Source organism: Zavarzinella formosa DSM 19928, assembly GCF_000255705.1.
Classification (GTDB): domain Bacteria; phylum Planctomycetota; class Planctomycetia; order Gemmatales; family Gemmataceae; genus Zavarzinella; species Zavarzinella formosa.
The window spans coordinates 956,378-1,014,048 of sequence record NZ_JH636441.1 but is presented as its reverse complement, the minus strand read 5'-3'; the positions used below and the strand labels follow the sequence as shown (position 1 = coordinate 1,014,048).

Here is a 57,671-nt window from a genome sequence, read left to right as displayed (position 1 = left end):
GAAACTTCCCCAACAGTTCGTTGTAAAGAGGAATTCGTCGCACGAGTTTTTCGGCTTCACGGTCATTCAAGCCGCGACGACAATTCTCGCAAATACGCATGGGCAGGCGATAGGATAAATCGCGCCCAATGATCCTTGCCTCTCCCTTGCGCTTTAACACAATCCAGCCAAGCAGCAACCCCCATAGTTCCAAACCATAGCCGGGCTTGCGAACTTCCGCGCGTTCGCACTGAATATTGACATAAACAATCCCCGTTGTCGGTTTTTCGCATCCGACGCACTCGTTCTCCTCGGGAAGCCGGCCTTGTTGCAGCATGGTTTCGATCATCAAGTCAGCCGATATGCTCGAAACTCCCGCTGACTGTCGAAGCCGGTGGAGTGATGGAACATCCACCAGTCGCTGGCAGTGACAACTAACTTTTGTGCCGGCGTCGCCTGCCGACACTTCCACGGAATGGCCGCATTCACATTTCACTAAATACTTCATGATTTTACTTTTTAGGAATTGATTTTGCGAGTCAATGTTAAAAATCGATCATCATAGTCGGCGGTCAAACGTCGGGCCAGGTTGTTTGGCGACCTGATACCGCTCAATCAAAAACTTTGCGGCCAGTTCGCAGGCTCCCGGTTTGGCGACCTCGTTGCACAATTGCGTCAGTCGGCTCTTGATGGCAGCGATTTGTTCCGGGTTGCTTAGCCATTCGGTAATGCGGGCGGCCACTTTCTTTGACGGGTCGCTGGCGACCAGAAATTCCGGGTAGAGTTCTTCGCTGGCCAGCAGGTTGACGAGGCTGATGAACGGCACGATTTTGAAATGCCGGCCGATGCGCCACTCGTATCGTTTGAGCCGGTAAATCACGACAGCGGGTTTGCGGCGCCACATCATCTCCAGACTCACCGAACCGGACACCGAGATGCAACATTCGGAAAGCTCGATGATTTCCGGCGTCCGACCCACAAACACCTCGGCCGGCATCTTCCAAGGGGCGATGAGTTCCCGCACGGCCTCGGCCTGTTGATCGTTGAACGCCGCCACCATGAACCGGGTGTTCGGGTTGGCCGCGTGGATCTTCCGGGCCGCCCGCAGCATCTCCGGGGCGTTCTTGCGAATTTCGCTGTTGCGCGATCCCGGCAGGATGCCCACCACCCGGCCCGGCTTCGCTCGTTCGACGGCCATGAACGCATCGTCGAGTTTTTGGGAGGCCAGTTCGTCGAAGTAAGGATGGCCGATGTACGTGGACGGCACACCCCGCCGAGTGAACCAATCATGTTCAAACGGCAACGCCGAGAGAACATGGGTCAACAACTTCTTCATCTTCTTGACCCGGCCCTGCCGCCACGCCCAGATTTGCGGCGGGACGAAGTAGACGACCGGAATCCCCTCCTCTTTTGCCTGCTCGGCCAGTTTCCAGTGGAAGCCGGGATAATCGATCATCACCACGACATCCGGGCGGTGGGTCTTCAGATACTCATGGGCTTTGTCGAGCAATTCCCGGAAGAAGCGAATCTGCTTGAGAACATCGAACACCCACATCACGGAATGCTGGGCGAGAGGATAATGCACATCCTGCCCGGCGGCCCGCATCTTCTCCCCGCCGAAACCGACGATCTTCGCGGTCGGGTCGGCGGCAAGGATGGCCCGGATCAGATTGGCCCCGTGCAGGTCCCCGCTTGGCTCCCCCGCGCTCATGAACACGTGCATCTGACACCCCGGTTGAAAGTTCCGGAATTGGTTTACGGAGAAGCCGGTTGAACAACGAGGCAAGCGAGGCCGTCAAAACATGTGGGGATAGTGTGCGTTTGATGAAGAGCGGGCGTGGCCTGTGTTTTTTCCACGCGATCCTTCGTAAAAACAAATATCTTCAACAGTATTCTTTCCACCCAATTTGTTGTGACCAACCTTATGTTCCGTCTGCTGGCCCTGATCGGATTGCTGACGGCCGCTCCGTTGTTTGCCGTCGAGCCGGAGAAGCCGAAACTCGTCGTCCTTGTCGTGTTCGATCAAATGCGAGGGGATTACATTGACAAGTGGCAGCCGCTCTTCGGCCAAGATGGATTCGTCCGGATGGAGAAGGACGGGGCTTGGTATAAAAACTGCCATTACCCATACGCAATCACGGTGACCGGCGCGGGGCATTCCTCCATGTTGACCGGATGCGCCCCGGATGCGCACGGGATCATCGGCAACACATGGTATGAACGGAAGTCGGCCGCCACGGTGAATTGCTCCGAGAGCAGCCGATACGAACGTGTTCCCCCGGCCCCGAAAGTGGTTCCCGAACCGGTTAAACCTGAGGACACGGAGAAGAAGGAAACCGAGGAAACGGAGAAAAAAGAAGTCAAGGCAATGGGCACACCGGAGCGCCTGCTGGCCCCGACCTTTGGCAACGCAATCAAGGAAGCAACCGGCGGGAAGGCCCGTGTGATTGGCCTCTCGTTCAAGGACCGCTCCGCGATTCTCCCGGTTGGTTCCAAAGCCGACGGGGCTTACTGGCTTGACAGCGCCGATGGAATGATCGTCACCTCCTCGTTTTTCCGCGACTCGGTGCATCCGTGGGTGGCCGAGTTCAACAAAAGCCGGATCGCCGACCGCTGGTTTGGGAAGGACTGGTCAAAATATCGCCCGGATTTGGATTACGCCAAATACAGCGGCGTGGACGAAGGCGTCGGCGAAGGCACGGGCATCAAGCAGGGCAGGCTGTTCCCCCACCCGACGGACGGCGGGGGCAAGAAGATCGGCAAAGCCTATTATGAGGCTCTTTACAACTCCCCGTATGGGAACGAACTGTTGCTGGAATTGGTGAAAACCGCCGTTGTTGCCGAGAAACTCGGCCAGCACGAAGTACCCGATTTGCTGAGCGTGAGCTTTTCGAGCAACGACAGCGTCGGGCATTCTTGGGGTCCGGATTCGCAGGAAGTGCTGGACACCACGCTCCGTTCGGACAAGATCATGGCCGATCTGTTGAAATTCCTTGACGAGACGGTGGGCAAGGACAAATACCTGCTCTGCCTCACGGCCGACCACGGCGTATGCCCCCTGCCGGAATTGAGCGCCAAGAACGGCCTCGACGCCAAACGGTTCCCGTCCAAGAAAATCATGGCCGCCGCGGAACTATATCTCCGGCTGACTTACATGCCGGATGCCGTTTCTGACAAGAAAACCCGGTTCATTGAAAACGTAACCTCTCCGTGGGTATATCTCAACGAAAAATTGCTTGCCGCCAACGGACTGAAAACGGCCGACGTGGCGAAAACTCTTGCGAGCTTTCTCGCCAAGCAAGAGGGAATTGCCCGGACATTCACTCGCGAAGAACTGGAAGGATCGTTCCCGGCCGATGACCGCATCGGGCAGCGGATGAAAAAATCATATTACGCCTCCCGCAGCGGAGACTTGGGGATTCTTCTCAAACCATACTGGCTTGAGGGGGACAGGCTGACCGGCACAAATCACGGTTCGCCATATCCCTATGACACGCATGTGCCGTTGCTGGTGTTCGGGGCCAATGTGAAGCCAGGCATCCGCAAGGAAGAAGTGACTCCGCAGACAATTGCTTCGATCTTCGCCAAGGCGTTGGGCATTGCCCCGCCCGCGAAAGCCGAATTCCCGGCCCCGAAGGGGTTGTTTGAGAAGGAATAAGACAGCGAACTTCCGCTCAGGCCGCCAGTTGTTCGTATGTCAGCCAGACACCCGTGCGGGCATAATTCGAGATGACGATGGCCAGATGCCTGCCGATGCCGGGAGTGCGGGCGAGATCTTCGACAAGGATTTCCACGAGGGGCTTGTCGAAGCGTTGCACTTCCATGGCCGCCCGGCGGTAGGCTCGGATGCGGTAAAGATTCCCTTGGGCCGCCCGCAATTCACGGGCGTGTGTTTGCAATTGTTCAGACACTTCTTGATTGGTCATGATTTCCTCCCCTGTTGATTGTCACCAACCGGGGAAGGAAATGAAATGTCGGTTGAAATGGCTCAGGGCGTGATCGGCGGGAACTCCTGATGCTTCTCGGCATCGGATTTCAGTTCGGTCGGCTTGTCCAAATCGGCCCACGGCTCGGCCGGTTTGCCCATGTCTTTCTTTGGCTCGACGGGCTTTTCCACGACAGGTTTTGGTTCGTCGTGCTGCTTATGTTCGCCCGTCAGATGGGAATGAACCATCACCACCGTCTTGCCGACCACCGGAATTTCATTCGGATCGCCCGCCGACCCCCGGCGCTTCAACACAGCCGAAGTGGCAAACCCCGCCACATAAGAGATGACGGCAATCAGGACCAGTTCCCGATAGGTGTCGAGTTTGTTCAAAATCGCGATAAAACTGTCCGCAAAAACAAACGCCAGCCAGAAGATCAGGTTCACGCCGGGGATGGCATACAACCCGTCCGCAAGCAAAAACTTGCGGAACGGCAACCGGATCATCCCCGCCGTCATGAAGACAGGCGCGCGGATGCCGGGCAGCAGGCGGGCGATGAGCAAAATGCCGATGCCATAATCATGAAAATTCTTTTCAATCTTCAGTCGGCGATCCGGCGGCAGCACCCGCTTCTGCACCCATTTCCGCTGGATCAGCCAGCCTCCCCAGCGACGGCCGAAATAGTAGAGCATCGAGTCGCAGGCGACGACGGACACGATGCACACCGGCAGCATGATCCACCAGTGCATCCCGCCGGGATTATCCCAGACCCGGCCAACCATGATGCCGGCGGTGGCGATTGGTATTTCCTCGGGGATGGGAGCGCCCACGCCCGAGGCCATCAACATCCCGGCAATGCTCAGATATTGGAGAATCTCATTCCACGAAATCATGCGGACATTCCGGGCCGGAGGGAGACAGGGGTTAGCACACCCCTGACTAGGTTACGGCAATGCCCGCCCGGATGGAAGACACAACCCGGCCGCCGTCTGATTGGTCAACGGCCGGGATTGCGGATAACTTGAACAGGAGACGGAATTCGCAGGGCGTTCTCGGGTGAAGACGAATGATCGTGCTGATCGATAATTATGATTCGTTCACATACAACCTCGTTCAGCGGTTCGGGGAACTGAACGCCCGGCTGCCGATGGTGGTTTTTCGCAACGATCAAGTCACCTTGGAACAACTCGACGACATTAACCCCACGCATGTCATCATCTCGCCCGGCCCCTGTTCGCCGAAGGAAGCCGGGCTGAGCAACGAGATTTTGAAACACTTTGCCCCGAAAGTACCCACGTTTGGCGTCTGTCTCGGGCATCAGTGCATCGGCCATAGTTTCGGCGGAGAAGTGATCCGCAATTGGCGGATCATGCACGGCAAGGTCTCTCCGATCCATCACGACGGCAAGGGCTTGTTCGCCGGGATGAGCAATCCCTTTGACGCAACCCGGTATCACAGCCTCGTCATCAACCGGGACAGCTTCCACAACCCGGATTTCGAGGTGAGCGCCTGGACGGCCGAGGGGGAGATCATGGGCGTCCGGCACAAGACTTGGCCGTTGCATGGAGTGCAGTTCCACCCGGAGAGTTTCCTCACGGTTGAGGGACCGAAGATTCTGCAAAACTTCCTGGATCTCGCCCCGTGGCAATGAAGCCGTCCGCCGTTCCTGCCACCTTGGCGAAGGCCACCCCCTTGCTGGATTCTTGGGGGCTGGAGGATTTTGCCCGTGGCTTCCGCAATCTTCAGGCCATCGGCGGGCATCTGGGGACAGGTTTCTCCGCATGGCTGCCGTACTTCACCAAATATCTGCCGGAATCGCCGGACCCCGATCTCGCGCTGAACGCTCTTGAGCGGATTCTGGCAAACAAACCCTCCCTCGAATTTCGCGACCGCTTGTTTGCCGACGACGGAGCGAGATTCGGAGCGTTGGTTCAACTCATCGGCACCTCGCAATTCTTCGGCGATGTCCTTGCCCTCGATCCGGATTTTCTGGAGACGGCCACCGCCCCGCTGAGGGGAACGCCCACGTTGGACGAGTTGACGGAAACCCTGCGGCAAAGTGTGAATCTCGCCGGGGACGATAACGGCGTCCTGCGGACGATCCGCCGATTTCGCCGGGAGCAATTGCTCCGCATCGGGGTAAACGACATCGTTAGGGACCGGCCGTTGGAGGAGATCACCGCCGATCTTTCACGGGTGGCCGATGCCGCGTTGATCGTCGGTTGGGAGACGGCCCTCCGCTCCATGTGCCTGCGATACGGCAATCCCGGCCGGGCCTGTGTGCTGGCCTTCGGCAAACTCGGCGGTGGCGAACTCAATTATTCCAGCGACATCGATCTGATCGTGGTCTACGACGAAGAGGGCCGAACAACCGGTCGCAGGCCGGTCGGGCACGACGAGTTTTATTCCCGCGTCGTCTCCGAATTGATCCGGTTGCTCTCTTCCCACACGGACCGGGGCCAAGCTTATCGGGTCGATTTCCGGCTTCGGCCCGAGGGCCAGCGGGGGGCGCTCGCCAAGTCCCTGAGCAACACGCTCTCGTATTACGACACGCTCGGCCGCACTTGGGAACGGCAGGCCCTCATCAAAGTTCGCCCGGTGGCCGGGGATCTTTCGCTGGGGGCTGAGTTTTTGGAGGCGATCCAGCCGTTTGTTTACAAGCGATTCCTGAGCTTTGCCGAGATCAACGAGATCAAGGCGATGAAGCGGAAAATCGAACAAAAAGCCCGGCAGGAGACCAAGGGACGCGAGGTGAAGATCGGTGCCGGCGGCATCCGGGACATCGAATTCACCATCCAGTTTTTGCAACTCCTCAACGGCGGGGACACCCCGGCGGTGCGCAAACGGGACACTCTCGGGGCGATGCAAGCCCTCGAAAAAGCCGGGTGTCTGACGGATGCCGAGTACCGGGGACTCGACGACACCTATCGCTTCCTGCGAAAGATCGAACACCGGTTGCAATTGCTCTTCGACTTGCAGACCCACATTCTGCCAGAATCGGCGGATGAACTCCGCAAACTCGCCCTGCGAAGCGGTTACCAGACCAAGACCACCGGGGACATGCCGAGAGCCGCCGAGCCGAATCGCGGCGGGAGTTCGCTTGGTGCCCAAAAACATTCCCCGCTCGACGAGCCTTCGGTCGTCCCCACTCTGGACGCTCGTGACTTGCTGGTGGACCCGCTCGACCAGTTCCTTCTCGATTATCAAGAAAAAACCCGGCTGAACCGGACGATCCTTAATCACCTGCTGCACCTGACCTTCGCGGACACCACAGAGGATGCCGAACCGGAAAGCGACCTCATCCTCGATCCGGACCCGGACATCGTAACCGTTACCCAAGTGCTGGGCAAATACGGCTTCCGCGATGTGGCGGCCGCATGGCGGAACATGATGGAGTTGACACAGGAACAACGATTCCTCTCCACCCGGCGCTGCCGGCATTTTCTGGCCAACATCGCCCCGCAATTGCTCCGGGCCGTCGGCAGCACGACCGACCCGGATCAGGCGCTCACCAACTTGGAACAGGTGACGGCCTCCCTTGGCGGCAAAGCCGTGTTATGGGAACTGTTCAGTTTCAACCCGCCATCGTTGAAGCTGTATGTGGACATTTGCGACAGCCCTTTCCTCGCGCAAATACTCATCAATAATCCGGGGATGATCGACGACCTGCTGGACAGCCTGATTCTGAACCGACCCCGAGAATTGGCCGACCTGCGAAATGAACTCACGGAACTGCTGAAAGGGGCAGATGCCCCCGATGCCGTGGAATCCATCCTTCACAGTTTCCAAGACAAGGAAATCCTGCGGATCACCGTGCGGGATCTGTTGCGCAAGACCGATGTCCGGGAAGTGACCGCCGAATTAAGCGACGTGGCCGAGACCTTGTTCGTGGAAGTGGCCCGCCGACAGGAAGTCCTGTTGCGGGAGCGCCACGGGGACGCCGGGCCGTATGTGATTCTGGCCCTCGGGAAACTCGGCGGCCGGGAGATGAGTTACCACAGCGATCTCGATTTGGTGCTGGTCTACGCCGGCGAGGGACGCACGGCGGGGCCAAAATCCGTCGATCATTATGAATATTTCACCGATCTCGCCCGGCGGATCATCAAGACTCTCAGCAATCTGGGACCGATGGGGCGTCTTTACGCAGTGGACATGCGTTTGCGACCCACCGGAAAGTCCGGCAGCCTCGTCGTGCCGCTCGGGGAATTTCAACGGTACTTCGAGGCAAAGAGCGCGCAGATTTGGGAACGCCAGTCTCTCACGCGGTCTCGCGTCTTGCATGGCGATCCGGCGTTTGCGACGGAGATGATGGCCCGGGTCCGTCATGCGGCCGTGGACATCCCGTGGACGATTGAAGTGGTGCGGGAGATCCGGCAAATGCGCGACCGGCTGGAACATGCCGGAACGCCCCGCAGTTTGCGCCGGGCCGCCGGGGGAATGACGGACATTGAGTTTCTGGTGCAGGCCATGCAGATCCGTCACGGCCAGCGATTGCCGATGCTTTGCCTGACGAACACTTGGGAAAGCCTGGCGTGCTTCCGCGATCATGGCCTGCTGACCCCGGAACAGCATGATCGGCTGGTCGCCAGCTATTCGTTCCACCGGCTCGCGGAAGCCCGGCTTCGCGTGTTGCTGAACCGCCCGGCAAGCGAGTATCCCGAATCGGCGGAAGAACTCGAAAAGTTCGCCCGCCGGATGGGTTATCCCGCCGGGGACGAGCCAGCCCGCAATCGCTTTTTGAAGGATTTGGAAACCCATCGGCGGGATACCCGGCTCATCTACGATTGCCTCGTGGCGCTCGATTGATTGTGCCGCCCGCTTCGTTTACAATCACATTTTTAAGCCCTCATCAATATTGTCGTTACTCCCTCATTTAGTCATCGCCACAAGCGAACTTAAGGTTCTCGCATGCCATTTGTTGTCACCTGCCCCGAATGTTCGGCCCGCTTGAAAACAGCCGCTCTCGTGCCGGCCGGCAAAGCAGTCACCTGTCCGCAGTGTAAACACGCATTTACCACGACAGAAGATTCGCCGGAACTGCCCGGCACCGCCTCCAGTCCGGTAAACTCGCGTCCCCCGGTTCCCCCGCCGCCCCCCTCGACTCAAAAATCGAAAGCCGTGCGAAGAGAAGAAGAACTGGAGGCGGCAGAGGTTGTTGATGACGAACTGGAGGAAAAACCCAAGTCCAAAAAACGCCGCGATGACGACGAGGACGACCGGCCTCGTTCTAAGAAAAAATCCCGTGACGAGGACGATGATGACGACCGACCGCGTTCCAAGAAGAAGCGGACAGACGATGATGACGAGGACGACCGGCCAAAATCCAAAAAGAAGCGGGATGACGACGACGAGGATGACCGGCCACGATCCAAGAAGAAATCCCGTGACGAGGACGACGAAGAAGATGACCGGCCACGATCCAAAAAGGGGCGGGATGACGACGAGGAAGAGGATGACGACGCCCCCTCTTCCCGCAAGAAATCAAAGAAGAAGGGAAAGAAGCCGCTCGTCCTCATGCTGGCCATCGGGCTGCCGCTCTTGTTTTTGATGTGCGGCGGGGTGTTGACCGGGGCTTATTTCCTGATCTTCTCCGGCGGCGGTGCTTCTTCGGACATGCTTGCTTGGGCGCCGAGCGGCAGCACCCATATCAACGGGGTGAAATACGCGACGATCAGCGGTTTTCCTTCGCTCAAACGAGGCATCCAACCCAAGCTTTCACGTCTTGAGAATATTGGAATGTCTCTAAATGATGTGGATGAGGTAATGGTTGCCCAAGGAGGCGGGGCGGAGACATTCGTGGTTCGTTCAAAAACCACGCTTGATGCCGCCAAAATGATGAAGTCCGCCAACGCCACGGAGAAGACGGCGGCCGGCAAAAAGTATTACAAAGGCCCCTCGGGTACTTTTCATCTTCCGACAGGAACGATGTTGGTATTTTGTTCCGGGGATGATGCGAATGACGGGACAATGACCGGTTTGTTGCAAAAGGAATCGAAAGTCACCGTGTCCGCTGACATGAAAAATTTGATTGGAAAAACAAGCGGAGACATCTGGGAGGTTAAAGTGTCCACCGGCGGTGCTAACGCCGGGGCGGGATTTGGATTTGCTCCCCCAAAATTTGAATATGGCAGTGGCAAAATTGTCGGGAATCAAATGAAGATGAATCAATCATTGGTGTTTGCGGATGAGAATGCGGCCAAGCAAGCCGAGACGCTCATGAAATTGTTTGCCCAATCGTTGAAGACGGGGGGTGGCAAAGGCAAAAAGTTTGATTCGGTTGATCTCTCGGTGAGCGGATCGACATTAACCTTCACGCTGGTTGGAAATATTGATGACGACAACGCCTCCATGATGACCGGTGGATTTTGATTGATTTTCAAGGAAGGTTGCTCCGTTCGCAAAGGGTTAGCCTGCAATCAGTTGTGATGACATCTCATTGCGGACAAAAATGCCGCCGTGCGTCGTCACCATGTCCCCCGGCCACTCTTTTCATCTCGGTCTGTCAAAAGAATAATCTCGGCGAGCCTCTCGGAAAGTTGCCGTGTCCGGACGGGTGACACTCAAGGAATCCAGAAATGCTCGAAGACCTTTGGCTGGTTCACCCCGACGAGGCGATGGGTGATGCCTTTCGGCAACGGTTTGCTGGTTTGCCGAACGTTCGTGTTGTCCGCGGCCGTTTTGAAGATTTGGAACCGCACGATTGTTTCGTCACCGCCGGGAATGCTTTCGGGCTGATGACGGCCGGGATTGATGCCGCTGTGATTCGGCGGTTCGGCGAACCGCTGATGCGGGATGTTCAGCACCGGATCATGGACCAATATTTCGGGGAGCAACCGGTTGGCACGGCTTTTATCCTGCCGACCGGAGATCCGTCGCTTCCGTTTTTGGCTCACGCTCCGACGATGCGTGTGCCCGGCAGCATTGAGGGAACCGACAAGGTGTATGCCGCCACTTGGGCGGCGTTTCTCGCCATCCAAGCCCATAACCAACAGAACCCCGGCCAGCGGATTGAAGTGGTGGCGTTCCCGGCGATGGGCACGGGGTTCGGCGGGATGCCCTTTACGGAGGCCGCCCGGCAGATGGCGGTTGCCTACCGCCACTTCCTCGAACCTCCGCACCGACTCGATTGGGAGTTCGTGGCGGAGCGGCAACGGGCGATCTGTTACGATGGCCGTCGCCAAGTCATCGGGTGAGTTTCGGGCGACAAAGCCGGATCGGCGTTCTTGAGAGGTGGATGAGATTGTGGGCGAAGCGAAAGACGACGCGGAACCAAGCGAACCGGTGGGCGGCAATTTGAAGACGGCCACCGTCGTGATGTTTGTCCTCACGGCCATCACTTTGCTTGTCGCCAAAACTTTCGCATGGGTTTCATCTTCTTGGCTCGAAACGATGGGCACCCTAACCGGGGCGGCTTGTGTTCTGCTGGTCGTCCGGCGAAGTGTCTGGAACTTCCCGATTGGCATTGTCAGTTGCACGGCTTATCTGGTGTTCTTTGCCGACGGGCGGTTATTCGCGGATGCCGGGCTTCAGGTGGTGTTTATCCTGCTGGGCATTCACGGGTGGATTTCGTGGGTGCGAGGACGGGCCGAGGTCACCCCGGTTCGCCGGATTCCGTTGGATGAACTCACTGTTCTGGCGGCGGCATTTCCGGCGGTCTGGCTGGGGTTGACCAAATTGTTGGAAGCCGTTGGCGGGGCGGCCCCCGTTTATGATGCGTTTGTCACGACGCTGAGCCTGGCCTCCCAGTGGATGCTTAATCGTCGGCATATCGAGTCGTGGCTTGGGTGGATCATCGTCGATCAAGTCTCGGTCGTCCTCTTCTGGTCACGGGACATGCACCTGACGGCCGGGCTGTATTTCGTCTTTTTGGCGATGTGCGTGGCCGGGTTGATTGAATGGCGGCGACATCTCGACGGGAAACAAGCATGACGACGCGGGGATTGGTGGTTGGCAAGTTCTATCCACCGCATCGCGGGCACAAGCATCTGATCGACGCCGCCTTGGCCGGGGCCGACGAAGTTCATGTGATCGTCTGCGACAAGCCCGGCGAAAATCCTCCGGCAGTCCTCCGAGCGGCTTGGTTGCGGGAGATCCATCCGGCCGCAAACGTATGGTTGATTGACGACCGATACGATCCCGACGACTCGGCCATTTGGGCGGCGAACTGTATCGGGTTGTTGGGTTTTGCCCCCGATATGGTGTTCACGTCCGAAGACTATGGCGAACGGTTCGCGGCCTGCCTCGGTTGTCGGCATGTTCTGGTGGACAAGCCCCGGACGGCCGTGCCGATTTCCGGCACGGCCGTCCGGGCGAATCCGCTGGCCTCGTGGGACTTTCTGGAACCGCCCGTTCGTGGATACTACACGCTACGAGTTGTCCTGATCGGGGCCGAATCAACCGGGAAGACCACCTTGGCCACCGATCTGGCAGCCGAGTTCAATACGATCTGGTTGCCGGAGTATGGCCGGGAATATTGGGAACAAAAGATGGCGAGGGGCGAGCCAAACATCTGGGTGACGCAAGAATTCGCCGTAATCGCCCGCGAGCAATGCCGCCGTGAAAACGCCGCGGCTTGCCGGGCGAACCGGGTGTTGATTTGCGACACAGATGCCTTTGTCACGCGAGTGTGGCATCACCGATACATGTGTGGTTGGTCGCCGGAAGTGGATGCGATTGTGGCCGCCCATCGTCGGCCCGATCTTTACTTGCTCACGGATGTGAACACACCCTTTGAACAGGACGGCACGCGGGATGGAGAACTCATCCGCGATTGGATGAATCAGATGTTCGTTGAACAATTAGTAGCCCACAACCTGCCCTTCGTCGCGTTGACCGGAACAAAGTCCGAGCGATTGGCCACCGCGACCGCCGCCATCCAGAAGTTGATGATGGCGGGTCGGTGAGCCAAGGCTGAATGCTTCAATCAAGTGAGGCGATCCAGGCATCAGTGGTGGTGGCGGCATGAGGGTATCGGCTGGTGACGACGCCCTTGGCTGTCATCTTCACAATCTCCTCGGGCGTGACGACCCAGATCCCGCCGCCGCGCGGATTGGATTGAACGGTCAGGGCCGCCACCTCATATTCTCCATCGGGTTTGCCGCCAGCCGTGAAATGCTCCACGGATTTCTGCCGGTGAGCCACCCAAACGCTTCCATCGGCTCGATCTACCGAAATTTTGGTTGGCGGTTTGGCTCCCAACTCCACGGACACTAATTGTCGGCCTTCTGCGTCGAATTTGACCAGCCGGTTGGTGCTGACCGGCGATGGGTTGAGGGTGCGCAGCCCCACCCATGCGGAGCCACTGTTCGGATCGACATCCACGCTCGGGGCCAGCCAGCCGGGAATCTTGATGGTGAACAGCACCTCTCCCGTGGCGGCTGTGATTTTTGTCAGGTCCGGGGAGGCAATCCAAAAGGCGCGGGCCTTCGCATCGTAAACGATATCCCATCCCGAAATTGGGTGGGTGGCCAATGTTCTGCCATCCGGGCTGAACACGATTGTTTTGCCGATTTGCTTCGACCCGTTGTACAAAAGAGCCCAAACATTGCCCGTTTGCGGATCGACGGCCACCGCCGAGCCGCTTCCTTCGTAGTTGATCGTCCCGGTCACTTGTCCGGTCAGATCGAACCGCTGAATCCGTTGCCCAGTGTTTTCGATCACCCAAATGCAATCCCGTTGCGGATCGGTGGCGATTCTTCGACTGTTGGCCACCGTTTGGCTGACATTGAAACCGGACACCCGGAACGTTTTGTTCCCCTCTGTGTCGAAGAGGGTCAGTCGGTCTTCGTATTTGTCTTTGTCCTTGAATTGGCGGTCGCAATCGTCGAGGACAAGAATTCCTTTCGGCTTGGCTGGCGCCGGCGGCTTGGCTGGCCCAGGCGATCCTGAATCGGCAATACCGACTCCCGGATCAGGCAACTCCGCGTTTGCCACATTCGGAGATTTGACGAAACCAAAATACAATCCGACCGTGACTGGCAGGCTAATTGCCAAGGCGAGGACAGCGGCCAGCGTTCGCTTGGTTTTCCGGTTACCCCGATGGGTCGGCATCACCGGCGTGTCGATTTGCGTGTCCCCGAAGGCGTTGATCTCACCGAGGGTTGGCGGAGCCACCACAGCGGTGCCCAAGATGGGAATGGAATTTTCCATCTCTTGAATCCGTCGGATCACTTCGGTGGCAGATTGCGGCCTTCGGTCGGGGTTCTTCTCCAGCAACTCCATGATGAGTCTGACGACTGGTTCGGGAAGCCTTGCATTGAACTGGCCAATCGGTTGCGGTTGGTTCAAGGCCACGGAAGTCAGCATTCCGACGGACGTCGCCGATGGAAACGGCAACTGACCGGAACACAGGAAATACAAAACCCCGCCCAGACTAAAGAGATCGCTACGGGTGTCGATGGCTTCCCCGCGGGCCTGCTCCGGGGACATGAAGGCGGGCGTGCCGATGATGACGCCGGAACTGGTCAGTCGGCCATCGTCTTTGAGCGCCCGGACCAAACCGAAATCGAGCAACTTGATACGGCCGCTTGGTTCTTCCACCCAGAGGTTGTTCGGCTTTAGGTCCCGGTGGATGAGGCCATTGGAATGAATCGCCGCCAGACCGCTGGCGATTTCGCGGGCGAGCCGCAATATCTCGGTGACTTCCGGCGGGCCGTTCTTGTCGATCCAGTCGTCCAACGTCTGGCCTTGGAGCCATTCCATGGCAATGAAGACGGCCGGGTTGTCGCGGGCAACCTGATAAACCGTCACCACATGTTCATGCTTGATGGAGGCCAGCATCCGGGCTTCGCGGAGAAATCGCTTGCTACCCGACATTTCGACATCGGCCGATGGCTTCATCACCTTGAGGGCGACGCGACGGCGAAGGTGCGTGTCCTCGGCCAGAAACACATAGGCCATGCCCCCCTGACCGAGCAATTTCAGCACCCGATACTCATCCAACCGGCCAAGTTCATCCGGTTTTTGGGGGGAATCGAGGAACGGATACGGATTGGCGACCCCTTGGACGACGAATTGCTCCGGTGAGTTTAATACCTTCGTCTTGGTCGCCAGTCCGGCGATCTCTTCACCCATGCCCTGGCTCCGCGAGCGGGAACAATTTGAACAACCTTACAACACGACTGCCGCCGTCGCCATATGATTGTCCGATGATTCTCCCCTCGTCCGATGTCATTCAAAGATTCATTCTTTCAAGGTCAAAAATTTCGCCTTCAAGCGATCCGGGCGTTCCAGTTCGGTCAGCAATCGCACGGCCAGTTCGGGGCGGGAAACGCGGTCGTAGGAACCAGCCCCGATGAACGCCCAATCGTGCATACCTTCTAGTGTGTTGGCCACCATCAAATCAGCATAAGATTGTTGACGAGATTTCTCGGCGATGTCGCGGAGTTCGTCATCCGTCACACCCACTTCCAGCTTAAACTTCACTAGTAAACCGGCAAAATTCCAATCCCGGCGAATGCGGTCCACCAGTTTCGGGGCAGGTTTCAGCCTCAGCCATAATTCCGGGTGATGGCTTTTCACCTTCCCGGCGGCAGTGTCGATCATTCGAGGCGACCCTTCATTGCTTTGCCACACGGCCGTTTCGGGGTCGAAGGCCGATCCGGGGGCGGGAGCATAGACCCCGGCGAGGTGGTAATCGCTGACGGCGGCCGCGTGAATGACGGCATCGTACCCACCGTTCGGGATTTCCTCGGCCATCAATCGCTCCAGTTCTTCAAAGGTTCGATACGGCCGCAGCTTTTTCAACGCCCCTGGATCGGGCACCGATTCCGGATGAGAGGTCAGCGCCGTGACGAGATGCCCCCGAGCAGCGGCCACGGCGGCGATATGCCCGCCGGTTTTCCCGGAGAAGATGTTGGTGATGCAGCGGACCCGGTCAATCGGGGTTTGGGTGTTTCCGGCCGTCACGAGGATATTCATGGTTGTTTTCGCCAATAGTTGAGAAATCAAGTCGCACAAAGATTCACATCGTTTCGATCAGTGATTCCCCGTCAATTTCAGGGAATGAATAACGGAGGAATCAACCTTGTCGGGCGCATCCGGCCAGTATTCAAAGGTGGCCAAAGACTCCGTCAACTCGATCACGGAATGGCTGACAGTGCGGGTGGTTTCGCGGGCCATGTTCACGCTCAGGTGCGGACGATCCGGCCACTGATGCCGGTGAAACGCTCGTTGGGCCTTTTCCCATTCCTCGGGCGGGGTTGCCAGAAATGAATCAAACAACTCCCGGCGGACATCATCCACGAGGTGATCCCCCAAGCCCGAAGACGTGACCATCAACGGATTCCCGCCGAATGGCTGGCTGGAGACCATCGACTGTTGGCCGTCCCACTTGATCCGGGCGATACTGCCCTGTCCTGCAAGAATCAGTTGAAACGGTGCAAAATCCTCAAAACGGAAGTTTTTCTCAGCGGTATTCAAGGCCGACGCGGGCGTGTCGCATGAGAGCAGTTCGGCAATGATTTTCCCCCGGCTTCGTCGCGGAACGCCATCGGGTTTCACAACCGGATTCTGGTTCAGGATCGCCATCACCAACCCGGCATCGTTCACGGCCAGCCATGTCCCCCCGGACGCAGGATCGATGGGGTGAAGGGCCGAGTGTCGGCCATACTCTCGCTGTATCGGTGGCAACCCGGCCGGGCGGGTTCGTCGTTCGTCGCGGTTGAAGGCGAATCGCACGCGGCTAACAGGCAGCGGGACAATGCTCAACGTACACATGGTGCCTCCGTTGACGGGTGGGAGGGAAAGGTTATGCCGACGCCGGGGCAACGTAATTCGCCTCTTGCCTCAATTCCAATCCCCAAAACGATGGCCCGCATGAGTTAGATACCGCAAGTCGTTTCGGGGTGACAGGAATTACGTGGTAGAAATGGAAAGACCCCTTGAACATTCGCGCAGACCCCTGTTAGAATATTCCACATCTGCGGATGTTGACGCACCTGCGGATCTCCTGGAACGCCGTGAATGTCATGCACATTCGCGGCGTTTCTTTTTTTCATCCCCCCGCTTCCACCACATTCAGACCGACGCATACCATGAGTGAATGCGGGCGATTCTCTTCCTGATCGCGTGTGCTGGGTCGCTTGTCGCCGACGAGGTGACCATTCCCGTCGTCGGCCAGCCAGAGCGATTTTTCGGGGCGGCCGGTCATGGAGTGACCATCAAGGTCGATGTCGAACCGACCACGTTTACCCGAGACGAATATTGCACGCTCACTCTCCGCGTGGCCAAACTGCTGAACGCCCCCAATGTTCGCCGGCCAAACCTTGAAGATCTTGATGACATGGGTGTCTTCAAACGAGACTTCCAAGCGGAGGCGTTGCCGGATGGCCCGACCGTCAAAGCGGATGAACGAGTCTTCCGTTATCGGCTTCGCCCGCGTCGGTCAGATATCGCCGAAGTGCCGGGGATTGTTTTTCGGTATTACGACTCCAACCTTCCGCAAACACCGGACAGGCCGGGTTTGCCTTTCCGCACGGCCCACACCGACGCAATTCCGATCACGGTGACGAAACCCGCCGACCCGCCGGTGTTGCCGCCGACGCCGTTGGAAATCCCGGCCTTTGCCGAATCACTCGACGACACCCCGGAGCCGTGGGCCACGCCAAAAATGGCCCGGCGGGTTCTCGCCCTTCTCTTGGTCCCCTTTGGATTATTAGCCTTTTGGCTCTGGCGGCAGGATGAAGGCCGTGAAGGTTTTCAACGACGTCAACGCCACCGCGTCGCCCGCCGGACGACTCGCCGCTTGGATCGAGACAGCCTCACCCTCGACGAACTACGGGCCGTCATGAATGAGTATCACGCGGCCATTCGGGCAGATGATGGACCGCGTGCAGACGAGTGGGCGGTCTTTGTCGCCCGCATCGACGAATTTCGTTTTGGCCCCGGCGAGCACAAAACGGTCAACGATTTACGAATGGCCGCCCTCGATCTGGTGCGACGATGGGAGGAGAGATGAACATTCTCTTCCTCGTCACCGTGTTGGGATCGTCCACATTGACCGCCGTTGAACAGGCCGAGGATGCGTACCGGCGGGGGTTGGAAACCCGCGACCGGGCAACCGTGGCTCGCGGGCATTTTCGTGAGGCCGCTATCCAGTATGACCTTGCTTGGGAAGATACGAACCGCTCGCCGGGTCTTGCCCGCCATCGGGCACAAGCATGGTTCCTCGCGGGGGACACCGGCCGAAGCATCCTGGCCTACCGCGACGGGTTGAAACTGTTCCCCGAAGATCAGGCGTTGTTAAGCGGCTTGCGATTCACACGCGAGCAAGTGATTCTGCCTCCGATGGCCGATCTGGCCGATGCCTGTCGGCCAATGCCGCCGCCAGTCTCTCAACAAGCCATCCCGCCGATGGCGTTCTTTCTAGTCTTTGTGGCCATGAGCATTGCGGGGGGAGGCCTGTTGCTCCAGTGGCTGTCTCGCCGCCGCATCGAGTCTTTATTCGCCGGGTTGATATTCTCGACGCTCGCATGGGGCGGTGTGTGGACGTGGCATTCCACGCAAGAACAGCACGCCGACCATTGGGCGAAACCGGTGGCCGTGCTGACCGAACCAGCTTTTTTGCGCACGGGAAATAACGCGGAATTCCCAAAACGATTCGACCAGCCGATTCCCGCCGGGGTGGAGACAACGCCCCTCGAAGAACGCGGCGGCTGGCTCTATGTTCGCTTGCCCGGCGGTCAACCGGGCTGGTTACCTCTGACGGCCATCGCCAGAACTCACCCTCCGGAAACTCCCCGACCATGAACTTGGCTGACATTCGCAAAGACTACGGATTAAAGGGTTTGCACGAAGCCGACGTCTCGGCCAACCCGTTCACGCAGTTTCAAACGTGGTTCGACCAGGCCATTTCGGCCGGGGTTGTGGAACCGAACGCGATGACGCTGGCCACCTGCACCCCCGACGGTTTTCCCTCGGCCCGGATCGTGTTGCTCAAGGGGTTCGACAGCCGGGGCTTGCAGTTCTTCAGCAACTATGAAAGCCGCAAGGGGGTGGAACTGCTGAATAATCCGCAGGCGGCCCTCGTCTTTTTCTGGCCGGACCTCGAACGGCAAATCCGCATTGAAGGCCGGGTCGAACGAACCACCGAAGCCGAGTCGGACGGTTATTACCACAGCCGCCCCCGGAACAGCCGCCTCGGGGCTTGGGCCTCCCTCCAAAGTTCGGTGATTTCCGGACGCGAGGAACTGGAGACAAAACAGCGGGAACTCGACGCCCGCTATGCCGGGGAAGCGGTTCCCCGGCCGCCTCATTGGGGGGGCTTTCGCGTGGTTCCCTTGGTGTTCGAGTTCTGGCAGGGCCGGCCCAGCCGGTTGCATGATCGCCTTCGTTATCGCCTGGCCGAAGGGCGTTGGATTATCGAACGATTGTCGCCGTGAGGCGGGTGCTTTGGTATCGTAACCAAGTCCCGCCGAAGTACCACTCAACAGGAGTCCCGCATGTTTCGGTTTCTCGTTTCCGCCGTCGCCGTCGCCGGTCTGGCGTTCCCGGCTCTCGCCGCTGAAAAATCAGGTGACAAAATGAGCCCGCTCGAATTCACGCTGAAGGACATCAAAGGCAGCCCGGTCGAACTGTCGAAGTACAAGGGCAAGGTCGTTCTGTTCGTGAACGTCGCCAGCAAGTGCGGCCTCACCCCGCAATACAAAGGCCTCGAAGCCCTGTACGAAAAGTACAAGGATCAAGGCCTCGTCATCATCGGCGTCCCGGCCAACGAGTTCGGCAAGCAAGAGCCGGGCACGAACGAAGAAATCGAAAAGTTCTGCACCGCGAAGTACAGCGTCACCTTCCCGATGATGAGCAAGGTCGTCGTCAAGGGCAAGGGCATTGACCCGCTGTACGAATACCTGACGAGCGTGGACACCAAGCCGGCCGGCAAGGGTGACATTAGCTGGAACTTCGAGAAGTTCCTCGTCGGCAAGGACGGCAAAGTGGCCGCCCGCTTCGCCCCGAAGACAGCCCCCGATGACGCCGCCTTGGTCGCCGCCATTGAATCAGCTTTGAAATAATCAAAGCTGAAAAAGCAAGCAGCAACCACAAAGACGCAAAGGTCACACAAAGTTTCACGAAGAAGATCGAAGAAATGTTTCTTCAGAAGTCTTCTCTGTGAATCTTTGTGTGACTTTTGCGTCTTTGTGGTTAATCTTCTCTGGCCTTTTACTTCCCTTCCAACCGCCGTCGCATGTCCTCGGGAATCTCCATCGATTCCATGCCGTGATCGGCCGTTGTCCGGCAACACACAGCCGTGATTCGGCCAACAGCCAGTTCCTTGCCATCCCGGCTGAAGTTGAATCGATAACGGATTGATTTTCGGCCAATTTCTTCGATCGTCACATCAATATCCAAGACATCCTCGAACCGGGCCGGGCGCATGAAATCGCAGGCGACGGCCACACGGGGAAACCCGATTTTCAGCCCGTTAAACACCCCGGAGACGGACAGGCCGCGGGCGTGGAGAAAATCCGTTTCCGCAATCTCCATATAGCGGAAGAAGTTTGAAAAATGGGCGATTCCAGCCATGTCGGTGTCACCGAATTCAACCCGCTTCTTCGTCCGAAACGTATTGCTCATCGTTCAGCCTCAAACAGCAATTAGCCACCGATCACTGACCACTTTTCTTGACAATCTGTTCCAGAACAGAAAGGGTGTTGAGGGCCATCGCCTCGGCCGTGAAGATTTCATTCACCGCCCGGCCGCCGCGCTCGGCCAATTCCCGGCGCCGGGCCGGGTCGTTGAGTAACTTCACAATGGCATTGGCCAAGGCCGCCGGGTCGTCCGGGGGCACCAGTTCGCCGCCGTTGGTGGCTTCGATGAGTTCCGGGAAAGAACCGTGAGCCGGTTGCACCACGGGCGTGCCATTCGCCAAGGCTTCCAAGATGTAGAGGCCCTTCGGTTCATGGTACGTCGTCGGCACTGAAAGCACATCGACCGACTGGAGGAACGCCACCTTCTGTTCGTGGGTCGGACAATCAACATGCTCGACGAACTCGGCCAGCCCGGCGAATCGTAATTTGAGCATTTGTTCGTCGAAAAACGGGCGGTTGTTCTCACCAAGCCAGCCGGACACTTTCAACCGGCATTCCGGGGCGTTCGGCATCTCCCGAATCAGCCGAAACGCCTCGACGATGTGATGAAAACCCTTCTCCCGGCAGATGCGGGCAAAGTAGCCGATGATGTACGGCGGGGCAGACCGATGCTCGCGCGGGCCGCCGTGCCCTTTCAGGTTGATGCCGGGATAAACCACTTGGATCTTCTCCCGAGGCAACTTGAGATATGGGGCCATCGCATCGGCATAAAAACGGCTGGTGGAGATATAACCGGCGAAAGCCGGGTCGTTTTCGTGGATGAGTTCGACACAGCGTCTCCGGTCGGTTTCCGGCAGAGCCTCCAAGAAAATATCGTCCCCTTGCAACACCCCGACAACCGGGGCGGGCCATGCCTTCTTCAACTCTGGCACAAAGCCGGAGAGCAGCACATTGGTCAGCAACACCACATCCGGCTTGAAATCCGTGGCGAGCCATTCAACGAGTTTGCGAACTTCCTTGCGTTGTTTGCCTCGCGGCCCCTTCAACATGGAAATGGTCAGGCTCCCCAGCTTCGCGGCCTTCGTGCGGGCCGCGAGCGGGGAAACCCATCGCAGTAATCGCGGGAAGTTTAGCAGCCGATCCAGAAGCCAGGGCGTGTGCCGAAAGAGCCAGAATTGTTGTTGCAGGAAGACGTTGATCCCGCCCATGAAAACACGGGTTTCAGAGATGTTTTCCTCGTCCGTGCGGATGGGCGTATAGGTGGGGATCAGGAGGGTATCGTGCCCGAGTTTGATGAGGGCGGCCGCCAGCGTATTGTCCCTCATGCAGGAACCGCAATACATCCCGGCGGCCCCGGCGGTGATCAGTGCAATCTTCATTCCACTAGTTTAGACTTGGAGAACGCTGTTGGGAAATAACCGATGTGAAGCCGCGACGCGGGGTCTTCGGAGCGGAGCGAGGACTCCATGTGTTCAAATGCTGGCCGTTGACACGAACGCTTGAACGCCGGAAGTCCTCGCTCCGCTCCGAAGACTTCGCGTCGCGGCTTCACATCGGTTATTCACCCTTCGACGTGACCACTTCCAAAATGCGTTGTTCGCGGGATTGAAGCAAGTCTCCCTGCCAAGTCAGCAGTCGCCGGTAGCCCCACACCGTTGCCAGCGTCACGATCACATTCAACCCCAGCGCCAGCGGAACACCGGTGAGCCAGCCGAGTTCGCTGAGGGTGATTTCAATGATGAAGGGAATGATCGCCGGGAGGAATAGCACCGGCAGGCACATCATGGCCATCATGTGGATCAGCACGGGCAACAGTCTGACGTTGGTCGCTTTCGTCGAACCGGCCGCGATGGCAAGCGGGGCGAAGATCGACAACAGATTTGCCAGCAGACACATCAACAGAAAAACCGTGATCACTTGGGGAAGACAGCCGAGCAAATGATCGACCCGCATCGGCAAAAAGCATTGGATGCCAATCAGGACGATCAGACAGAAGGTGGCCGCGAAAGGAAAAAACGAGAGGTTTTTTCCCATCAATATCTCCCGCCGGGGAACCGGACCCATCACAAACGCCCGGAAACCGGCACGGTCGTAGCCGAATTGATTGCCGATCAATTGTTGCATGCTGAACATCATCATCGCCATGCCGGCAAAGGCGAGAAACGGCCGATATGCCGGGGGAATCGACGGGGCGTTGGCAATAAATATCCCGCCGAAGATCACCCCAAAGATGATCGGCATGACCAGCAACATCTTCGCCTCGGGGGCGCGTGTCAGCGACCGAAACCCGGCGAACGCCACCCCGGCCGCCTGCTCCGGAATCCACGAAATCTCGTATTCCACCAACCGCACCCGGTTGGGGTCCGGCTTCGCACTGGTCGCGGATTTGACGACGGCAGGCGTGTTTGGCGCGGTCACACTCCCGGCGGTGAACTGTCCGGTGTACAGTCGCAAAGTCGTGCGATAGGCCCGCCACAAACTCCCGGCCCCGATGAGGGAGAAACCGAGCGTTCCCAACAGCGTCGGAAGGGGATTGCCCCCCGCAAGACCATCCGCTCCAAGTGGAAGCCAGCCAGGCGGCAGGACCATGTTCAACAGCCGGACGTACACTTCAAGTTGTTGGTCCATCTGCTTGTCATGGGCATCGCGGTTGGCTTTTTCGTCATCCATGATCTGCTGGTATTTCGGGGCGTATTCCTCGGGCTTGATTAGTTTGGCCTGTAAATCCTCGCTCAGCTTGGTTACTTTTTCCAATCGCTCATTGGCAATTTTCGTCTCAGATCGGCCCCACGGTCGAAGGATGTTCAGCAAATTGGGGGCTTGAGCCAGCAACACGAACGAAATGGTCACCCCGCCGATGATCGTCCTCCGGCGGCGGGGGTTGCCCATCATCGAGGCCAGCCAGCCTTGGAACTGATAGGTGACCGCCGTAACCGCCCAGAAAAAGGCCGTCACCAGCGGGAGCATCAACAGCATGATCGCCCCGCGACCGAAGACCAACCCAAGCGAGAGGCCGAACATCATCGGGACGAACAGAATCATCGTCATCCCGGCCAGCGAACTGAGATAGTTGATCAGAAACGCGCTACGAAGCGAAACAGGCAGATGTAAAAACTTGTCCAGAGACAGGCTGTCCGTCCGTTGCAAATCGGTCATCAGGCCAATCATCCACGAAAACAAGAAGCCCGCGACGATTCCATCCCACACGTACATCAAGATCGTCGGCGAAACATCGGCGAGAACAAAACATCCGACGGAGAATCCGCCGATAAGTGCGCCCGTCGCGCCCGCCGCTAAGGAAACCGCCAGCATTGCCAAAACGATGGTGTTGCCAATGCCGCCCCGTTTGAGTTGGTTGATCCGAATCCGCCAGCGGAGCCAGGTAAACGCGCGAAAATGTTCGATATTCACGACGCCGCTCCCTCCAGCCAGCTAATCTTCGGGGCGACCGCCTCGTCTCCCCCGGCCACTTGCAAGAAGCGATCTTCCAGCGAAAGCCCCTGCCGAATGCTCTCCATCGAGGCTTGTTCGACAAGACAACCCCGGACGATGATGCCGACATGGGTGCAAAGTTTTTCGACGATTTCCAAGATGTGCGTCGTAAGAAACACCGTGGACCCGCGGGCAACATACCCCGCGAGCAAATCCCGGATCACCCGCGATGTGACGGCATCCACCCCCTCGAAAGGCTCGTCAAGGAACAACAAATCGGGATTCGGCAACAAAGCAGCCGCGAGGGCCAGTTTCTTCTTCATGCCGTGGGAGTATTCGAGCGTGAGTTTCTTGTCCTCGTTGTCGAGGCCAAGCAATTCCAACAACTCATTCGACCGGGTGCGGACGGTATCGCGCGGCAACAGATACATCCGGCCGACAAACGTGAGGAACTCACGGGCTGTCAGATTGTCGAACAGCGACAGGTTCTCCGGGATGACGCCGACGTGCCGCTTGACCTCCAGAGCCTCCTTCGGATCGGAGACGTTCTTGCCGAGAACAAGCATCTCCCCGCCCGAGGGGGCAAGCAATCCGGTGAGCATCTTGATGGTGGTGGACTTACCCGCCCCGTTTGGGCCGAGGAAGCCGTAAAAAGTGCCTCGTTCGACGCTCAGGTTGATTTCGTTGACCGCTCGAAAATCATTGAAGTAGCGGCTCAATTGACGGGTTTCGATCGCCAGGCTCATCGGGAAAACTCGTTCCGGGATTTGGACAAGTCCCTGCAAGTGTACCAGATACACCAGCATCTCACGGGAATATCCGGCGAATCACTCGTCGGCCGGTGTTACCTTGGTGTTCGTCGCGGAAGTGTTTTTCTTGCCGCATTCGGCTCGCCAAAGCAATCACGCTCGCTGGCGTGGCTGGCTCATTTTCAGTGGGCCAAAAAAGCGTGGATTGTGCGAAAACAGGGTGGATTATGCCAAAATCATTTGGGCATATGTCGTTTTGCCGGGGATTTTGCGAGAGAGGTGTCCAGTTTATGTCCGGAAAATGACCGGTTTTGGGCGTAAAACGGCTCAAAAATGGTCAATGGAGGCCCTTTTCACCTTACTTCTGGTCGTTTTTGGGTTCGTTTTTTCAACAAATTTTGCGGTTTTCTGGAAATGCAAGAGCCTCGTCGCTCTCGCGATGAGGCTCTTTTCACGGTCATTGTTTCGCCGTGCTTTTAATGGCAAACAGGCAATTTCATGGCTGAGAATCCTGCAACAGATCCCGGATTTGCCGGTCCATTGAGGCAAAGTCCACCCGGCCGTCGTACCGCTCGATCATGCGGCCCTGTTGGTCAAACAAGAACATCAACGGCACACTGCTGGTTTTCCACTTAGAGGCCCAAAGGGCGACCGGGTCTTTCAAATGCACGTTCCGTGTCTCGGCCCGATATTGCGCGAGAAACTGCCGGGCGCCGGCCATCGCCTCGGTGTCGCCAGCTTGGTCAACACTCACAGTGATGACCAGTAGCCCTTGTTTGCCGTATTTCTTTTGAAGTTCGACCACATGGGGGATTTTTTCCCGGCACGGGCCGCAAAACATGCCCCACACGTCCACGAGAACTACCCGCCCCTTGGCGGCGTTCACTTCGGCCGTCAGTTCCTTGTAAGTCACTTCGTCGATCCGGATCGTTCCCGGCGGGGCCGCCATCATGACGCCCGCGGAAACAGCCACCAGACCCAATGCGAAAAGATGCCGCATCCTTGCGACCTTTCTTGCCAGGGAGATTCTGTCCGACAGATGGTAGCCGAGAATTGGGGAGAAAGAAAAGGGCAAATGGAACGGTGGCAAACGGGGAAACGTTGATCAGGTGGTGAGAGAACTGAGATGGCTGGTGTCCACCCCGCCGATCCACCAGCGGCCTTGGTTCCATTCCATCCGCACCAGTGAGGCATTCGGAATCGGCAACCCCATTCGCATGGCGTAAAAACGCCGCATGAGTTCGGCGGGCGATTTGATCCACCCGCTCATCGTCAGCAGCAACAGAACGCGAATGAATTGCTCATGGCTGAACGCCACCGTATCCCCGGACCATGACGCCGCCCGGTCCAAGAAATCGCGGCCACGTGTCAAAAACTCCACAAAGGTCTCGGCCTCGGGGCCGTCGCAATACTCGGGGTCCAGCTTCGACCAATAGGAATCGACCCACGGCTTCCGCTGGGCCAGAGACGTGTTGTCGAACCGGCCAACCTCCAGATAAGTGAATTCATGGATGTCAGCTTCTTCTGTCGGAATATCCGGGAAGCGTGCCAACATGGGTTCGGCCGTCTGCCGGGCGCGGGTATAGCGAGACAACACGATTCTGGCAGGCTGCGGGCAGACGCCGACGATGGCTTGGGCCTGCGAATGCCCCCGTTCGGTGAGCGGAATGGTCGAATAACCGGATGTCGCTTCGCCCGCATTGGACAAGCTTTCGCCATGTCGAAAAAGCCACAGCATGGGGTCCTCCGTCAAAGAATGTCTTCATTGAAGCAATTTTGGGTGGCATCGCCATCAACAAGAACACCAGAGAGTATTGTCGGCAAGACGCGAGAAACGGCCGGTGACGATCCTGTCAACCCGCTGGCGACGCATATATCACCCCTGACAAACCCAAGGGAAGATGCCGATGACCTGGCAGGATTATCGTGAGATCGGGGAGCAACTTTTCGAGCGGTACGACACGCTCAACCCGCTCACTGTGCGATTCACGGACATGCACAAGTGGATCATGGATCTGGAGGGTTTCGAGGGAAAGCCCGAGGGGTCCAACGAGAAAATCCTCGAAGCCATCCAGATGATTTGGTATGAGGAATGGAAAGAAGAATACGGGGAATGATCTCCCTTCTTCTCGTCAGATGAAATACATGAAACCATCAGGCGAACGATTCGGCGATTTCACCTTCAGTGAGGGCTTATCCAAAACCACCACGGTTTCCGGCGGGACGCTGTATGTCAGCCAGACGGAGGAGCCAATCACGGAACGCGTCCCGACGACCGTTCTGCCGCCGAGAATGGTGGCGTTCGCGTAAACGATCACATCATCTTCCAGTGTCGGATGGCGTTTGGTGCCGCGAACAAGTTCGCCGTCATCGTCTTTTTGGAAACTTAAAGCTCCAAGCGTCACGCCCTGATAAATCTTCACATTGTTGCCAATGTTGCATGTCTCCCCGATGACCACGCCCGTGCCGTGATCGATGAAGAAACCGTGGCCGATGGTCGCGCCGGGATGAATGTCGATGCCGGTCTTGGAGTGGGCCGACTCGGTCATCATTCGGGGAATGTACGGCACCCCGAGTTCCAGCAACACATGGGCCAGCCGGAAGATGGTGATGGCCTCCAGCCCCGGATAACAAAAAATGATCTCATGATGGCTGCGGGCCGCCGGGTCGCCTCGATAAGCGGCAGCCACGTCTTGATCGAGCGTGTCTCGAACCTGCGGCAGCCGTTTCAGGAATTCGACGGTTTTGGCTTGGGCCAATGCCTCATAGTCCACATGAGGGGACTCACGGCACATGTCATGGCGAAGGGCGCGGGCAATTTGCGTGGTGAGCTTGTCATGCAGCGAGTCGATCAAACTGCCAATGTAATATTCCACATTGCCAATGTGGAGTTTCTGCCGCCGGCCAAAACCCGGATAGATCACCTCGTAAAGATCGCTGACAATATCAACGACCCCGTCGCGGCTCGGCAGAGCCTCGTGCCCCAAATGGTTGATCCGGCTGCATTCGGTGTAACTTGCCACCAGGGCTTCGGTGATCTCGGGAAGTCCTTCCTTGATGCGCAGATCGGCCGCCATGTTCGCCTCTGTCAATGAGCCGGAACGTTCTTTCAACGATCCTACGAATGGGAAAAATCCCGGTCAACGGCCGGGACTATCCACCTATGTACTCTTCCTGATTCGGAGGCGAGTCTATCGGGAATTGATTCAAAACTTCGCAAACGGCATTTGCTTTTGTTTTGCGCACGTCATGCCATGAAAACAACCATCATTCGATGGCCGTTTGGCTAGGCCAGTCGGCACCATCAGAAATTTGAATCGTCCCAAGTATCGAAAAAGAAAGGCTTTTAGGCTTTTCCACTGCGGTCGGCCCAGCGGTCGGGGTCGTTTGGCACGGCAGTCGCTTTATTCTATTTCGGCGAGAGCCATTAATTCACCCGAATCGCACTGGCCATGGGAGAGGTGGTACAAGCGGTTCGGGTGATGTTTTTTAGCCTGTCATCCAACACTTCTGCAAATTTCCAAGCCAAACAACCACCATCAGTAATTTCATCATTCAGTCCAACACAGGGCAACTTACACTTTGCAATTTCGGATCAGCACTTCAGTAATCACCGAATATTCCCGACGACCACCGGATTAAGTGATTGCTACAAACCAACTCATCGCTGAAGGTGACGTACCACAATGCACATCGGCTCTGTGCTTGTCCACCACCATTCAAGAATTCAGTATTTGACCGATGGCTTGATGGCTCGGCATTGCCGTTAAATAAATCAGTCGCCTGCTAAAAATGCTCAAGAACAAGGCATCTAAAAAGACAGCTTGAAAGGGTTAGTTTGGAAAGTCAAAAAAAAACCAACCATAAGTCGCTTTAGTGCCACGACTTACGGTTGGGGGAGAGGTGGTGTCGCAGAAATTTCTTGAGTTGGCCCCGCAGTTGCTTTATTTGTTCTTCGGCGAGAGCCTGAGTCACCCGAATCAACTGACCATGGGAGAGGTGGTACAGCGGTTCGGGTGACTTCGTTTCTATAGGCAATTTGAACACCTCCACCCTTCTACGTCAAGTCTTAACCAACTGTATTTTCACTTTTTCGTGCCATTTATTGTCACAGCCGATATTTTCTTCAGTCATGTCATCACTTTGTTAATCTCAAAGCATTCCAGCGGCACGCGAAATTCGCCCGTTGCCGTATCATGGAGATAAACGCTTTTGCCCCCTCCCGAGAACCATCCGTGAGTGACATTGCCGTCGCCGAACGTCTGTTGGACTCCGTGGACCGCCCCGCGTGCCCGCCGAATCTGCCCTATTCCGGGCGGTTGGGCCTCATACCCTCCAACCAAGTCCGGTCGTATGTCGCCAAACCATCGGTCAAGCGACTGGCGAAGGCGGCATTACTGGTCCCGCTGATCCGGCAGTACGAGCAAAAATTTGGCAGCTTGACGGATGAGCAACTCAAGTCCGAGGCCAACAAACTTCGCGGCCGGTCCCGCGAAGGGGACATGAGCAAGCACTTCATGGCCGCCGGCTTCGGTCTGTGTTCGGTCGCTTGCTGGCGGGTGCTGGGGATGCGTCCTTACGACGTGCAACTGGCCGCCGGGGAGGTGATGTTCCAAGGGGCGTTGTGCGAACTCGCCACGGGGGAAGGGAAAACCCTGACGGCGACCCTGCCGGTGTTTCTCCGGTCACTGGCCGGCAAAGGGGTGCATGTCGCCACGGTGAACGATTATCTAGCCAAGCGTGACGCCGAATTGATGACCCCGGTTTACGAATACCTCGGGCTGACGGTCAGTTTCCTCCAGCAAAAGATGGAGGATGCGGAACGCAAGGACGCCTATCGGAAGGATGTCACCTACGGCACGGCCTCTGAATTCGGCTTTGACTTCCTGCGGGACCGCCTGAAAATGCGCGGCGGGCAGGTTGCCAGCACGCCGTTCTGGGGACCGTGGACATCAAAACCCGGTCAGGCACCCGCCGATCCTCGCGTCCAGCGAGACCACTTCTTTGCCCTCGTGGACGAGGCCGACAGTATTTTCATCGACGAAGCCCGCACACCGCTCATCATCAGTTCGCCGACTCGCGACGCCAAGCCGGAAGAATGCGTGATGTATTACTGGGCCGACGCGCTGGCCAAATCGATGAAACCCGGTGAACACTTCACACTTGACGTCCGGAAGGACAAGATCGAAGTGACAGAATCCGGCCGGGCGTTGACTCGCTATTCCAACCCGCCGAGCGGCCCGCATGCCCCGGCGATGGACAAGCTCATTGAGGCCATCGAAAAGGCCCTTCAGGCGAATTACCGTTTTGTGCTCGATCATCACTACATGATCCATGAAGACAAGATCGTCATCATCGACGAAAGCACCGGTCGGCCGATGCCCGACCGCCAATGGCGGGAGGGATTGCACCAAGCGGTGGAGGCCAAGGAACGCACGACCATTCATCTCGCCGCCGACCATGCCGCCTCAGTGACTTACCAAAGCTACTTCCGGCAATATGTGCGGTTGGCGGGCATGACCGGAACCATCGTGCAAAACAGCCCGGAAGTTCGCCGGGTGTTCAAACTGCGGGTTGTTCCGGTGCCCACCAACCGGCCAATCGTGCGGAAACTGCTGCCGGACCTGATCTTCCCGACCGAAGAGGCCAAGTTCGACGCCATCGTTGAAGATGTGAAGAAGATGCGGATCATCGGCCGTCCGGTGCTGATCGGCACCCGGTCCGTGGAAAAATCCGAGGCCATCTCCCGGCGGCTCACTTCATTGGGAATCACCCATCGGGTGCTGAACGCCAAACAGGACAAGGAAGAAGCTCTCATCATCTCCCAGGCCGGACAACCCGGCACGGTGACGGTGGCGACGAACATGGCCGGTCGCGGGACGGACATCAAACTCGGGCCGGGCGTGGCCGCCCTCGGCGGGTTGCATGTGATCGGGACGGAACGCCATGAGGCCATTCGGGTGGACCGCCAGATGCTTGGTCGCGCCGGCCGTCAGGGTGACCCCGGCAGCGGGCAGTTCTACTTGAGCCTGGAGGACAAACTTCTGGAAGCCCTCGGCACTCACTTCCATGAAAAACTGATCCTGCTTGGAAGATCGGGTGCCAAAAGGGACTGGAATCAGTTCCGGCCCTTGTTCGTGAAAGCCCAGCGTCGAACGGAGAAGAAGCATTACCGCCAACGTCTCGATCTGATGCACTACGAACGGCAACGCCGGGAACTCTTGGGAGATCTCGGGGCCGACCCGTTTGTGGATTGACCTTGTTCGTTGGCCGAAGCCCGCGACGGCACTAGAACAAACCGGACCCGAATTCACGGGCGTCGGGAAGGTTCCCGCCGTCCGACCGGACTCTCGCGGAAAGGCTTGCGGACATGATTCCGATTGATCTGAGTGGCAAGGTGGCTCTCGTCACCGGAGTGGGCGACAACGAAAGTTTCGCGTGGTTCATCGCCAAGGCCCTCAACGCGGCCGGGGCGAAGATTGTCCTGGCCAGTCACCCTCGCATGGTCGGCATCGTCGAGACCTTCCTGTCCCGTGACATGGACAAGGAGAGCCGCACTCTCTCCACGGGCGGCGAATTGAAGGTCGAAAAAGTGTTTGCGATGGACGCAAACTTCGACACGATGGCCGATGTGGACGAGAAGACTCGGGGCGACAAGCGCTGGAACAAGTACCCGATCTTCGCCATCAAGGAAGTAGTCGAGGCGGTCGGCCAAGAGTTCAGTGGCATTGATATCGTCATCCATTCGATGGCTTTCAGCCGCGACATCCTTAAGCCGCAAATTGAAACGAGCCGGTCGGCCTACTTGGAGGCCCTCGGTATCAGTGCCTTCTCATACACGTCGCTACTGCGATATGCCCGTCCGTTCATGGTGAGCCGCGGCGGCGGATCGGCAGTGGGGCTGACCTATATCGGCGGCTCTCGCGTTATTCCGCACTACGGCGGCGGCATGTCCACCGCCAAAGCTGCGCTCCAATTGGAAGCCGGGCATCTGGCGTGGTCGCTCGGGGAAGATAACATCCGCGTGAACCTGATCTCGGCCGGCCCATATTTGAGCCGGGCCATGAAGGCCATCAAGCCGGGCGAGGCCCACAAGATGGTTGAATACGCCGCGTCGCGATCCCCGTTGCGTCGTGCGATCACCCCCGAGGAAGTAGCCGACACGACCGCCTTCCTGTGCAGTCCGCTGGCGAGCGGCATCACCGGGCACACCCTGTACGTGGACGCCGGATACAACGTGATGGGCGGATAAGAGGCGTCCATGATCGACGCACACCTGCACGTCGTTCCCCCCAATCTGCCCGGTGTCGGGCCGCTGAGCGCCGGGTTGCGTGCCCACCCGGACAATGTGGCCCGCGTCGTCCGCGAGCAAATGCTGGCGGCGGGCGTCACCAAGGGGGCGGCGATGGGTTCATGGGATTCCCCGCCGGATGACCCGTTGGGTGTGAAACGCACGTTGCAGGTGGCCGAGCGATTGCCGGGACTGTTCGCCATCGGCGTCGCCGATCATCGCAAGACCGATCGCGAACATCTTCGGGGCGTTGATGCCCAACTGGCAGATCGCCGGATTGTGGCGTTAAAGGCTTATCTCGGTTACGTTTACGCCTATCCGAATGATCCCGGCTATCTGCCGTATTACGAACTTGCCCAGAAACACAAGATTCCCTTCTTCTTCCACACCGGAGATCCCTACTCCCCTTATGCCAAGTTGAAGTTTGCCATGCCCGTCCATGTGGACGAGGTGGCCGTTGACTTCCCGGATGTGAAGTTCGTGCTGGCCCACGTCGGCAATCCGTGGATGGTGGAAGCCGCCGAGGTCGTATACAAGAACATGAATGTCTGGGCCGATCTGAGCGGATTGTTGATTGGCGAAGAAGAGCAACTGCTCTCCGAAGAAGGCCGGGCCACGCGACAAGATGTGATTAACCGAGTCCGGGCGGCCATGCGATATGCCGAACGCCCGAACCGGTTCCTATACGGCAGCGACTGGCCGCTGGCTCCGATGAATGCCTACGCGGGCTTCGTGCGAGAGGCCGTTTTGCCGGAGTTTCACGAACAGGTTTTTGAAGGAAACGCCCGAATTCTCTTCGGCCCGCGACTCGGACAATAACCGGCCGATTGTGCCGCGTGCCTTTGCCAATTTCATTCAACCCACATCTCAGAGCGATTGACACCCGTTCGAGCGTCGGGGTATTCTAACGTATTCTTCAGGCACGGTTCCAACGGCCAAACAGTCTTCAACCGGAAAATCTCAACATGCCCATCTTGCTCAAATGCAGTTGCGGCCGGTCCCTTCGCGTGAAAGACGAGGCTGTCGGCCGACGGATCAAATGTCCCGATTGTGAAAGCGTGTTGACTGTTCCCAAGCCCGAGGAACCTGACGTGGTGGAGGATTTGGAAGTGGTGGAAGACTCTGAGGTGGAGCAAGCCGCGCCGCCGAAGAAGCCTGCCCCGCCACCGTTGCCCAAGAAAACCATCGCCATTGCGGAAGAAGCTCCGTCGGCCAAGCCTCGCAGCCGTTATGGCGACAGAGAGGATGAAGAGAAACCCTCGGCCAAACGCAAAAGCCGATACGACGACGATGAGGACGATGAACCCGAAAAGCCCCGAAAACCAAAGAAAAAGAAGAAACGCCCCGTCCAGCATGAGGAGCAAGGCCCCAATCCGCTGCGGACTATCCTCGGCGGGGTGGCGAGCATGGTCATTGCCGGCATCTGGTTCAGCCTTGCATTGGCCGCCGATCGGATTTACATCTGGCCACCAATCATGTTTGTCTTGGGATTGATCGCCATCTTTCGGGGGATTTGGGAATATCAACAAAACAGTTGACGAGCTTCCACAATCCGATCAGAACCGGAACAGAATTGTGGCGAAGTAATCAAGATCGTTGTACTTCGTTCCGATGCCCGGCCGGCTGTCGTACCGGTCCATCATGCCGAGGCGAAGCCAGAGATTGAGTTGCTGGTCCAAGAGGAAATCAAACGAGCCTCTGGCACGAATACGGTAATGTCCCCAATCGGTGATGTCCGGGTAATAGTCGGCCCCGAGAGTGAATTTGGTTTTGGCGGTGATGGTCCATTCGTAGTCGCCGCCAAAAATGCCTTCTGGCAGCCACCCGTCCGTGGGGCCGCCGTATTCCCGCGAAGCGCCGAACCCGAGCCGCACTTTCACAAGAGATGACGAATCTTTGAGGGCGACAATCGACAACCCGTTGTGAATGCCCAACCGAAAATCCACCAGCCGGAATTCGTCGTATTCAAGTTGTCCTTGCGTGAAATAGGCAAAGGTGTCGTCGTACATCAGTTCGTTTCGGAGCGTGAGCAACGCTTTATTTTCGCTGAGAGCGCCCCGCTGACGAGACAGTCCATACCAGCCATAACCGATCACCACATCGTCGGTGGTGTCATATTTGATGTCCCCCCCGAGCCGGAGTTTGAGAGTCTGGCTGTTCCCTTCACTGCCGTTCAATCCAAGTTCCAAGCCGCCGGACCACGGATTCGTCGGGGCGAAATCCATGCCGTTCATGATCCGGCCGTCCGGGTGGACGATCGGCCCGCCAACCGGGGTTGGCATGGCGAACGGCGACGCGGCCTGGGCGAACAGGTGGGCGGTCGAAACAAGCAAACCGACAAGTGCCCACAGGCCCGGATGACGCATACCGACCGACTCACGTTAGGAGGGGATCGTCGGCGGGCATAGCGGATAAATCCGAAAAGAAATAGTGGAGTTTGGCGGCCGGGAGGCCGAACTTCCCCGTCTTTACAGAACCCCGTATTTCTCAAAAGCATCCACCGCCTTCATCCCTTCCCGAATCGCATCGCGGACGACGTTCTCCGCGTGAACTTTCTCCCACGCCCGCCGGACGACGGCCGCCTCGACCGCTTGCGGCACGACCACCAAGCCATCTTCGTCGGCCACCACCAGATCGCCGGGGCAGAACCGGACGCCGCCGATTTCCACCGGCACATCCACATCAATCACTCGCTGACGGTCCTTGCTGTCGTAAATGATGGCCCCAAGCGCGTGGCACGGGAAACTCATCTGCCGCATTCGGCGAAGGTCGCGCACATATCCGTCCACGATCACGCCGATGCACCCGCTGTTGCGGGCTGCCGTGGAGAGGAGTTCCCCCCAAATGCCGGATCGCAAGGAACCGGAGGCGGCGGCGATAATCACATCGTCGGGCTGACAACCATCGACCGCCTTGAGTTCCAACTCATAAGGTTTCGGGTCAACATGAGCCATGTCGGCCCACAGCGTCGTCTTGCACCGGCCAACGAGCGTGCCGGGAACGGTGAGTTGTTGAAACGGCAGTCGGGGGGATTGGTTCGGATACCCCTCGGCATCAAGAGCGTCGCAAACGACGGCGCTGCCGAAAGATTCCCGCATCATGGCCAAGGTGATTTCAGATGGATTCATGGCTGGACCGGAGGTAGGTGGGAAGGATAAAGGGAGAGGTCAGATGCCCCCGACGAAACGGCCGGGGTTGAAGAGGTTTTGGGGGTCAAGGTTCTTCTTGACGGCCCGCATGAGTTCGAGATCGCCGGCAGGCCGGCCCCAAACACGGGCCAGTGTCTTCGCCGCTGTTGGGCAACGAAGCAGAACCAGGTTGCCACCGCATTCACCGGCGGCGGCTTGCAACCGCGGGACGGCTTCCACATCCGGCAAATGCCCAAACACGATGCCGTTGCCAAACAGGGCTTCAACAGGGCCAAGACCGCCGGCTCGTTTCACAAATTCCCAAGTCATGGCCGGGACGACATTTGCCTTGAACGTGACGGGGCTGGTTTCTAGAAGCGGAAAATCTCGTTGCGTCACCCGGTATTTTTCGGCCTCATGCGGCGGTAGAACGCCCAATCGGGAACGCAGAGAGTCCGGCAATTCCTCACGCAGTTGCTTCACCTGCCATGCCACCGACGGCGGGTTGTCTTCATAGCCCACGGTGAATTCGCGGTTTGGGCCGTCTGCTTTCAGAACCACCGCCACCGGCCGGGTGCGAGTCAGGCCGAGAATGGCGATCACAGTGGCGACATCCCCCTCCGGGCAGGGGAGCACCAGCCATTCGCCAGCCCCCGCCTTCGGTTTCACCTTCAGCGTGACTTGGGTGATGATCCCCAGCGTCCCCAGCGAGCCGGTGGCGAGTTTCATCAAATCATACCCGGCCACGTTTTTGACAACCCGGCCGCCAGCCTTGAATGTTTCCCCCTGATCATTCATCAAACTAATACCGATGACGTAATCCCGAAGCGTGCCATATCCGAACCGTCGTGGGCCACTGGCGTTGACGGCAATAGAACCGCCCAAGGTTGCCCGGTCCGGTAAGGGGACATCAACGGGAAGTTCTTGGTTTTCCTTCGCCAGAATGGCTTGTAGTTCCGCAATGCGGATGCCCGCTTGCACGGTGATCGTCATGTCACGGGCCGGATAATCGATGACCTGATTGAGGCCGGTGAGATCCACGGCCACGCCGGGTTTGGTCGGCGGGAGGCCGAATCCGGTCATCGTTTGACCGCCGACGGGGTAAACAGCCTGCCCGGCGGCATTGGCAGTTTGAATGATCGCGGAGAGTTCTTCCGCCGAGCCGGGGGAGAATTGTTTGAGGGGAATCAAACCGTCGATGCTGGATACGGCCACGAGGCAAACCTTCCGCAAGACATCATGCGAGAAGATTGTCTAGGGCATTTGCGGGAATGATCCAGCGGGAGAAAAGCCAAACTTCTCTCCCGCCGACCAATCAATTCTCACCAATCGCTTCCCAGCACGTTGCCGTCACGCGGATCGCACGCATTGGCCCACGTCGTCGGACTGATGCTGCTCCGAACCGTGCGAATGCTGCCATCGCCAAGCCCCACGTTCATCACCCCCGAATGCGGCGAGTTGCCCCCGCCGTTCACGCCCACGGCAGCCGGGATGGTCGGTTGGGCTTGGAACACCGGACAAGCCACATAGCCAACGGTTGCCTGGGGATTACAAATCTGGGGCTTCCACGGGTTGGCCGAGTTCGACCACAGGCTGGAATAGGGGCCGCCGCCTGTATTGCCGGAACCGTACTGTCCATACCGTTCACCGAACATCACCACATTGGAGGTGCCGTCTTGAAACGTCGATGGAATCATGGCGGCCCCTTCTTGGTTGCCGGACCCCGGATTCCCAAAAACCAGATAGTTGGCGGCATAGTTGGTGATGGCATGGGTGGCGTCCGGACCGGCCGGATTCCCGTAGCCACTTGTTGCTGAGGAATCCGAGGGGCAACGAAATGCCTTGATGACAATGCCATATCCCGCCTTGCCATTCACGGTGGCGCTTGAAGTGACGCCGCCCTGACTGATCACGGCTTGGTAGAAGCTGTCTTGCTCAATGAAGGGCAAAATGTGAAAGAAAAACGCCCCGGTTTTGTTTTGGTAGGGACCGGGATTGGAGGCGGCGCCATTCCATGCTTGGTTGGACGCCCCGGCCGGCGGCAGGACGCCCATCGTGTCGAAGCAATTGTGCGTCGCAATCCCCAATTGTTTGAGATTGTTGCTGCATGACATGCGGTTGGCGGCTTCGCGGATTTTTTGAACGGCTGGCAACAGCAGCCCGATCAAAATCGCAATGATGGCAATCACCACCAATAACTCAATCAACGTGAAGCCGCGACGTTTTGACTTGGGAAGGATGGAGACCATGAGAGATTCTTCTGAACAGGCGTGGAGAGACCAAGGGCGATCATTAACTATTGGTCTTCCAGATTCTCATAGTCAAGCAAGACATTCCGGGCGTCGACAACTCTCATTCACTACTCATTAAATCCGGGGCGAAATTCCTAGCGGCTGCCCAGTGTGCCCGCCAGCATCCCGTGGACTTCGGCCGAGGCCTTCACCACCAAGGCCATGCTCGGGGCATGGAAGGTGATTTCTCCTTTGCCGTCGCCGCCGGAACCCTTCCAGCTATTCGGGTCCACGCTGTTTTTGAGCATGTTTACAATTTCCTGAACATTCTGTTGTGCCTGCATCTGATCAATCACCGGCCCGAGCCGGGGCGACCCGCCGGGGATGGCCCCGGTTCCGGTGACGAGATCACCCAAATAGTACACCCGAGTTTCCATTGTCTGGGCGGCTTTTTCCCGTGTCACCACCTGAATGCGGCCATCTTTCACAATGTAAGTAAGGCCATAATTACCCAAGAGCGATTTCAAGGCGGTACGGCCTTGGATGGCTGCCGGGGTTTGATAGTTGGCTGCCGTGGAGGCATCGATTCCGGCCTCCGTCATGGTTTGCTTGTCCAGCGTGATCGGCTGTTTGAGGGCGGCGGATGCTTGTTTCAACGCTTCCATCAGCGTCATGTTTTTGAAGTCAAATTCCACCGGGGTCTTGAGCGAGGTCAACATGCTCTTCATCACCGGATCGAGCTTCGGCTTCCGCAGTTCGGTGATTTCCTTGAACCGCTTTTCATCGAATTCCAAGTCCTTCTTCGGGACAATGGACATGCGGTCCAGTTCAAGGGCCGCAAGCCGGTAAGATTCGGCCTGCTGGGCGTGGATGAGCCGGATTTCCTCAATGGTCTTGGTTTTCGTGAGCAGTCCCGGCATGGCGATGACGGTGGGGTTCGTCGGGTATTTCCCGGCGATGGCGTCCATTTCCTTTTGGGCTTGGGAAATTGCCCCGGCCTTGTACAAAGCCCCGATGGTGTCAATGCTGCGGCGAATCGCCTCGTCTTCGATCAGCCACGCCTTGCGTCGTTCAACCTCGGATGCCTTGAGCGGGTTGGCTGATTTTACCGTTATCTCGGGCCGTTTGCCGGCTTCCGCGAGACGGAGAGCGTCCGTGAGTTGGGCTCGCCATTCATCCGTTTTCTTTTTGGGAAGGACAGGATCATCCAGCAAACGCATGGCCTGCCGCAGCCGTTCGGCGGCCCGGACATTGCTTCCGGCCGCTTGAAGTTTCTGCGCTTCGGCCAAGGCGCTTTGGATAGAGATTTCCACCTTCTGCATGGCCACGGTCTGAAGCTTTTCCTGCTGCCGGATCAATTGATCCTGAGCGGGGCTGGCCGAGACAACCGCCCCGGCGACGATCCCGGCGGTGATGAAATGACGGAGACGCATGGCCGGTGATTCCTTCATACGGGGGAACTGTTTCTCACCCATACAACGTAACCGACCGGCGGGACGTTTGCTAGTGAATCCGAATGTCCGCAAGTTCTGAATCGGCCAAACGAATGGCCCGCTGGGCGTCACGTCCGTCAGGACTGGCAATCCCGGACCATCGTGGGCCGCAACTCACCCGCCAAAAACACCGAACCGGTGACCGCGAGGCCATCGGCCGGGGTGAGTTGCCTGCGGGCAAATTGCCAGGCCGCTTCCGGATCGGCATGGATGCGAACATCCGTGGCCCCGAGTTCCGCAAGCCATTCAGCCATCTGATTCGGATCGGCCGACCGGGGGTTGCTGACATATCGCGTCAAATGCCACGAGGCGACCACCGGAACAAGCTCGGCCAGCATCTCCCGAATCTGCTTGTCGTTCGAGGCGGCAAAGATCAAATGCCACCGGCCGTCGATGCGGTAGCTGGTCTGAAGCGTCTCGACGAGAACTTTCGTCGAGGCAACATTGTGGGCGCAATCCAACACAACGGTCGGTTGTTCGGCCAACCGTTCCTGCCGGGCGGGCCAGGAAACCGTGCGAAGCCCTTCCCGGATGGCGGTATCGGTGATGCCCAATCCCCTCACCCGTAACCTGTCCGCAGCCATCACGGCCCCGGAGGCATTGACCGCCTGATGGCTGCCGATCAATCCGATGGAAAACTCTCCTTGGATTCCGGGGGTTTCAATGGCCGTTCGCGGCAATTCGCCCGCCGTTCCGATTCGATATTGCGAGGAAAAATCACGCCCGTGCCGCCAGAGCGGGGCATGGGATTCTTTCGCAATCGCGGCAATCACGGCGGCCGCCTCTGGTTCGTCAGCCGTGGAGACGACGGGCACCTCCCGCTTGATGATGCCCCCTTTTTGGAAGGCGATTTCACCCAGCGTATGCCCGAGAATGGCGAGATGGTCGTAACTGATGTTGGTGATGATCGTCAGCAACGGTTCGCACACGTTGGTCGAGTCGAACCGCCCGCCGAGACCGACTTCGATGACGGCCATGTCCACACGCCGACAGTCGAAGTGCAGGAAACCAAGGGCGGTGATGACTTCAAAAAACGTGGGGCTTTGCGAATGATCGCCGAGGGCGTCCATCGCCCGCACGGCGACGGCCACTTCACCCATGCGGGCGGCCATCTCGGCCGGGGAGATCGGCACCCCATCCACCTGAACCCGTTCGGAAATATCCGCAAGGTGCGGCGATGTGAACAACCCCGTGCGATGGCCCGCTTTCCGCAGAATTCCGGCCAGCATGGCCGAGGTGGAACCCTTCCCCTTGGTCCCCGCCACATGGACACACCGGACTCTCCGGTGCGGGTCGCCAAGGCGGCGAAGGAGGGACCGCATGCGATCCAACTTCAGATCGCCGGGCCTGGGTTGCCGCCGTTCGTAGTCGATGCGCCCATACCAGAACGCGATGGCCTCGTCGTAGGTCATGGAGTCAGGTTATATGGATTGAACTGTGACCCAAAGATTCGCATTACGTGATGACTTGAGGTGTTTTTGGCGGCCGGAGAGTTTCCGGCCCCGCCAACCTGTGAGCGGCGAGTTTTACCAACCCACCACTTCTTCAACCCTTGCGTCGAAGCCGCGATGTTCCAACTCGCGGGCAACCCGGCGGGCCTCTTCTCGGTTCCAGAAGGAATGTCGCACTTCCCAATGGCGGCCCTGGCGTACCATCACTTGGAAGCGGATGTGTTCGTGGGTGCCATGCCCGGTCAGCGGGAAGGCCGATGCGGTGGAAGAGGTCAAGGTCATTCCACCCAAAAGGCCCGTGGTGACCAGAGCGGCGACAAGCAACTTGCGGAACATGATCGAACTCCTCTGTGTTTTTGTTTGAAGGGCTTATGGTTGTTGCCCTTCTGACAGAGGAATGTAGTTTTTCGGGTGAGTTGCGCGAACTTGAGCAGACTTGAAAGACCTCTCACCCGACACTCATTTTTAACGAACCCATCAGTTTTTGAGGCGTGTTTGGGCCTTGTTCCAATCCCCGACAACGGCCTCGATCATCGCCGGGCGGCGATCCCGCCACACGCGGAGTTTCACCTTTTGGCCAATGGGAAGCGCCGCAATCATGTTAATCAGGTGGTTCTCGTTGCGGATGGCCACGCCGTCCACTTCCAAGATCACATCGCTGTTCTTCAATCCGGCGATGGCGGCCGGCGTTTCCGGGTAAACCGATTCGACCAACGCTCCCTGAGCCTTGTCCAACCCCAACCGGATGGCTTCCGTGGCTTCGAGGGCTTGTGAGAGTTGAACGCCGAGGTAACCGCGGGAAACCGTTCCTTTGTCAATCAGTTGCCGGGCCACCCGTTTCACCATGTTCATCGGGATGGAGAAGGCCACGCCGCTATTGCTGCCGGAGTGGGAGGCGATGGCGGTGTTGATGCCGATCACTTCACCATCCATGTTCACCAGCGGGCCGCCGCTCGAACCGGGGTTGATCGCGGCATCCGTTTGCAGGAAATCCTTGATGCGGATGGTGCTTCCCAAACTCACCTGGCCCCGGTCGCGGGCCGAAATGATGCCGTGGGTGACGGTGCGATTCAATCCAAACGGCGATCCGAACGCCAGAACCCATTGTCCCTCGCGGACTTTGTCACTGTCGGCGAGGACGGCCGGAATGACTCCGTCGAGATCGATTTTCATGGCCGCAATGTCTGATTCCGGGTCAGTCCAGACTTGGGTGGGCCGGAAAACCCGATCGTCGGCCAGATGCACGGTGATTTGATTCGAGGCGGCCCCGGAAATCACATGGTTGTTTGTGATGACCAAAAAGCCGGGGATACCTTCGATTTTGACGATGACGCCGGAACCGGATTCCTCGGTCGGCTTGGTTTTGCCGGGGGCGGCGGGTTTGACCGCCTCGATCGAAACGACGCTTGGGGCCAGTTGCCGGATGACCGCTTCAAAGCGTTCACTGACTTGCTGGGGCGAGGCGAAGTTGGCTGTCACGGACGGGGGGGCCGGGCGTGTGGTCTGGGCTTGAATGGAAACGGGGGAATTGAGCATCATGCTTCCCGCCGTGCCGCCCGCGAACGCACAGCCGCCGAGCAGAAAAGTCTTCCAGTATGAGTTCATCACCGGTGTTCCGTCAGGGTGCGAATGGTGGTGTGTGAAACGTCGGAAGAACGGAACGGGGACTTCGCAATCGTCGGGAGTAAATCAGGGTGTCAAAGGCGAAGACCCGTTCCGTCCGTCCGGCATGGGCGGGAAACCGTTGTCGGTCTTCGCCCACCAGAACTTTAAGGAATGTTGTCAAGTGGTGCGCGCCGTCGCCATCGTTTCGTCTGGAATAACGGGCAAGTTGGCGCGTCATAAAACGCATAAAGCCCGCGTTCGGCGCTCCGAATCGCGGGCTTGTTCTGGGAAGACGGGTTATCCGGCTTAAAAGGGCTTTACTTGCTGTAATCCATTTCCAGATCGGAGAGGCGAACTTCGCGGTCTTCGCCGGGTGTTCCATCCGTCAGCGACTCCCAATTCGCTCCCCGGCGCTCGGCCAGCCAGTTGGAATCCTGCTCGACTTCCCGCTGGCACTTGATGCACAACGTGCTGTACGGCAGAACATTCAGACGAGCGACAGGGATCTTCATCTGACATCCCTCGCACTGACCGTAAACACCCTTTTTGAGTTGGTTGATGGCCCGCTCAATCTGGGCAAGTTCACGGGATTCGAGTTCCGCGAGTTGGGAGGAGAGTTCTTCCCCGGCGCTGTCGAAGGCAGCGTCAGCCGGATCGCCACTCCCCGAGGAGTGTTTCACGTGGGCAAGGTCTTCCAAATCCGTTCCAAGCCGCTTGAGCAACTCGTCACGGCGGGTGGTCAGAGTCTTGTGTAATCGAAGGAGAGCGTCGTGTCTGGCCATGATGCACCACCTGTTTATCTGGTTATCCGGAAGGGCATCCCGGATTCGCCGGTTGGTTAAAAATGAGAATCAGTCCAAAAACATTCAACTTGCGGACTTGTCATCAGGAAGTTCGCATGCCTTCATGCAATCTTGATGCCGGGGATTGGAGATTTCCATGTCAGAAAAGGATTCTTCAATCTTGTCGTCATCACTGGGATGCCGTCCCAACCCATTCTTGCGTCAAGGCTTGGGGATTTTCCCCGAATTGCCCATCCGACGGACAACTAAAAAATTAACGGGTTCACCGGCGGGCTTGTGAAATTTATTCGGCCGAATGACCACTGTTCTTACATAGACCACCGCACAATCATCCAAAATTTAGTGGCTTTTCGTACAGTAAGTTGCGTTAATTCGGCACACTCTCTGAAAGAGTACTGTCCGAGTTTGGTATTGTTTCATATAAAGTGCATTAGCTGGATGCACTATTTCATCCGTCTTTGCGGAGGTACGGGCGATGTCCACCCTGTTGAGCAAAAAGACGGACTACGCTTTGTTGATCCTAGCGCACCTCCACGAACATCCGACAGGGGGGAGTGCCCGCGAAATTGCGGATCGCTTCAGCCTTAGCAAAGCGTTTCTGGCGAACATTCTGAAGGAACTTTGCCAGAAGGGCTTCCTCGTCAGCCATCGCGGAGTCAACGGCGGCTATGAATTACGCCGACCGGCCGGCGAGGTGAACCTTGCCGAGATTTTGGAAGCGATGGAAGACGGCCTCGCCCTCACCAGCTGCTCGACGCATCACCCCACGGAATCGGAAGAGTGTTCCGTGATGAACATGTGCCCGATTCGCGGTCCGATGATTGAAATTAACCGCCGGGTGACCGAAGCTCTCCGCAGCGTGAAACTGAGTGAACTGCTGGAGCCGATCATCTCCCGGACCACGACCTTCCAGCCCGTGCTGCCGGTGCTGAACCAATTGAACCACAAGAAGACACTCGAAGAAACGACGGTTTGATCGAGAACCGTTACGGAGCCGGTTTGCCATGCTGAAATTGCCGATTTATATGGACAACAACTCCACGACCCGCACCGATCCGCGAGTGGTGGATGCAATGATCCCGTTTTTCACCGAAAAATTCGGAAACGCCGCCAGCCGAAACCATCCCTTCGGCTGGGAGGCAGACGAGGCCGTTGGCGAAGCCCGCAAGCAGATCGGCAACCTGATCGGCTCCGGCCCCTCCGAAATCATCTTCACCTCCGGGGCCACGGAGGCGATCAACCTCGCCCTCAAGGGCGTAGCCCAGATGTACAAGAAGAAGGGTAATCACATCATTACCCAAGTTACCGAGCACAAGGCCACGCTCGACACCTGCAAGCGTCTGGAAAAAGACGGCTTCCAAGTCACCTATCTGCCGGTGGACAAGTTCGGCCAGGTCTCGGCCGAGCAGATCCGCGAGGCGTTGACGGACAAGACGATTCTCGTCTCCATCATGGCCGCCAACAACGAGATCGGATCGCTCCAGCCGATTAAAGCCATCGGCAAACTGTGCAAGGAAAAGGGCATCCTCTTCCACACGGATGCCGTGCAGGCGGTTGGCAAGATTCCGATCAACGTTGATGAAATGGGCATTGACCTTCTCAGCATGAGCGGCCACAAGATGTATGGCCCCAAAGGCATCGGCGCCCTCTATGTGCGGAAGAAAGACCCCCGCGTCCGGCTCGATCCCCAGATCGACGGCGGCGGCCACGAACGCGGCATGCGTTCCGGCACGCTTCCGGTCCCTCTGATCGTCGGATTGGGCGAAGCGGCCGACATCTGTTACCGGGAAATGGCCGAGGAATCCAAGAAGACCTACCGCTTGCGGGAAAAGCTCCGCAAGGGGATCATGAGTCAACTGCCGGAATCCTACATCAACGGCCACCCCGACGAACGCCTGCCGGGCAACGCGAACATTAGTTTCGCGTATGTCGAGGGCGAGGGGTTGATGATGGGCATCAAGGATGTGGCCGTCTCCTCCGGGTCGGCCTGCACCAGCGCGAGTCTGGAGCCGAGTTATGTCCTCCGGGCCTTGGGCGTCGGTGATGAATTGGCTCACAGTTCAATCCGCTTCGGCATCGGCCGGTTTAACACCGAAGAAGAAGTCGATTACGTGATCGACCTCGTCGTGCGGGAAGTGAATCGCCTCCGGGAAATGTCCCCGTTGTATGAAATGGCCCAAGAGGGCATCGACTTGAAGTCGATCGAGTGGTCAGGGCACTGAGAGGGCTTTGAGCCGTGACTCAAACGAAGAAGGTGAACTTGCTTGGTTTGGATCACGGCTCAAAGCCAACAAGCAAGACATCATTGAGTTGTTTCGTTAAACTTTGAGAAGGAAGAAAGCTGTTTAGCTCACGGCTCATCGCTCATAGCTCACAGCTTTTAGAAGGAGATACCCATGCCATACAGCGACAAGATCCTCGAACATTACAATAACCCTCGCAACGTCGGCAGCTTCACCCAGTCGGACCTGAACGTGGGAACCGGCCTCGTCGGCGCCCCCGAGTGCGGGGACGTGCTGAAACTTCAGATTCTTGTGAATCCCGCCACCGGGATGATCGAAGACGCGAAGTTCAAGACGTTCGGATGTGGTAGCGCGATTGCCTCCAGCAGCTTGGCCACCGAGTGGCTCAAGGGCAAGAGCATTGAGGACGCTCTGGCGATTCGCAACACGCAGATCGTTGAAGAACTGGCCTTGCCGCCGGTGAAGGTTCACTGCTCCGTGCTGGCCGAAGATGCCATCAAGGCGGCCATCAAGAACTTCCAAGACAAGCAGCAAAACACGAACGCCGAAAAGCGTGAACCTGTTGCCGTGGGCTGAGCCTCAAACCGTGAGATGTTGTTTCAAGTTCCCGGTTGGCGATTCTCAAACTTGATGTTGTCCCGTAAAGTACACGGGGTGGATTGAAACCAGGAACGCACTGATCATTACCCTGACCAATTAACCGGAGACGAAAACATGTCCGCTGGAGTGATGGAACAAACCGAACTGACCGTGAAGAGCATCCCGTCGGCCCCGGTCTTCCCGATCAGCCTGACGGAAAAGGCGGCCGAAGAAGTCGCCCGTCACGTCGCTGAACAAAAGGCGGCCGGCGTGGCCGAAGAGTTCTACCTGCGGGTCAGCGTCCAAGGGGGCGGTTGCAGCGGCTTCAAGGACAAGCTCGACCTCGACGTGAACTACAACGAAAAGACCGACCTCATCAGCGAACAGCACGGCGTCAAGGTCGTCGTTGACAAGAAGAGTGCCCTGTACATCGCCGGGACGACGGTGGACTTCCACTCTGATCTGAACGCCCGCGGCTTCCGCCTCATCAACCCGAACGCCAAAAAGCAGTGCGGTTGCGGCAGCTCGTACTCGATGTAAGTGAGAGGAATTCCAAGTTCCATGTTTCATGTTCCAAGTTGAAAACCCATTTCGGGCAATTGGAATAACTTGGAACTTGGAACTTGGAACTTGGAACTTGTTCTGATGGATCATTTCGCCCGCCTCGGCCTTCCGAGGCGTTTTTCCGTTGACGCCGCCACTCTTGAGCGGGCGTATCTGGCCCGTTCGCGGGAACTCCACCCTGACCGCCATCAACTGGCCAGCACGGCCGAGCAATCGGCCAGTGTGGAACTGTCGGCCGCCCTCAACGAGGCCTATCAAACGCTGCGTGATCCCTTCAAGCGATCCGAATACTTGCTCTCCCTCGCCGGCGGGCCAACAGCCAGTGAAGCGAGGGACATACCCGCCGATTTCTTGGACGAGATGCTCGACCTCCGGATGGAGATCGGAGCCTTGAAACCGGAAACCCCCGCCGCCGAGGCGATGGAAAAACAACTCACCACCCGCCGGGACACAATGCTGGAGCAAGTCGGCCAGATTTTGGACACTTCCGACAGCCCGGCCTGCCTGAAACAAGCACGCCGGCAACTCAATGCCGTGAAATACGTCGCGAACCTCCTCCGTGACCTGCGTGCTCTGTAGACTGTGGATGCCGGGTTTGGATAATTTGCCGGTCGCTTAGCTCAGTGGTAGAGCGGCTTCTTTACACGGAGCGGGTCACGGGTTCAAATCCTGTAGCGACCATTTCCTAAAACACCCATAATTCTCATAGCCGAACACATTTTTGTTACCTTCCCCGCGCGGGGTAGTACGGCTTGCAAAACCGTAGTTTTCGGTAGTGCCACCGAACCGGAGCAACCGCACCATATCTCGGAAGAAAATCCCGACCCTCAAAAGGCACAAAGGTTCCGGGCAAGGAATTGTCACGCTGGGAAGAACGTTTATTGTGGCGCATGGTCTGAATCCAACCTTAAAGTCCCGCCGCCTGGAGTCAAAAATCGGTATCGTCTGGCTGTGAGCGAATGACTCGCCAGTAGCTTCTCGCCGCTCGGCAACAAGAAGACCGCCATCCTTTCCAACAGACCAAAGTGGCGCCCCGGCCTGCCCAGCAAATGGGCAGTGGCCCGGCCAATGTCGGAAGAGGCACCGGTGATTACGATGATTTGCTCTTCAAGCGGCCGAGACATGGGTGACTCCAGAGTAATGATCGCGTCCCGATGATTGGAGAGGCAAACTCCGCACCGGCCTTCATCTTAAAGCTGCACCAGCGTTTTTTGGATGATCGAGAACATCAACGCATCATTCAACTGATTCGAATTAAAAAGAATTTATTTTAATTATTTTTCTTTTATATTTTAGTTTTTGTGAAGAATCTGTGCTTGTCGCAAGTGCCTGCTCCCTGACGGGAAAAGACTAATTTTCTTTCTCGGAACTTGGTGGTTTGCGAGGTATACTCATCCTCAAATCCACTGGCGCTCGAAAAATATGGTTGAATATCCAATTGAACCAAACATTTTCAGATTCTTCCGACACCGCCCATCCGCAATAACGAATACCATGTCATTCGGGCCAAAGTAAGTTTCGCGGGTATCCCCGATCGTGGGAGAAAGTATTTCCCCAAACCGAATTGATTTCTCTTGCGACGGAGAAAGCAGCCCCATGAAATCGATGCCTCCGGAATCAAAGCCACTCGTTCTTGTTGTCGATGACAATGACGATGCCCGAACCTCTCTTTCCTTTCTCTTGCGACTTCAAAATTATTTGGTGGAGGAGGCCGGAACCGCCCGTGAAGCAATCCAACTGGCCGGGCATCGCACTGATCTGATTGTTCTGGATGTGATCCTCCCCGATCAAAATGGCAACGAAGTGTGCCGTCAGTTGAAGGCCGACCCGGCCACGTCCACCACGCCAGTGTTGATGTTATCCGGACAGGCGGTGGAGGATGAGGATCGGATCGCCGGGTTGGAGGGAGGGGCCGACGTTTACCTCACCAAGCCCGTGGAACCGGCAATCCTGCTCGCCCAAGTCAAAGCTCTTTTGCGGATACGCCGGGTGGAGAAGGATCTGGCGGAACGAGAGGAACGCTTTCGCTTGCTGGCCAAGGCAACCGGGGATGCGGTGTGGGATTGGGACATGCGAACCGACCATATTTGGTGGGGGGAAGGCCTTCAACCGCTGTCCGGCTTTGACCCGGAAGACAAGACTTTTGAAATCGGATGGTGGGCCGATCATTTGCATCCGGATGACCGTCCCCGAGTCTTGGCTGAACTCAACCGGGCCTTGGCGGGCGGGCAAAATTACGCGACCGAATATCGGTTCCGTCGCCGGGATGGTTCGTTTGCCCATGTCGGCTCCCGTGGCTATGTGCTCCGGGATGATGACGACCGGCCGACCCGGATGATCGGGGCGATGCAGGACTTCACCGAACGGCGGAAAGCGGCCATTGAGCGGGACAAGTTGCTGGCGAGATTGCAACTTCACATTGAGCGGATGCCCCTGGCGTATGTCCTGCTGGCCCCGGACTTTCGCATTATCGACTGGAATCCCGCCGCGCAACGCATTTTCGGGTACGACAAGGCCGAGGCCCTGCAAATGGGATCGGCCTTTGATCGATTGGTTCCGCCGTCAACGCGAGCCGAGGTGGAGGCGGCCCTCAACCGGGTGGCGGCCGGCGACATGCCCGGTCATGTCCTGAATGAGAATTTGACCCGCGACGGCCGGACGATCACCTGCGAATGGCACAATACCGCTCTGATGACCGGGGATGGACAATTCGGGGGTATTTTCTGCCTGGCCCAAGACGTGACTGACCGCATTCATCTTGAAGAACAATTGCGACAGGCCCAAAAAATGGAGGCTGTCGGCCGGCTGGCCGGCGGCATCGCCCATGATTTCAACAACTTGCTGACCATCATCAACGGCTACAGCGATTTGCTCTTGCAATCACTGGCCGCCGAAGATCCGACTCGGGAAATCGTGGGGGAAATCCGACTGGCCGGGGAACGTTCCGCCGGCCTTACCCGGCAGTTGCTCGCGTTTGGCCGAAAGCAGGTGATTGCGCCAAAAGTCTTGGATCTGAACATGATCATCCGGGACACGCAACGGATTCTGCGTCGGGGCATCAGCGAAGACATCCGATTGATCACCCGTCTGAGCGACGAACCCGCCACGGTTCGGGCTGACTCGGTGCAACTCGAACAAGTGCTTATGAACCTTGTGGTCAATGCCCGCGATGCCAGTCCGCGGGGTGGGACGGTGACCATCGAGACGGGTTTTGTCGAAAACGAAATCAGGGATTCGTCCCATCCCGCCGGACGTTACGTCATCCTTTCCGTGTCGGACAACGGCACGGGAATGTCCGAAGAGGTCCAGGCCCGGTTGTTTGAACCGTTTTTCACCACCAAGGAAGTCGGAAAGGGAACGGGATTGGGGTTGGCGGTTGTTCACGGCATTGTCACCCAAAGCGATGGACGCATCTTCGTGGACAGTGAATCCGGCCGGGGCACCACCATCCGGATTCATTTGCCGTGGGCCGGTCAGGCGGCCTCGACCGTGAAGAAACAACCGGAGATCCGTTCCGTGTCTTTGGGAAATGAAACCGTTCTCTTGGTGGAGGATGAAAAAGCGGTTCGGGAAATGGCCCGGAAACAACTCCAAGACGCGGGATACTTGGTCTTGTCGGCGAGAAACGGCGAGGAAGCTCTCAAAGTCGCCGCGGAACACCCCGGATCGATCAACCTGCTGGCGACCGATGTGGTCATGCCCGGCATGGGCGGAAGAGATCTGGCCGAACGGTTGATCGTTGAGAGGCCCGACATCCGAGTGTTGTACATGAGCGGGCACACCGAGGATGAGGTGGTCAGGCACGGCGTGAAGTCGAACATGTTGAACTTCCTCCAAAAGCCGTTTTCTCCGGAAGATCTGGCCCGAAAGATTCGGGAAACGCTCGATCAATGACGCAATGATCGGACGATCAATGTCATTCGCTCCATTTCGGTAATCACCAATCATTTTGGTTGAAAATCAATTCCCGCCGGATTCCGGCATCCAGATTGCACCTTGATTAGTGGTCAACGTCTCGTTTGATCCAAGTGCCTTCTGGAGAATTCATCATGGGAACCATCCTATTAATTGTGTTGATTGTGCTTCTTCTTGGCAGTCTTCCGGCCTATCCGCATTCACGCGGTTGGGGATATCGCCCTTCGGGATTGCTGTCGCTGCTGGTGGTGATTTTGGTTGTGTTGTTAATCATGGGTATTTTCCCTTGGGGATGGGGGCCAACCACCGTGTCCGGTCCCGTTGTCGTTCCCTGACTGGAAAAGCTCGTGAGTTGAAACAACGAAGACCGGCTTCGATTGTGCATGGGCGGGCTGACACCGGGAACGGAACAGCCCGTCCTCTTTCTTCGGATCACCACAGGGAAATCACCAGAGTGGCGAATGGCAAAAGCACGATGTTCGTAACATCGTGCTTTTATGATTGACATCCTATTTCTCGTCGATTACATTTATTTCACCTCTTCACGAAGCCCCCGGTGGAACGTCTTTCCACAACCGGATTAGCCCTCTTTATTTGTTGATTTTTATATTTCCTTATTTGTGCTGATGGGGTGACACATGTATCAGTCTGTCTTGCGCCGTCGCGCCTTTACATTGATTGAACTGTTGGTGGTGATCGCCATCATCGCCATTCTCATCGGGTTGTTGCTGCCGGCGGTTCAAAAGATCCGCGAAGCGGCCAACCGCATGAAATGCTCGAACAATCTGAAACAGATTGGCCTCGCCCTTCAAAACCATCACGACACTTATGGATCATTGCCGCAGGGCGCCCAGTGGCCGGGCGGGTCGTTGTATGCCAACCCGCGACAAAGCTACCGGGTTTATCTGTATCCGTTTTTGGAACAGGATAATCTTTACAAGAAATTCGATTTCACCCTCGGCGGGATCATGTGGTATGCCAACAATAACTCGCTCCCGGCGGGCGCCCCCACCTCGGTCGTGGTGTCAACCCTCGTATGCCCCAGCGACAATGGCATGACCACCATGACGATTTCCGGCGGCGGAACCTATTCGCTTTCAAACTATCTGGCCTTCTTTCCGGGAAGTAATCTTTCCACGATCCTGTCCCCCGCCAGCGCCAACAAAACGGCCTTGGGCGTCAACTATGGCGCCCGTTACTCGGACATCACGGATGGCCTGAGCAACACGATGATCTTCGGGGAGTATGTCCGCTCGATGGGGGCATCGAATGATTTTCGCGGCCACACATGGGGCGATCAACCCGGCTATGGTTTCATTTTCGCGGCTAGTTCTCCGAACACCACGGCGAACGATTTCCTATATCCGGGGTATTGCGTCAGCCTGCCAAACAATAATCGGCCGTGCAGCGATGGCAATGGCTCGACAACAGACACGGCCGCCTCCCGGAGCATGCACACCGGCGGGGTGAACGTCGGCTTGGGTGACGGTTCTGTGCGGTTTGTGAAAAACACAATTCTGATCGCCACTTGGCAAGCGCTGGCGACCATTTCCGGCGGCGAAGTCTTGGGCGACATTTAAGCAGGCAGCATTGATGTGCTTCGTCATTGCCCGGCCGGGAGCGCGACCGGTCTGGTTGAATCATTCATTTTTGGAGTTGTTCATGCGATCATGTCGATCCGGTCGGATGCGCGTCTTGCTGATGGCCGTCTTCGCGGGGTTTGCGTTTTCGGGTTGCGGCAAGGAGGGGCCGCCGACGGCCGAGGTGAGCGGTGTGGTCATGCTCGATGGCGTGCCGGTTCCCGAGGGAAGCATCACCTTTACGCCCGTCGAAGGGACTCTCGGGGCGACCGCCGGGGGCGTCATCAAGAATGGCAAATATCAGATTTCAGCCGACAAGGGGCCGGGCATCGGGAAGAACAAAGTCAGCATCAATTACCCGAAGGAAACCGGAAAGCGGGTTCCCGATGCGTCCAGTCCCGGCAAAGACCGGACCGAGGTGACAGAAGCCATCCCGGCCAAATACAACTCAGCCAGCACTTTGGTTCATCCGATCACGACCGGGAAAAACACTCTTGATTTCGATTTGAAAAGCAAGTGATTCCCCGGCCAGGTCAAATTACCACCAATATCGGCCGGTGTGGCCTCCTCCAAAGCCGGACGGACCTGCCGAGATATGCAGATTGCCATAGGCATCCCACCAGATGTACCACACCGGCTGGGAACTTACCGGAGATGGCGTAGGCGTGGTGGACACCGGCGGAGTCGGATCGGTTGTCACTGGTGGCGTCGGTGTCGTTGTCACCGGATCGGTGGGAGTGGTGGTCACCGGTGGCGTCACGGAAACCGGCGTAGTGGTGGTCGTTCCAGTGGTTCCGTTGGCCAGATCGTTCACCAGAAGGTTTGCGATCGGCGAACCCAAACCGGTGACGTGATCGTAACCGGGCCCGGCCGAGTAGCCGTTATACCCGGTGGTAATGTCGTGGAAGTCTGTTGAGGGGAGTTTGTAAATCGCGTCGGTGACATTGCTAATCGCCGCGAGGCCATTATCGGCCCGTTGTTGATTGACCAATGCAAGCAACCCGGCCCATTGCGGCGAACCGGCGCTGGTTCCGCCGACCACCATCCAACCGGCGCGCCCGGTGGAATCGGCGACGCTGTCGTAAACGGCGAATCCGCTGTTCGGGTCGGCATCATAGGCGACATCCGGCACGCCTCGCCCGACGGGTGAGGATGTCGAACGGGGATCAGCCAGATACTCGCTGTAGCCGCCACCGCTGCCAGACCACCCTGTTTCTGTTGAATAATTGCCGGATGAATCCAAAGTCAGCTTGGTTCCGCCCACCGCCAGAACATTCGGCGAAGAGGCCGGCCATTCGGCACCGTCGGCCGCTCCGTCGTCGCCGGCCGCCGCCACGAAAGACACCGGCGTGTGTCCGGCCGGTGTGGTGAACAAATCCTCTTGGGCGGCCTCGTTGGCGAACTCGCTCCCGCCCCAACTCATGGAGACGACGGAAACACCGGCCTGTTGTCTCGCATAGTCCACGGCGGCGATGAGATCATTCGTCGAGGCCGATTGGGCTTCGACCAGCAGAATGTTTGCTTTGGGAGCGACGGCATGCGCCCACTCCACATCCAAGGCTGTTTCCCCGGACCACCCGGCATCGACGGTAGTTCCCGGCACATCGGCCTTGTTGAACGATGGGGGAGCCGCCAAGCCAAAGGCTTGGTCGAATGTCGCCAGATCGGAGGCAATGTTCGGATCGTCGTAGGCCACCACGATGGCAATCGTCTGGCCGGCTCCATCATCCTTGAGTTGATCGAATCCGTAGGCTTTGCGCATCTCGGCCGGAGTCAGTCCGCCGTCCGGGCCGCTTGTGGAGGCTTGGGCTTGGAGATTTAAATGCACCGCCGAGCCAACGCTTGGTTGGTCGCGGGCTTCTAGAGTTTCAAAACAGAGACGACGGGTGCGAAGGGATTTCCGGGAGAGCATCAACGTGCCTCGGGAGAAGCCGACGTTACCCAAAGAAGATGAGGGGAGGCTCTTCGGGTCTGTCAATACCAACTATATCCAGCCGGTCAAACGCATGAAACCACCATTAGGGCACTCGTGACGGATTTGTAATCCCAATGCGATTGGTGTTGTCCGATCATAGCCAGAAATAGTTCTTTGCGGTTTGGAATCGTCAGAACAGGCATTTGTCATGAGACAAATTTTGATTGCTCAATCCGAGGCTTGACCAGTGCATTTTGTGAGCCAATTCAAAATCTGATATGTGAAAATTAATGAAAGTTGTTTGAGTCTCTATTAACATCATCTGTTAGAAATAATTAATGAGAATTTAGAAGGCTTTTGTGAGGCCTTCGGACTTGTGCTGGTAGCCAGTCGGGAGCCTGTGTCCGGCACGCGACACAAGAAACCTGCGACTCATCCTTCTTCCATTCCAAACAGTGACGGCCCGGCATCCGGCTTCAGTTTTTTCTTCCGGGGTTTCTCCGGGGGGCCGACGATAATCCGGCGAGTTTCCGGAAGTTGATGGCGGGTTTCCAGCACGGTCAGCACTTCGTTGGCCCGTTTCAACACCCCCTCGGGGATGCCGGCCAGTTTGGCAACGTGGACGCCATAACTTCGTCGGGCGCTGCCGGGGGCGATCTTGTGCAGGAAGACCACGTCGTTGTCCAGTTCCCGCACTTGCACGTGATGATTTCGCAGGCAATCCAGCGATTCGGCCAGTTGGGCGAGTTCGTGGTAATGCGTGGCGAACATCGACCGGCAGCCGACCGTGTCGTGCAGATTTTCCGTGATGGCCCACGCCAGCGAGACGCCGTCATAGGTGCTGGTTCCCCGGCCGAGTTCGTCGAGGATCACCACGCTGCGGGGGGTCGCATTATTCAGAATGTTCGCGGCCTCTGTCATCTCCACCATGAAGGTGCTGAGACCGCGTGAGAGTTCGTCGCTGGCGCCAACGCGAGTGAAGATACGATCCGCCAGCCCCACCTTGGCCGATTGCGCGGGGACAAAACTGCCGAGGTGGGCGAGCAGAGCGATCAACGCGGTTTGCTTGATGAGGACGGATTTTCCCGCCATGTTTGGCCCGGTGATGAGCCAGAATCGGCCGGTGTCCGGTCCCAATAAAACATCGTTGGGAACAAACGTCCCGGCGGGAAGCGTTTGATCGAGAACCGGATGCCGACCTTCGCGGATTTCGAGGATTGGTTCCGTGACAAGCTGCGGCCGAACATAGCGACGGGAAGAAGCGAGTTCCGCCAGCGAACACAAAAAGTCGAGCATCGCCAGCACTTCGGCCGTGTTCAAAATGCGATGTGTTTGGGCGGCCACCTGTTCGCGGATGCGGGCGAAGAGTTCGACCTCCAACCCGAGGGCGCGGTCTTGGGCAGTTAGAACCTTTTCCTCGTATTCCTTCAATTGCGGCGTGATGTATCGTTCGGCATTTTTAAGGGTCTGCCGCCGTTGGTAGTCGGCCGGAATCTTGCCGACATGGGCGTGCGTGACTTCGATGTAATAGCCGTGAACTTGGTTGTAGCCGACCTTCAAACTCGGAATGTTCGTCCGCAACACTTCGTCGGCCTGATACTTCGCCAGCCAGTCTTTTCCTTCGCGGGAGAGTCGGCGAAGTTCATCAAGATCGGCATGAAAACCCTCGCGGATCACCCCGCCATCTTTGGGGTTATAAGGCGGATCATCAGCCAGTGAGGAATCCAGCAGTTCACGCAAGTCAGGGCAGAGTTCCAATCGTTGTTCGAGTTCGTTGAGGAGTTTCGCCTTGCGACTGGTGACCTTCGCCTTGATGGCCGGGAGCATCCGCAATGCCCGGCCGACGCCAACGAGATCCTTTGGGGAGGCCCGGCCGGTGCTGACTCGTGTGGTGAGTCGTTGCATGTCCGGGATGGCCCCGAGCAAATCCCGCAAGGATTGTCGGGTATGGTTGTCTGTCAGCAATTCCTCAACGGCATCAAGCCGGGCATTGATCGCGGGAATCTCCCCGAGCGGCGAGAGAATCGCATCGTGCAGGGTGCGCGCTCCCATTGCGGTGACCGTGCGATCCATTACGCCGAGCAGACTGCCATCCCGTTGGTTGTCCCGCAAAGTGCGTGTCAATTCCAGGCTTCGCCGGGTGACTTCATCAAGGGCCAGCAATCGGTCGGCGTGGTATGGCTTGAGTTGCCGCACGTGGGCGAGAGACGCCTTCAATGTTTCTTGAAGGTAGATGACCAACGCTCCGGCGGCGACAAGGGCGGGTTGTTCATCCCGGAAGCCGAAGCCCCCGGCGGTGATGACTTGCAAGTGCTTGAAGAGAATGCCCTTCGCCGTGTCGGGGTCAAAGTTCCAATCGGGCCGGCCGGTGAGGGTGCGACCCAGCAAAGCCGAGATGCTTTCGGGAACACTGCCGAGGGAGCCATCCGGCCACAGGCACTCGGCCGGGTTCAGACGGGTGAGTTCATCGGGAAGCCGGTTGACGGGAATGTCCGTGGCGAAGAATTCACCGGTGGTGGCCTCCACCCAAGCGACGCCGAAACAGTTTTTTCCGGGGACCAATGCGACCAGCAGGTTGGGCCGGCCCGGCTCCAGCATTTCGTCTTCGGTCACCGTGCCGGGTGTGATGACGCGGGTGATATCCCGTTTGACCAGTCCCTTGGCGAGGGCGGCATCTTCCACCTGATCGCACACCGCCACGCGATGCCCGGCTTGTAAGAGTTTCCGGAGGTAAATATCGACGGATTTCGCGGGAACTCCCGCCATCGGAATGTTGTTGTCCCGGCTGGTGAGGGTGAGGCCAAGGACTTTGGAGATGAGTTCCGCATCCTCCTCGAACGTCTCGAAAAAATCCCCCATACGGAAAAGCAGAAGCATGCCGGGATACCGCGATTTGGCCTCGTGGTATTGCTGCATCATCGGCGTGGACATGGCGGCGGCTTCTCCGGCTGGTCTACCTCAAACTGCCAGTGTACCCGACACCCGGATGATTGCCATGTTGGAAAAGCCCGGCGAAATCTCCCTGAAACCTTGCAGGCGGTGGAATGTGAATTTTCCACACGACCGTCCCGACACGAAAAACTCGATCAGAATTGAAGGCAAGTCAAGGGGTTTGTGATTACTTTTAAGATTGTTTTTCAGTTGTTCCACATTTCATCATTTGCATCGTGATCCCGGCGGATGACCGATCTATTAATAGGCCGGGTTATCTCTTCTCCCGGAGTTACATCATGTTGCGTCGTCTGGCGATTTTTGCGGTGATCGCGGGTGTGTTGTTCAGCGGGGGATACGCCCTCACTCAAACAACCCTGCGGCCCCTGCAAGATTCTTCTGCTCCCAAAGCTCAGCAAGACCTTCCCGTGCGGGAAGCATTGAAAACTTACGGCGAAGCCTTCAATAAAGGCGATCTTCAAACTGTTCTGGGTCTTTGGACTGAAGACGCCGAACTGTTTGATGAAGACGGCAAGGTTCAAAATCGAGCCGCTATTTCTGAAAGCCTGAAAGCGGTATGCAAGCCGAATGGCGGCAACAAATTGTCTGTCGCGGTCAAGAACGTCAAAATCGTTGGCGGGTCAGTGGCTCTGTTGCTTGGCACGGCCGAACTGACCTCGGCCGAAGGCACGGAAACCAACACGTTCGAGGCGGTGATGGTTTTGAATGCCGACACCAAAAAGTGGCAGTTCAGCCGGGTGCGGGATCTGCCCCCCGACGAACCCTTTTCCGAGTATGCCCTTTCTAATGAGCAACTGAAGCCATTGGAATGGCTGATCGGCGATTGGAGCAGCAAAGAAGGGGACCAAATCCAAACCCTGAGCGCCAAATGGACGAAGAACCGGGCGTACATCATGGTCGAGCAGACCGTCAAGTTCAAGGACACGGAGATTCTCGGCACCACCATGATGATCGGTTACGATCCGGTGGCCGACCAACTTCATTCATGGGTGTTCGATTCGCTTGGCGGTCGCGGGGAAGCCGACTGGACCCGCGATGGAAACAGTTGGAATGTGGATGCTGTCGGGGTGACGGCGGACGGGTCCGAATCTTCTTCGGCTCCCGCATGGAAATTCGTGGATGAAAAGACCTTTGAATGGTCATCCACGAAGCGTCAGTTGAACGGCCAGCCCCGGCCGGACATCAAGCTGACGTATCACAAAACCCCGGTCGCCAAGTAATCACCAACCGGAGAAACATCATGAAAAAGAATCCCCTCTTCTTGACGGGTGCCTTGATATTTGCCGTGGCAGCTGTCCCTGTTTTAGCGGCG

Annotated in this window: 52 protein-coding genes and 1 tRNA gene (1 of these 53 cut by a window edge); 28 read left to right on the top strand and 25 right to left on the bottom strand. The window is 57.5% G+C overall.

The features are described from left to right. Both BGIM_RS0120905 and lpxB read right to left on the bottom strand, forming a co-directional pair. On the bottom strand, positions 1-487 hold the 5' portion of the coding sequence (locus tag BGIM_RS0120905) for a hypothetical protein (protein WP_157369285.1). Its footprint begins 32 nt before the window's first position; only the first 487 of its 519 coding nucleotides appear in the window; the start codon lies at positions 485-487; its stop codon lies beyond the left edge, outside the window. 51 nt (positions 488-538) lie between these two features. Continuing rightward, positions 539-1,702, bottom strand: a complete 1,164-nt coding sequence (gene lpxB, locus BGIM_RS0120900; protein WP_020471683.1) for a lipid-A-disaccharide synthase — start codon at positions 1,700-1,702, stop codon at positions 539-541. Positions 1,703-1,903: 201 nt separating this feature from the next. Here lpxB and BGIM_RS0120895 point away from each other — a divergent pair, with 201 nt between their 5' ends. Then, positions 1,904-3,637 (top strand): alkaline phosphatase family protein, encoded by a 1,734-nt coding sequence (locus tag BGIM_RS0120895; RefSeq protein ID WP_029630233.1) that lies wholly within the window; start codon positions 1,904-1,906, stop codon positions 3,635-3,637. Between the two features lie 16 nt (positions 3,638-3,653). Here the strand turns inward: BGIM_RS0120895 and BGIM_RS0120890 are convergent, their stop codons facing one another. Together BGIM_RS0120890 and BGIM_RS0120885 are read right to left on the bottom strand one after the other, a co-directional pair. Further along, a complete protein-coding gene (locus BGIM_RS0120890; protein WP_020471681.1) occupies positions 3,654-3,905 on the bottom strand; it encodes a helix-hairpin-helix domain-containing protein in 252 nt (83 codons plus the stop codon). A gap of 62 nt (positions 3,906-3,967) precedes the next feature. After that, positions 3,968-4,798, bottom strand: a complete 831-nt coding sequence (locus tag BGIM_RS0120885) for a DedA family protein (RefSeq protein WP_020471680.1) — start codon at positions 4,796-4,798, stop codon at positions 3,968-3,970. A 173-nt stretch (positions 4,799-4,971) separates the two neighbouring features. On the opposite strand from BGIM_RS0120885, the gene BGIM_RS0120880 reads away from it, so the two are divergent. The 6 genes from BGIM_RS0120880 (at position 4,972) to BGIM_RS0120855 (ending at position 12,808) form a co-directional block, all read left to right on the top strand. Further along, the gene (locus tag BGIM_RS0120880) at positions 4,972-5,556 is read left to right on the top strand and encodes an anthranilate synthase component II (protein WP_020471679.1); all 585 of its coding nucleotides are present in this window, start codon (positions 4,972-4,974) and stop codon (positions 5,554-5,556) included. Continuing rightward, entirely contained in the window at positions 5,553-8,711 is a 3,159-nt protein-coding gene (gene glnE, locus BGIM_RS57950) for a bifunctional [glutamate--ammonia ligase]-adenylyl-L-tyrosine phosphorylase/[glutamate--ammonia-ligase] adenylyltransferase (RefSeq protein WP_020471678.1), read from the top strand. Before BGIM_RS0120880 ends, glnE begins: the two co-directional genes overlap by 4 nt. A gap of 102 nt (positions 8,712-8,813) precedes the next feature. Continuing rightward, positions 8,814-10,274 carry an MJ0042-type zinc finger domain-containing protein gene (locus BGIM_RS57945; protein ID WP_052639911.1) on the top strand — a complete coding sequence of 487 codons (1,461 nt, stop codon included), beginning with the start codon at positions 8,814-8,816 and terminating at the stop codon, positions 10,272-10,274. A gap of 206 nt (positions 10,275-10,480) precedes the next feature. Then, entirely contained in the window at positions 10,481-11,098 is a 618-nt protein-coding gene (locus BGIM_RS0120865; protein ID WP_020471677.1) for a macro domain-containing protein, read from the top strand. A gap of 37 nt (positions 11,099-11,135) precedes the next feature. Next, a complete protein-coding gene (pnuC, locus tag BGIM_RS0120860; protein WP_020471676.1) occupies positions 11,136-11,834 on the top strand; it encodes a nicotinamide riboside transporter PnuC in 699 nt (232 codons plus the stop codon). Next, on the top strand, positions 11,831-12,808 hold the full coding sequence (locus tag BGIM_RS0120855; protein ID WP_020471675.1) for an AAA family ATPase: 978 nt from the start codon (positions 11,831-11,833) through the stop codon (positions 12,806-12,808). The genes pnuC and BGIM_RS0120855 overlap by 4 nt, the downstream gene beginning before the upstream one ends. A gap of 16 nt (positions 12,809-12,824) precedes the next feature. On the opposite strand, the gene BGIM_RS57940 is transcribed toward BGIM_RS0120855, so the two are convergent. The 3 genes from BGIM_RS57940 to BGIM_RS0120840 all read right to left on the bottom strand — a co-directional run bounded on the left by BGIM_RS57940 (position 12,825) and on the right by BGIM_RS0120840 (position 16,622). Beyond that, positions 12,825-14,978: a serine/threonine-protein kinase gene (locus BGIM_RS57940; protein WP_020471674.1), complete on the bottom strand. Its 2,154-nt coding sequence runs from the start codon at positions 14,976-14,978 to the stop codon at positions 12,825-12,827. 108 nt (positions 14,979-15,086) lie between these two features. Beyond that, a complete protein-coding gene (locus BGIM_RS0120845; protein WP_020471673.1) occupies positions 15,087-15,824 on the bottom strand; it encodes a phosphopantothenoylcysteine decarboxylase domain-containing protein in 738 nt (245 codons plus the stop codon). Positions 15,825-15,881: 57 nt separating this feature from the next. Beyond that, positions 15,882-16,622 carry an NRDE family protein gene (locus tag BGIM_RS0120840; protein WP_020471672.1) on the bottom strand — a complete coding sequence of 247 codons (741 nt, stop codon included), beginning with the start codon at positions 16,620-16,622 and terminating at the stop codon, positions 15,882-15,884. A 325-nt stretch (positions 16,623-16,947) separates the two neighbouring features. Between BGIM_RS0120840 and BGIM_RS0120835 the strand changes: the two genes are divergently transcribed. Genes BGIM_RS0120835 through BGIM_RS0120820 form a run of 4 tightly spaced genes read left to right on the top strand, consistent with a single transcriptional unit; the run spans position 16,948 to position 19,912 of the window. After that, entirely contained in the window at positions 16,948-17,862 is a 915-nt protein-coding gene (locus BGIM_RS0120835) for a BatD family protein (protein WP_020471671.1), read from the top strand. After that, positions 17,859-18,653: an SH3 domain-containing protein gene (locus BGIM_RS0120830; RefSeq protein ID WP_020471670.1), complete on the top strand. Its 795-nt coding sequence runs from the start codon at positions 17,859-17,861 to the stop codon at positions 18,651-18,653. The genes BGIM_RS0120835 and BGIM_RS0120830 overlap by 4 nt, the downstream gene beginning before the upstream one ends. Continuing rightward, positions 18,650-19,285, top strand: a complete 636-nt coding sequence (pdxH, locus tag BGIM_RS0120825; protein WP_020471669.1) for a pyridoxamine 5'-phosphate oxidase — start codon at positions 18,650-18,652, stop codon at positions 19,283-19,285. Before BGIM_RS0120830 ends, pdxH begins: the two co-directional genes overlap by 4 nt. Before the next feature lie 60 nt (positions 19,286-19,345). Continuing rightward, positions 19,346-19,912: a glutathione peroxidase gene (locus BGIM_RS0120820; protein WP_020471668.1), complete on the top strand. Its 567-nt coding sequence runs from the start codon at positions 19,346-19,348 to the stop codon at positions 19,910-19,912. Between the two features lie 148 nt (positions 19,913-20,060). Here the strand turns inward: BGIM_RS0120820 and BGIM_RS0120815 are convergent, their stop codons facing one another. The 4 genes from BGIM_RS0120815 to BGIM_RS0120800 all read right to left on the bottom strand — a co-directional run bounded on the left by BGIM_RS0120815 (position 20,061) and on the right by BGIM_RS0120800 (position 24,606). Next, positions 20,061-20,474: an acyl-CoA thioesterase gene (locus BGIM_RS0120815; protein ID WP_020471667.1), complete on the bottom strand. Its 414-nt coding sequence runs from the start codon at positions 20,472-20,474 to the stop codon at positions 20,061-20,063. A gap of 31 nt (positions 20,475-20,505) precedes the next feature. Continuing rightward, a complete protein-coding gene (locus tag BGIM_RS0120810) occupies positions 20,506-21,807 on the bottom strand; it encodes a glycosyltransferase family 4 protein (protein ID WP_020471666.1) in 1,302 nt (433 codons plus the stop codon). Between the two features lie 178 nt (positions 21,808-21,985). Next, the gene (locus tag BGIM_RS0120805) at positions 21,986-23,839 is read right to left on the bottom strand and encodes an ABC transporter permease (RefSeq protein WP_020471665.1); all 1,854 of its coding nucleotides are present in this window, start codon (positions 23,837-23,839) and stop codon (positions 21,986-21,988) included. Next, positions 23,836-24,606, bottom strand: coding sequence for an ABC transporter ATP-binding protein (locus tag BGIM_RS0120800; RefSeq protein ID WP_029630230.1), 771 nt, complete (start codon positions 24,604-24,606; stop codon positions 23,836-23,838). The genes BGIM_RS0120805 and BGIM_RS0120800 overlap by 4 nt, the downstream gene beginning before the upstream one ends. A 106-nt stretch (positions 24,607-24,712) precedes the next feature. Here BGIM_RS0120800 and BGIM_RS65945 point away from each other — a divergent pair, with 106 nt between their 5' ends. Further along, a complete protein-coding gene (locus tag BGIM_RS65945; RefSeq protein WP_157369283.1) occupies positions 24,713-25,153 on the top strand; it encodes a hypothetical protein in 441 nt (146 codons plus the stop codon). On the opposite strand, the gene BGIM_RS0120795 is transcribed toward BGIM_RS65945, so the two are convergent. Together BGIM_RS0120795 and BGIM_RS0120790 are read right to left on the bottom strand one after the other, a co-directional pair. Further along, a complete protein-coding gene (locus BGIM_RS0120795; protein ID WP_020471663.1) occupies positions 25,106-25,609 on the bottom strand; it encodes a TlpA family protein disulfide reductase in 504 nt (167 codons plus the stop codon). The genes BGIM_RS65945 and BGIM_RS0120795 overlap by 48 nt on opposite strands. 105 nt (positions 25,610-25,714) lie before the next feature. Beyond that, positions 25,715-26,347, bottom strand: a complete 633-nt coding sequence (locus tag BGIM_RS0120790; RefSeq protein WP_020471662.1) for a histidine phosphatase family protein — start codon at positions 26,345-26,347, stop codon at positions 25,715-25,717. 163 nt (positions 26,348-26,510) lie between these two features. On the opposite strand from BGIM_RS0120790, the gene iscX reads away from it, so the two are divergent. Beyond that, positions 26,511-26,726, top strand: a complete 216-nt coding sequence (gene iscX / locus BGIM_RS0120785) for a Fe-S cluster assembly protein IscX (protein ID WP_020471661.1) — start codon at positions 26,511-26,513, stop codon at positions 26,724-26,726. Positions 26,727-26,741: 15 nt separating this feature from the next. Here iscX and epsC read toward each other — a convergent pair whose 3' ends face one another. Continuing rightward, positions 26,742-27,686: a serine O-acetyltransferase EpsC gene (epsC, locus tag BGIM_RS51565; protein ID WP_040889818.1), complete on the bottom strand. Its 945-nt coding sequence runs from the start codon at positions 27,684-27,686 to the stop codon at positions 26,742-26,744. Between the two features lie 1,158 nt (positions 27,687-28,844). Between epsC and BGIM_RS0120770 the strand changes: the two genes are divergently transcribed. The 4 genes from BGIM_RS0120770 (at position 28,845) to BGIM_RS0120755 (ending at position 33,438) form a co-directional block, all read left to right on the top strand. Further along, positions 28,845-30,866, top strand: a complete 2,022-nt coding sequence (locus tag BGIM_RS0120770) for a preprotein translocase subunit SecA (protein WP_020471658.1) — start codon at positions 28,845-28,847, stop codon at positions 30,864-30,866. A gap of 113 nt (positions 30,867-30,979) precedes the next feature. After that, complete coding sequence (locus BGIM_RS0120765) at positions 30,980-31,861, top strand: SDR family oxidoreductase (RefSeq protein WP_020471657.1); 882 nt, start codon at positions 30,980-30,982, stop codon at positions 31,859-31,861. A 9-nt stretch (positions 31,862-31,870) separates the two neighbouring features. After that, the gene (locus BGIM_RS0120760; RefSeq protein WP_020471656.1) at positions 31,871-32,719 is read left to right on the top strand and encodes an amidohydrolase family protein; all 849 of its coding nucleotides are present in this window, start codon (positions 31,871-31,873) and stop codon (positions 32,717-32,719) included. Positions 32,720-32,865: 146 nt separating this feature from the next. Then, positions 32,866-33,438 carry a hypothetical protein gene (locus tag BGIM_RS0120755; protein WP_020471655.1) on the top strand — a complete coding sequence of 191 codons (573 nt, stop codon included), beginning with the start codon at positions 32,866-32,868 and terminating at the stop codon, positions 33,436-33,438. Between the two features lie 18 nt (positions 33,439-33,456). On the opposite strand, the gene BGIM_RS0120750 is transcribed toward BGIM_RS0120755, so the two are convergent. The 9 genes from BGIM_RS0120750 to BGIM_RS0120705 form a co-directional block, all read right to left on the bottom strand. Then, positions 33,457-34,266 carry a DUF481 domain-containing protein gene (locus BGIM_RS0120750; protein WP_020471654.1) on the bottom strand — a complete coding sequence of 270 codons (810 nt, stop codon included), beginning with the start codon at positions 34,264-34,266 and terminating at the stop codon, positions 33,457-33,459. A 102-nt stretch (positions 34,267-34,368) separates the two neighbouring features. After that, positions 34,369-35,028 (bottom strand): RraA family protein, encoded by a 660-nt coding sequence (locus tag BGIM_RS0120745; protein WP_029630229.1) that lies wholly within the window; start codon positions 35,026-35,028, stop codon positions 34,369-34,371. Positions 35,029-35,067: 39 nt separating this feature from the next. Further along, positions 35,068-36,243 (bottom strand): FAD-binding oxidoreductase, encoded by a 1,176-nt coding sequence (locus BGIM_RS51560; RefSeq protein ID WP_020471652.1) that lies wholly within the window; start codon positions 36,241-36,243, stop codon positions 35,068-35,070. A gap of 107 nt (positions 36,244-36,350) precedes the next feature. Beyond that, the gene (locus BGIM_RS0120735) at positions 36,351-37,277 is read right to left on the bottom strand and encodes a DUF1559 family PulG-like putative transporter (protein WP_020471651.1); all 927 of its coding nucleotides are present in this window, start codon (positions 37,275-37,277) and stop codon (positions 36,351-36,353) included. A 137-nt stretch (positions 37,278-37,414) separates the two neighbouring features. Then, positions 37,415-38,692, bottom strand: a complete 1,278-nt coding sequence (locus BGIM_RS0120730; RefSeq protein ID WP_157369281.1) for a hypothetical protein — start codon at positions 38,690-38,692, stop codon at positions 37,415-37,417. Positions 38,693-38,829: 137 nt separating this feature from the next. Further along, positions 38,830-40,164 (bottom strand): bifunctional folylpolyglutamate synthase/dihydrofolate synthase, encoded by a 1,335-nt coding sequence (locus BGIM_RS0120725; RefSeq protein WP_020471649.1) that lies wholly within the window; start codon positions 40,162-40,164, stop codon positions 38,830-38,832. A 114-nt stretch (positions 40,165-40,278) separates the two neighbouring features. Then, positions 40,279-40,539: an SPOR domain-containing protein gene (locus BGIM_RS0120720; RefSeq protein WP_020471648.1), complete on the bottom strand. Its 261-nt coding sequence runs from the start codon at positions 40,537-40,539 to the stop codon at positions 40,279-40,281. Between the two features lie 141 nt (positions 40,540-40,680). Next, entirely contained in the window at positions 40,681-41,808 is a 1,128-nt protein-coding gene (locus BGIM_RS51555) for a S1C family serine protease (RefSeq protein WP_020471647.1), read from the bottom strand. A gap of 317 nt (positions 41,809-42,125) precedes the next feature. Further along, a complete protein-coding gene (locus BGIM_RS0120705) occupies positions 42,126-42,590 on the bottom strand; it encodes a TraR/DksA family transcriptional regulator (protein WP_020471645.1) in 465 nt (154 codons plus the stop codon). A 496-nt stretch (positions 42,591-43,086) separates the two neighbouring features. Here BGIM_RS0120705 and BGIM_RS0120700 point away from each other — a divergent pair, with 496 nt between their 5' ends. From BGIM_RS0120700 to BGIM_RS51535, 10 genes are all read left to right on the top strand, one after another. Then, positions 43,087-43,587 (top strand): RrF2 family transcriptional regulator, encoded by a 501-nt coding sequence (locus BGIM_RS0120700; protein ID WP_020471644.1) that lies wholly within the window; start codon positions 43,087-43,089, stop codon positions 43,585-43,587. 28 nt (positions 43,588-43,615) lie between these two features. Continuing rightward, a complete protein-coding gene (locus BGIM_RS0120695) occupies positions 43,616-44,833 on the top strand; it encodes an IscS subfamily cysteine desulfurase (protein ID WP_020471643.1) in 1,218 nt (405 codons plus the stop codon). 174 nt (positions 44,834-45,007) lie between these two features. Then, the gene (gene iscU / locus BGIM_RS0120690; RefSeq protein WP_020471642.1) at positions 45,008-45,430 is read left to right on the top strand and encodes a Fe-S cluster assembly scaffold IscU; all 423 of its coding nucleotides are present in this window, start codon (positions 45,008-45,010) and stop codon (positions 45,428-45,430) included. A 138-nt stretch (positions 45,431-45,568) separates the two neighbouring features. Then, complete coding sequence (locus BGIM_RS0120685) at positions 45,569-45,973, top strand: HesB/IscA family protein (RefSeq protein WP_020471641.1); 405 nt, start codon at positions 45,569-45,571, stop codon at positions 45,971-45,973. Positions 45,974-46,063: 90 nt separating this feature from the next. Continuing rightward, entirely contained in the window at positions 46,064-46,576 is a 513-nt protein-coding gene (hscB, locus tag BGIM_RS57935; protein ID WP_157369280.1) for a Fe-S protein assembly co-chaperone HscB, read from the top strand. A 30-nt stretch (positions 46,577-46,606) separates the two neighbouring features. Continuing rightward, positions 46,607-46,678 (top strand) — tRNA-Val (locus tag BGIM_RS0120675). A gap of 915 nt (positions 46,679-47,593) precedes the next feature. Then, on the top strand, positions 47,594-49,891 hold the full coding sequence (locus tag BGIM_RS57930; RefSeq protein ID WP_020471636.1) for a response regulator: 2,298 nt from the start codon (positions 47,594-47,596) through the stop codon (positions 49,889-49,891). Between the two features lie 155 nt (positions 49,892-50,046). Beyond that, a complete protein-coding gene (locus tag BGIM_RS51540; protein ID WP_020471635.1) occupies positions 50,047-50,247 on the top strand; it encodes a DUF3309 family protein in 201 nt (66 codons plus the stop codon). 303 nt (positions 50,248-50,550) lie between these two features. Beyond that, positions 50,551-51,492: a DUF1559 domain-containing protein gene (locus BGIM_RS0120650; RefSeq protein ID WP_020471634.1), complete on the top strand. Its 942-nt coding sequence runs from the start codon at positions 50,551-50,553 to the stop codon at positions 51,490-51,492. A gap of 82 nt (positions 51,493-51,574) precedes the next feature. Further along, positions 51,575-52,012: a hypothetical protein gene (locus BGIM_RS51535; RefSeq protein WP_157369279.1), complete on the top strand. Its 438-nt coding sequence runs from the start codon at positions 51,575-51,577 to the stop codon at positions 52,010-52,012. An 18-nt stretch (positions 52,013-52,030) separates the two neighbouring features. Here the strand turns inward: BGIM_RS51535 and BGIM_RS51530 are convergent, their stop codons facing one another. After that, positions 52,031-53,404 (bottom strand): S53 family peptidase, encoded by a 1,374-nt coding sequence (locus BGIM_RS51530; RefSeq protein WP_052639905.1) that lies wholly within the window; start codon positions 53,402-53,404, stop codon positions 52,031-52,033. A 435-nt stretch (positions 53,405-53,839) separates the two neighbouring features. Continuing rightward, a complete protein-coding gene (mutS, locus tag BGIM_RS0120635) occupies positions 53,840-56,338 on the bottom strand; it encodes a DNA mismatch repair protein MutS (protein ID WP_020471632.1) in 2,499 nt (832 codons plus the stop codon). 299 nt (positions 56,339-56,637) lie between these two features. Between mutS and BGIM_RS0120630 the strand changes: the two genes are divergently transcribed. Beyond that, positions 56,638-57,579 (top strand): YybH family protein, encoded by a 942-nt coding sequence (locus BGIM_RS0120630; RefSeq protein ID WP_020471631.1) that lies wholly within the window; start codon positions 56,638-56,640, stop codon positions 57,577-57,579. The last annotated feature ends 92 nt before the right edge of the window (positions 57,580-57,671 follow it).

Excerpts from the sequence above, each read along its gene's own strand:
- iscU (WP_020471642.1), top strand. The coding sequence starts at position 45,008 with ATGCCATACAGCGACAAGATCCTCGAACATTACAATAACCCTCGCAAC.
- BGIM_RS0120695 (WP_020471643.1), top strand. The coding sequence starts at position 43,616 with ATGCTGAAATTGCCGATTTATATGGACAACAACTCCACGACCCGCACC.
- BGIM_RS51535 (WP_157369279.1), top strand. The coding sequence starts at position 51,575 with ATGCGATCATGTCGATCCGGTCGGATGCGCGTCTTGCTGATGGCCGTC.
- pdxH (WP_020471669.1), top strand. The coding sequence starts at position 18,650 with ATGAACTTGGCTGACATTCGCAAAGACTACGGATTAAAGGGTTTGCAC.
- BGIM_RS0120650 (WP_020471634.1), top strand. The coding sequence starts at position 50,551 with ATGTATCAGTCTGTCTTGCGCCGTCGCGCCTTTACATTGATTGAACTG.
- BGIM_RS0120760 (WP_020471656.1), top strand. The coding sequence starts at position 31,871 with ATGATCGACGCACACCTGCACGTCGTTCCCCCCAATCTGCCCGGTGTC.
- BGIM_RS0120755 (WP_020471655.1), top strand. The coding sequence starts at position 32,866 with ATGCCCATCTTGCTCAAATGCAGTTGCGGCCGGTCCCTTCGCGTGAAA.
- BGIM_RS0120835 (WP_020471671.1), top strand. The coding sequence starts at position 16,948 with ATGCGGGCGATTCTCTTCCTGATCGCGTGTGCTGGGTCGCTTGTCGCC.
- lpxB (WP_020471683.1), bottom strand. The coding sequence starts at position 1,702 with ATGCACGTGTTCATGAGCGCGGGGGAGCCAAGCGGGGACCTGCACGGG.
- BGIM_RS0120795 (WP_020471663.1), bottom strand. The coding sequence starts at position 25,609 with ATGCGGCATCTTTTCGCATTGGGTCTGGTGGCTGTTTCCGCGGGCGTC.
- epsC (WP_040889818.1), bottom strand. The coding sequence starts at position 27,686 with ATGGCGGCCGATCTGCGCATCAAGGAAGGACTTCCCGAGATCACCGAA.
- BGIM_RS0120685 (WP_020471641.1), top strand. The coding sequence starts at position 45,569 with ATGTCCGCTGGAGTGATGGAACAAACCGAACTGACCGTGAAGAGCATC.
- mutS (WP_020471632.1), bottom strand. The coding sequence starts at position 56,338 with ATGTCCACGCCGATGATGCAGCAATACCACGAGGCCAAATCGCGGTAT.
- BGIM_RS0120725 (WP_020471649.1), bottom strand. The coding sequence starts at position 40,164 with ATGACCTACGACGAGGCCATCGCGTTCTGGTATGGGCGCATCGACTAC.
- BGIM_RS0120815 (WP_020471667.1), bottom strand. The coding sequence starts at position 20,474 with ATGAGCAATACGTTTCGGACGAAGAAGCGGGTTGAATTCGGTGACACC.
- BGIM_RS0120830 (WP_020471670.1), top strand. The coding sequence starts at position 17,859 with ATGAACATTCTCTTCCTCGTCACCGTGTTGGGATCGTCCACATTGACC.
- BGIM_RS0120855 (WP_020471675.1), top strand. The coding sequence starts at position 11,831 with ATGACGACGCGGGGATTGGTGGTTGGCAAGTTCTATCCACCGCATCGC.
- BGIM_RS57930 (WP_020471636.1), top strand. The coding sequence starts at position 47,594 with ATGAAATCGATGCCTCCGGAATCAAAGCCACTCGTTCTTGTTGTCGAT.
- glnE (WP_020471678.1), top strand. The coding sequence starts at position 5,553 with ATGAAGCCGTCCGCCGTTCCTGCCACCTTGGCGAAGGCCACCCCCTTG.
- BGIM_RS51540 (WP_020471635.1), top strand. The coding sequence starts at position 50,047 with ATGGGAACCATCCTATTAATTGTGTTGATTGTGCTTCTTCTTGGCAGT.
- BGIM_RS0120800 (WP_029630230.1), bottom strand. The coding sequence starts at position 24,606 with ATGAGCCTGGCGATCGAAACCCGTCAATTGAGCCGCTACTTCAATGAT.
- BGIM_RS0120745 (WP_029630229.1), bottom strand. The coding sequence starts at position 35,028 with ATGAATCCATCTGAAATCACCTTGGCCATGATGCGGGAATCTTTCGGC.
- BGIM_RS0120750 (WP_020471654.1), bottom strand. The coding sequence starts at position 34,266 with ATGCGTCATCCGGGCCTGTGGGCACTTGTCGGTTTGCTTGTTTCGACC.
- BGIM_RS0120735 (WP_020471651.1), bottom strand. The coding sequence starts at position 37,277 with ATGGTCTCCATCCTTCCCAAGTCAAAACGTCGCGGCTTCACGTTGATT.
- BGIM_RS0120845 (WP_020471673.1), bottom strand. The coding sequence starts at position 15,824 with ATGAATATCCTCGTGACGGCCGGAAACACCCAAACCCCGATTGACCGG.
- BGIM_RS0120885 (WP_020471680.1), bottom strand. The coding sequence starts at position 4,798 with ATGATTTCGTGGAATGAGATTCTCCAATATCTGAGCATTGCCGGGATG.
- BGIM_RS0120705 (WP_020471645.1), bottom strand. The coding sequence starts at position 42,590 with ATGGCCAGACACGACGCTCTCCTTCGATTACACAAGACTCTGACCACC.
- BGIM_RS0120790 (WP_020471662.1), bottom strand. The coding sequence starts at position 26,347 with ATGCTGTGGCTTTTTCGACATGGCGAAAGCTTGTCCAATGCGGGCGAA.
- BGIM_RS0120720 (WP_020471648.1), bottom strand. The coding sequence starts at position 40,539 with ATGTTCCGCAAGTTGCTTGTCGCCGCTCTGGTCACCACGGGCCTTTTG.
- BGIM_RS0120890 (WP_020471681.1), bottom strand. The coding sequence starts at position 3,905 with ATGACCAATCAAGAAGTGTCTGAACAATTGCAAACACACGCCCGTGAA.
- BGIM_RS51555 (WP_020471647.1), bottom strand. The coding sequence starts at position 41,808 with ATGAACTCATACTGGAAGACTTTTCTGCTCGGCGGCTGTGCGTTCGCG.
- BGIM_RS0120630 (WP_020471631.1), top strand. The coding sequence starts at position 56,638 with ATGTTGCGTCGTCTGGCGATTTTTGCGGTGATCGCGGGTGTGTTGTTC.
- iscX (WP_020471661.1), top strand. The coding sequence starts at position 26,511 with ATGCCGATGACCTGGCAGGATTATCGTGAGATCGGGGAGCAACTTTTC.
- BGIM_RS0120700 (WP_020471644.1), top strand. The coding sequence starts at position 43,087 with ATGTCCACCCTGTTGAGCAAAAAGACGGACTACGCTTTGTTGATCCTA.
- BGIM_RS0120810 (WP_020471666.1), bottom strand. The coding sequence starts at position 21,807 with ATGAAGATTGCACTGATCACCGCCGGGGCCGCCGGGATGTATTGCGGT.
- BGIM_RS0120895 (WP_029630233.1), top strand. The coding sequence starts at position 1,904 with ATGTTCCGTCTGCTGGCCCTGATCGGATTGCTGACGGCCGCTCCGTTG.
- BGIM_RS57945 (WP_052639911.1), top strand. The coding sequence starts at position 8,814 with ATGCCATTTGTTGTCACCTGCCCCGAATGTTCGGCCCGCTTGAAAACA.
- BGIM_RS0120880 (WP_020471679.1), top strand. The coding sequence starts at position 4,972 with ATGATCGTGCTGATCGATAATTATGATTCGTTCACATACAACCTCGTT.
- BGIM_RS0120820 (WP_020471668.1), top strand. The coding sequence starts at position 19,346 with ATGTTTCGGTTTCTCGTTTCCGCCGTCGCCGTCGCCGGTCTGGCGTTC.
- BGIM_RS0120840 (WP_020471672.1), bottom strand. The coding sequence starts at position 16,622 with ATGTGTACGTTGAGCATTGTCCCGCTGCCTGTTAGCCGCGTGCGATTC.
- BGIM_RS0120765 (WP_020471657.1), top strand. The coding sequence starts at position 30,980 with ATGATTCCGATTGATCTGAGTGGCAAGGTGGCTCTCGTCACCGGAGTG.
- BGIM_RS0120730 (WP_157369281.1), bottom strand. The coding sequence starts at position 38,692 with ATGCGTCTCCGTCATTTCATCACCGCCGGGATCGTCGCCGGGGCGGTT.
- BGIM_RS57940 (WP_020471674.1), bottom strand. The coding sequence starts at position 14,978 with ATGGGTGAAGAGATCGCCGGACTGGCGACCAAGACGAAGGTATTAAAC.
- BGIM_RS0120865 (WP_020471677.1), top strand. The coding sequence starts at position 10,481 with ATGCTCGAAGACCTTTGGCTGGTTCACCCCGACGAGGCGATGGGTGAT.
- BGIM_RS51530 (WP_052639905.1), bottom strand. The coding sequence starts at position 53,404 with ATGCTCTCCCGGAAATCCCTTCGCACCCGTCGTCTCTGTTTTGAAACT.